Origin of the sequence: Peptoniphilus grossensis ph5 (assembly GCF_000311825.1) — a bacterium.
GTDB classification, from domain to species: Bacteria; Bacillota; Clostridia; order Tissierellales; family Peptoniphilaceae; genus Peptoniphilus_A; species Peptoniphilus_A hominis.
The window spans coordinates 86545-144215 of the sequence record NZ_HE978566.1 but is presented as its reverse complement, the minus strand read 5'-3'; the positions used below and the strand labels follow the sequence as shown (position 1 = coordinate 144215).

59 protein-coding genes and 4 pseudogenes (1 of these 63 running past the window's edge) are annotated in these 57671 nt (G+C 31.8%); all 63 read right to left on the bottom strand.

Annotated elements, in window-relative coordinates:
- Positions 1 to 492, bottom strand: the 5' portion of a protein-coding gene (locus HGPG_RS00690) for a DNA topoisomerase 3 (protein ID WP_019124129.1). Its footprint begins 1230 nt before the window's first position; the window shows 492 of its 1722 coding nt (coding positions 1-492); it begins with the start codon at positions 490 to 492; its stop codon lies off the left edge, out of view.
- Between the two features lie 92 nt (positions 493 to 584).
- Positions 585 to 1568 (bottom strand): nucleotidyl transferase AbiEii/AbiGii toxin family protein, encoded by a 984-nt coding sequence (locus HGPG_RS00685; RefSeq protein ID WP_016502695.1) that lies wholly within the window; start codon positions 1566 to 1568, stop codon positions 585 to 587.
- Positions 1561 to 2172: a DUF6088 family protein gene (locus HGPG_RS00680; protein ID WP_016502696.1), complete on the bottom strand. Its 612-nt coding sequence runs from the start codon at positions 2170 to 2172 to the stop codon at positions 1561 to 1563. The genes HGPG_RS00685 and HGPG_RS00680 overlap by 8 nt, the downstream gene beginning before the upstream one ends.
- 74 nt (positions 2173 to 2246) lie before the next feature.
- Positions 2247 to 3110, bottom strand: a complete 864-nt coding sequence (locus HGPG_RS00675) for a CD1107 family mobile element protein (protein WP_019124128.1) — start codon at positions 3108 to 3110, stop codon at positions 2247 to 2249.
- Positions 3111 to 3124: 14 nt separating this feature from the next.
- Positions 3125 to 4708 (bottom strand): stalk domain-containing protein, encoded by a 1584-nt coding sequence (locus tag HGPG_RS00670; protein ID WP_019124127.1) that lies wholly within the window; start codon positions 4706 to 4708, stop codon positions 3125 to 3127.
- Positions 4695 to 4934 carry a hypothetical protein gene (locus HGPG_RS00665; protein WP_001080402.1) on the bottom strand — a complete coding sequence of 80 codons (240 nt, stop codon included), beginning with the start codon at positions 4932 to 4934 and terminating at the stop codon, positions 4695 to 4697. Before HGPG_RS00665 ends, HGPG_RS00670 begins: the two co-directional genes overlap by 14 nt.
- A gap of 14 nt (positions 4935 to 4948) precedes the next feature.
- Complete coding sequence (locus HGPG_RS00660) at positions 4949 to 7528, bottom strand: CD1108 family mobile element protein (protein WP_016502699.1); 2580 nt, start codon at positions 7526 to 7528, stop codon at positions 4949 to 4951.
- Between the two features lie 7 nt (positions 7529 to 7535).
- Entirely contained in the window at positions 7536 to 9959 is a 2424-nt protein-coding gene (locus HGPG_RS00655; RefSeq protein WP_019124126.1) for a VirB4-like conjugal transfer ATPase, CD1110 family, read from the bottom strand.
- On the bottom strand, positions 9850 to 10260 hold the full coding sequence (locus HGPG_RS00650) for a PrgI family protein (protein WP_016502701.1): 411 nt from the start codon (positions 10258 to 10260) through the stop codon (positions 9850 to 9852). The genes HGPG_RS00655 and HGPG_RS00650 overlap by 110 nt, the downstream gene beginning before the upstream one ends.
- A 1-nt stretch (position 10261) precedes the next feature.
- The gene (locus tag HGPG_RS00645) at positions 10262 to 10552 is read right to left on the bottom strand and encodes a hypothetical protein (RefSeq protein WP_016502702.1); all 291 of its coding nucleotides are present in this window, start codon (positions 10550 to 10552) and stop codon (positions 10262 to 10264) included.
- 9 nt (positions 10553 to 10561) lie between these two features.
- Positions 10562 to 11425, bottom strand: coding sequence for a VirB6/TrbL-like conjugal transfer protein, CD1112 family (locus tag HGPG_RS00640; RefSeq protein WP_016502703.1), 864 nt, complete (start codon positions 11423 to 11425; stop codon positions 10562 to 10564).
- Positions 11426 to 11435: 10 nt separating this feature from the next.
- Positions 11436 to 11516, bottom strand: a complete 81-nt coding sequence (locus HGPG_RS10040) for a Maff2 family mobile element protein (RefSeq protein ID WP_425277032.1) — start codon at positions 11514 to 11516, stop codon at positions 11436 to 11438.
- Positions 11517 to 11522: 6 nt separating this feature from the next.
- On the bottom strand, positions 11523 to 13169 hold the full coding sequence (locus tag HGPG_RS00635) for a recombinase family protein (protein ID WP_019124125.1): 1647 nt from the start codon (positions 13167 to 13169) through the stop codon (positions 11523 to 11525).
- 3 nt (positions 13170 to 13172) lie between these two features.
- Positions 13173 to 13397 carry a hypothetical protein gene (locus tag HGPG_RS00630; RefSeq protein ID WP_019124124.1) on the bottom strand — a complete coding sequence of 75 codons (225 nt, stop codon included), beginning with the start codon at positions 13395 to 13397 and terminating at the stop codon, positions 13173 to 13175.
- Positions 13398 to 13550: 153 nt separating this feature from the next.
- On the bottom strand, positions 13551 to 14270 hold the full coding sequence (locus tag HGPG_RS00625; RefSeq protein ID WP_019124123.1) for a hypothetical protein: 720 nt from the start codon (positions 14268 to 14270) through the stop codon (positions 13551 to 13553).
- 83 nt (positions 14271 to 14353) lie between these two features.
- Entirely contained in the window at positions 14354 to 15424 is a 1071-nt protein-coding gene (locus tag HGPG_RS00620) for a PDDEXK nuclease domain-containing protein (protein WP_019124122.1), read from the bottom strand.
- Between the two features lie 150 nt (positions 15425 to 15574).
- Positions 15575 to 15724, bottom strand: coding sequence for a hypothetical protein (locus HGPG_RS10035; protein ID WP_019124121.1), 150 nt, complete (start codon positions 15722 to 15724; stop codon positions 15575 to 15577).
- Positions 15725 to 15849: 125 nt separating this feature from the next.
- Entirely contained in the window at positions 15850 to 16377 is a 528-nt protein-coding gene (locus HGPG_RS00615) for a PcfB family protein (RefSeq protein WP_019124120.1), read from the bottom strand.
- 181 nt (positions 16378 to 16558) lie between these two features.
- Positions 16559 to 16732, bottom strand: a complete 174-nt coding sequence (locus HGPG_RS10295; RefSeq protein ID WP_019124119.1) for a hypothetical protein — start codon at positions 16730 to 16732, stop codon at positions 16559 to 16561.
- Positions 16733 to 16805: 73 nt separating this feature from the next.
- Entirely contained in the window at positions 16806 to 18446 is a 1641-nt protein-coding gene (gene mobQ / locus HGPG_RS00605) for a MobQ family relaxase (RefSeq protein ID WP_019124118.1), read from the bottom strand.
- 332 nt (positions 18447 to 18778) lie between these two features.
- A complete protein-coding gene (locus HGPG_RS00600; RefSeq protein WP_019124117.1) occupies positions 18779 to 19069 on the bottom strand; it encodes a DUF3847 domain-containing protein in 291 nt (96 codons plus the stop codon).
- A gap of 60 nt (positions 19070 to 19129) precedes the next feature.
- Positions 19130 to 19339, bottom strand: a complete 210-nt coding sequence (locus HGPG_RS00595) for a hypothetical protein (protein WP_019192811.1) — start codon at positions 19337 to 19339, stop codon at positions 19130 to 19132.
- 135 nt (positions 19340 to 19474) lie between these two features.
- On the bottom strand, positions 19475 to 20140 hold the full coding sequence (locus tag HGPG_RS00590; protein ID WP_019124116.1) for a class C sortase: 666 nt from the start codon (positions 20138 to 20140) through the stop codon (positions 19475 to 19477).
- Positions 20130 to 25052, bottom strand: a complete 4923-nt coding sequence (locus tag HGPG_RS10030) for a Cna B-type domain-containing protein (protein WP_019124115.1) — start codon at positions 25050 to 25052, stop codon at positions 20130 to 20132. The genes HGPG_RS00590 and HGPG_RS10030 overlap by 11 nt, the downstream gene beginning before the upstream one ends.
- 301 nt (positions 25053 to 25353) lie before the next feature.
- On the bottom strand, positions 25354 to 25776 hold the full coding sequence (locus HGPG_RS00580; protein WP_036731104.1) for an Ig-like domain-containing protein: 423 nt from the start codon (positions 25774 to 25776) through the stop codon (positions 25354 to 25356).
- A gap of 682 nt (positions 25777 to 26458) precedes the next feature.
- Positions 26459 to 26626, bottom strand: a complete 168-nt coding sequence (locus HGPG_RS10170; RefSeq protein ID WP_019124114.1) for a hypothetical protein — start codon at positions 26624 to 26626, stop codon at positions 26459 to 26461.
- Between the two features lie 3 nt (positions 26627 to 26629).
- A complete protein-coding gene (locus tag HGPG_RS00575) occupies positions 26630 to 26848 on the bottom strand; it encodes a helix-turn-helix domain-containing protein (RefSeq protein ID WP_019124113.1) in 219 nt (72 codons plus the stop codon).
- Between the two features lie 644 nt (positions 26849 to 27492).
- Positions 27493 to 27651, bottom strand: coding sequence for a Maff2 family mobile element protein (locus HGPG_RS00565; protein WP_004825242.1), 159 nt, complete (start codon positions 27649 to 27651; stop codon positions 27493 to 27495).
- Position 27652: 1 nt separating this feature from the next.
- Entirely contained in the window at positions 27653 to 27964 is a 312-nt protein-coding gene (locus HGPG_RS00560) for a single-stranded DNA-binding protein (protein ID WP_019124110.1), read from the bottom strand.
- A 189-nt stretch (positions 27965 to 28153) separates the two neighbouring features.
- Positions 28154 to 28429, bottom strand: coding sequence for a hypothetical protein (locus HGPG_RS00555; protein ID WP_019124109.1), 276 nt, complete (start codon positions 28427 to 28429; stop codon positions 28154 to 28156).
- Positions 28430 to 28447: 18 nt separating this feature from the next.
- Positions 28448 to 29263: pseudogene (locus tag HGPG_RS00550) on the bottom strand (VirD4-like conjugal transfer protein, CD1115 family); the annotation flags it as partial.
- Between the two features lie 11 nt (positions 29264 to 29274).
- The gene (locus tag HGPG_RS00545) at positions 29275 to 29460 is read right to left on the bottom strand and encodes a transposon-encoded TnpW family protein (protein ID WP_000545053.1); all 186 of its coding nucleotides are present in this window, start codon (positions 29458 to 29460) and stop codon (positions 29275 to 29277) included.
- A gap of 109 nt (positions 29461 to 29569) precedes the next feature.
- Positions 29570 to 30577, bottom strand: coding sequence for an ORF6N domain-containing protein (locus HGPG_RS00540; RefSeq protein WP_019124107.1), 1008 nt, complete (start codon positions 30575 to 30577; stop codon positions 29570 to 29572).
- A 71-nt stretch (positions 30578 to 30648) separates the two neighbouring features.
- Entirely contained in the window at positions 30649 to 30972 is a 324-nt protein-coding gene (locus HGPG_RS00535) for a hypothetical protein (protein WP_001222544.1), read from the bottom strand.
- Positions 30973 to 31145: 173 nt separating this feature from the next.
- Positions 31146 to 31898, bottom strand: a complete 753-nt coding sequence (locus HGPG_RS00530; RefSeq protein WP_019124106.1) for a putative phage replisome organizer — start codon at positions 31896 to 31898, stop codon at positions 31146 to 31148.
- A 2-nt stretch (positions 31899 to 31900) separates the two neighbouring features.
- Positions 31901 to 33553, bottom strand: a complete 1653-nt coding sequence (gene mobQ, locus HGPG_RS00525; protein WP_000852173.1) for a MobQ family relaxase — start codon at positions 33551 to 33553, stop codon at positions 31901 to 31903.
- 244 nt (positions 33554 to 33797) lie between these two features.
- Positions 33798 to 34127 carry a DUF3847 domain-containing protein gene (locus tag HGPG_RS00520; RefSeq protein ID WP_000712033.1) on the bottom strand — a complete coding sequence of 110 codons (330 nt, stop codon included), beginning with the start codon at positions 34125 to 34127 and terminating at the stop codon, positions 33798 to 33800.
- 84 nt (positions 34128 to 34211) lie between these two features.
- The gene (locus HGPG_RS00515) at positions 34212 to 34628 is read right to left on the bottom strand and encodes a sigma-70 RNA polymerase sigma factor region 4 domain-containing protein (RefSeq protein WP_019124105.1); all 417 of its coding nucleotides are present in this window, start codon (positions 34626 to 34628) and stop codon (positions 34212 to 34214) included.
- A gap of 265 nt (positions 34629 to 34893) precedes the next feature.
- A complete protein-coding gene (locus tag HGPG_RS00510; protein WP_000791750.1) occupies positions 34894 to 35478 on the bottom strand; it encodes an MptD family putative ECF transporter S component in 585 nt (194 codons plus the stop codon).
- A gap of 10 nt (positions 35479 to 35488) precedes the next feature.
- On the bottom strand, positions 35489 to 36193 hold the full coding sequence (locus HGPG_RS00505; RefSeq protein WP_000567178.1) for an energy-coupling factor transporter transmembrane component T: 705 nt from the start codon (positions 36191 to 36193) through the stop codon (positions 35489 to 35491).
- Positions 36183 to 37700, bottom strand: a complete 1518-nt coding sequence (locus HGPG_RS00500; protein ID WP_019124104.1) for an ABC transporter ATP-binding protein — start codon at positions 37698 to 37700, stop codon at positions 36183 to 36185. The genes HGPG_RS00505 and HGPG_RS00500 overlap by 11 nt, the downstream gene beginning before the upstream one ends.
- Before the next feature lie 2 nt (positions 37701 to 37702).
- The gene (locus HGPG_RS00495) at positions 37703 to 39412 is read right to left on the bottom strand and encodes an ABC transporter ATP-binding protein (protein WP_019124103.1); all 1710 of its coding nucleotides are present in this window, start codon (positions 39410 to 39412) and stop codon (positions 37703 to 37705) included.
- A complete protein-coding gene (locus HGPG_RS00490; protein ID WP_001114256.1) occupies positions 39405 to 41144 on the bottom strand; it encodes an ABC transporter ATP-binding protein in 1740 nt (579 codons plus the stop codon). Before HGPG_RS00490 ends, HGPG_RS00495 begins: the two co-directional genes overlap by 8 nt.
- Before the next feature lie 140 nt (positions 41145 to 41284).
- Positions 41285 to 41803: a ClbS/DfsB family four-helix bundle protein gene (locus HGPG_RS00485; RefSeq protein WP_000708365.1), complete on the bottom strand. Its 519-nt coding sequence runs from the start codon at positions 41801 to 41803 to the stop codon at positions 41285 to 41287.
- 50 nt (positions 41804 to 41853) lie between these two features.
- Positions 41854 to 42426, bottom strand: a complete 573-nt coding sequence (locus tag HGPG_RS00480) for a TetR/AcrR family transcriptional regulator (RefSeq protein ID WP_000079884.1) — start codon at positions 42424 to 42426, stop codon at positions 41854 to 41856.
- 75 nt (positions 42427 to 42501) lie between these two features.
- Positions 42502 to 44339: pseudogene (locus HGPG_RS00475) on the bottom strand (DUF4368 domain-containing protein).
- Between the two features lie 96 nt (positions 44340 to 44435).
- Positions 44436 to 45104 (bottom strand): annotated as a pseudogene (locus HGPG_RS00470) (type IV secretory system conjugative DNA transfer family protein); the annotation flags it as partial.
- Positions 45105 to 45255: 151 nt separating this feature from the next.
- Entirely contained in the window at positions 45256 to 45888 is a 633-nt protein-coding gene (locus tag HGPG_RS00465; RefSeq protein ID WP_019107267.1) for a hypothetical protein, read from the bottom strand.
- 20 nt (positions 45889 to 45908) lie between these two features.
- Positions 45909 to 46328: a nuclear transport factor 2 family protein gene (locus HGPG_RS00460; RefSeq protein WP_019107268.1), complete on the bottom strand. Its 420-nt coding sequence runs from the start codon at positions 46326 to 46328 to the stop codon at positions 45909 to 45911.
- Between the two features lie 60 nt (positions 46329 to 46388).
- On the bottom strand, positions 46389 to 47849 hold the full coding sequence (mobQ, locus tag HGPG_RS00455; protein ID WP_019107269.1) for a MobQ family relaxase: 1461 nt from the start codon (positions 47847 to 47849) through the stop codon (positions 46389 to 46391).
- 241 nt (positions 47850 to 48090) lie between these two features.
- Complete coding sequence (locus tag HGPG_RS00450; protein ID WP_019107270.1) at positions 48091 to 48411, bottom strand: DUF3847 domain-containing protein; 321 nt, start codon at positions 48409 to 48411, stop codon at positions 48091 to 48093.
- Between the two features lie 82 nt (positions 48412 to 48493).
- Positions 48494 to 48709 carry a hypothetical protein gene (locus HGPG_RS00445; RefSeq protein WP_245543871.1) on the bottom strand — a complete coding sequence of 72 codons (216 nt, stop codon included), beginning with the start codon at positions 48707 to 48709 and terminating at the stop codon, positions 48494 to 48496.
- A 19-nt stretch (positions 48710 to 48728) separates the two neighbouring features.
- Complete coding sequence (locus HGPG_RS00440; protein WP_019107272.1) at positions 48729 to 49244, bottom strand: hypothetical protein; 516 nt, start codon at positions 49242 to 49244, stop codon at positions 48729 to 48731.
- 134 nt (positions 49245 to 49378) lie between these two features.
- The gene (locus HGPG_RS00435) at positions 49379 to 49570 is read right to left on the bottom strand and encodes a TnpW family protein (protein ID WP_019107273.1); all 192 of its coding nucleotides are present in this window, start codon (positions 49568 to 49570) and stop codon (positions 49379 to 49381) included.
- Positions 49571 to 49651: 81 nt separating this feature from the next.
- Entirely contained in the window at positions 49652 to 51490 is a 1839-nt protein-coding gene (locus tag HGPG_RS00430; protein ID WP_019107274.1) for a DUF4368 domain-containing protein, read from the bottom strand.
- A 60-nt stretch (positions 51491 to 51550) separates the two neighbouring features.
- Positions 51551 to 51889: pseudogene (locus HGPG_RS00425) on the bottom strand (VirD4-like conjugal transfer protein, CD1115 family); the annotation flags it as partial.
- Entirely contained in the window at positions 51882 to 52616 is a 735-nt protein-coding gene (locus HGPG_RS00420; RefSeq protein ID WP_019124102.1) for a phage antirepressor KilAC domain-containing protein, read from the bottom strand. The gene HGPG_RS00420 and the pseudogene HGPG_RS00425, both read right to left, overlap by 8 nt.
- Positions 52613 to 53098, bottom strand: coding sequence for a PcfB family protein (locus tag HGPG_RS00415; RefSeq protein ID WP_000606600.1), 486 nt, complete (start codon positions 53096 to 53098; stop codon positions 52613 to 52615). The genes HGPG_RS00420 and HGPG_RS00415 overlap by 4 nt, the downstream gene beginning before the upstream one ends.
- Positions 53091 to 53918, bottom strand: coding sequence for an ATP-binding protein (locus tag HGPG_RS00410; protein ID WP_000793095.1), 828 nt, complete (start codon positions 53916 to 53918; stop codon positions 53091 to 53093). Before HGPG_RS00410 ends, HGPG_RS00415 begins: the two co-directional genes overlap by 8 nt.
- Complete coding sequence (locus tag HGPG_RS00405; RefSeq protein ID WP_001008419.1) at positions 53915 to 54688, bottom strand: replication initiator protein A; 774 nt, start codon at positions 54686 to 54688, stop codon at positions 53915 to 53917. Before HGPG_RS00405 ends, HGPG_RS00410 begins: the two co-directional genes overlap by 4 nt.
- Positions 54689 to 54771: 83 nt before the next feature.
- Positions 54772 to 55053: a CD1845 family protein gene (locus tag HGPG_RS00400; RefSeq protein WP_019124101.1), complete on the bottom strand. Its 282-nt coding sequence runs from the start codon at positions 55051 to 55053 to the stop codon at positions 54772 to 54774.
- 63 nt (positions 55054 to 55116) lie between these two features.
- On the bottom strand, positions 55117 to 57006 hold the full coding sequence (gene lysS / locus HGPG_RS00395; RefSeq protein WP_036731333.1) for a lysine--tRNA ligase: 1890 nt from the start codon (positions 57004 to 57006) through the stop codon (positions 55117 to 55119).
- A 43-nt stretch (positions 57007 to 57049) separates the two neighbouring features.
- The gene (greA, locus tag HGPG_RS00390; protein WP_019124099.1) at positions 57050 to 57523 is read right to left on the bottom strand and encodes a transcription elongation factor GreA; all 474 of its coding nucleotides are present in this window, start codon (positions 57521 to 57523) and stop codon (positions 57050 to 57052) included.
- Between the last annotated feature and the right edge of the window lie 148 nt (positions 57524 to 57671).

Genomic DNA, 57671 nt, shown 5'->3' with positions numbered 1-57671 from the left:
TGCAATAGCTCTTGCACTTGCCGATCTATATAAGTCTTCAAAGTTTTCCCCTTCTTTAAGATTTCTAAAGCCATCCTCAATAGCTTTGTTTTCCATTGAAGATATCCAAAGTCTTTTAATCTTCTTCTTACATTTAGCTTGATTATATACAAGTCTAAAAATAAGTTCTCCCTCTCTACCAGCATCACAAGCATTTATAACTGTGTCGATGTTCTTATCATTTAAAAGTTTTTTCAAAATTCCATATTGTTTTTTAGTGCTTTTAGATACTTCATAAATATATTCTTCTGGAATTATTGGAAGATTTTCTATTGACCATTTCTTCCATTTTTCATCGTGTCTTTCTGGACTTGCCATTTGAATTAAATGACCGACACACCATGAAACAATGTATCCACCTCCCTCATAATATCCGTTTTTTCTTGTTCTTGCTCCAATTACTTTTGCAATTGTAACTGCTACACTAGGCTTTTCTGCTATTACTAACTTCATTAATACCTCCATAAATAAAAAAAGAGCGAAAGATTTCTCTCTCGCTCAAAGTTTTTCTCCCGAATATTATATTTTTTTCGGAAGAATTCGATTTACTTATTAATTTCTTTTTCTAGTTCTTTAAGAACTTTTATAATCTCTTCAAAGTTTGGATATTCTCCATATATCATTTCTGACATAGCCTTATAATCTTTTTCTATTTCAGAAAATCGGTATTTTCTTGGGACTAATTTTAATCTACCATCTAATGCTTCTTCATACCTTGCCCACTTCCTAGGATAAAACTTCATTTTGAATTCAGTTACTTTCTTTAATAACTCCTTATCCTCTAAGGCTCTGTCTTTGAAATCTGAATTTGCTATTTTATATAAGTCATAAAAGTGTCTTGCATACCTATGTGGCATAGGAGAAGATTCTGGTCTATTTGCTTCGTGGTGTAAAATTGTTGCTTTTTCCCAAAAAGTTCTCTCTGCTGATACTGTTCTTATATTAGTTTTTTCTTTAAAAACATTTGGATAGGCTTCTCCAATTATTGGCAGGATTTCCACTTCAATTGCAGGTGTCCATGCTGCAAGACTTCCTATTTCGAGTCTTATATTTTGTGTCAAATAATTAGATTCAAAGATTTTAGGATATTTACATAGAATTGTTTGTGGATCAAGAGTATCAATCATAAATTCAAAGTCCATGTCCTTGAAATCTTGTTCTAATACTTTTAATAATTCATCTCTTAAAAAGATTTCAGTCTTTTCATTGACTTCTTTGTTGAATTTATCCTGTTTAGTATTTGATCTTTCTAACCAAGGTTCTTTTTCTTCGTAACCTAATACTCGCCAATCTAAGATTAGATCTATATCTTCAGAAAATCTTTCTATAAGTCCAAAGCATTTTGAAAGTGATGTTCCTCCTTTAAAGGTAAAATATTCCCTCCATTTGTTTTCATTAAATAGATAATCTAAGATAAAAGTAACCCAATAGTCTTTTTCAATGACTGCTTCAGATATATTTTTCTTTCTGGCTGTATTTACTATTAAAACTCTTAAGTCTTCTTTGTCTTCTATATAAAACTTATTCATTTTTGCCCTCACAAATTTCCCTTATTACTTCATATACCCATGCAGGAACTGATTTTGATTCGTTCATTAAGTCTATTCTTTCTTTTTCACTTAAGTTTTCTCTTATTTTTTGTATAACTTCGCTGGTTATATTTTCTTTACCTAAAGACTTAATTGCTTGAATAACTGTTGCAGTCTTTAGGGACATATTAGCAATCTCTCCTGGATTTACTTTTTTAAATTCTAAAACCGTATCCCCAATTTTATATTCTTTATATCTTCCACTAGATATATATTTATAGTGAGTTGGAACTTGTGTTGAAAGTCCTAATAAGTTTAAGGCTGTACTATTATATGGTGCAATATTCCAATTGTATTTTCTTGCTATGGCAAGTGCTAACTCGTGAATTGATACTGCTTCGTACTCTCCGATTAATTCACTGTATATTGGATTATAATAGAATCCATTAATTACTCTTTTTATTTTATTTTCACTAACTAGTTGATTTAAAGTTCTACGAACAGTTTCATTTCCTGCTATATCTAAGAAATCATTGTTTATAAAAACTTTTCTGCTATCAAAATCATTAATTCTATTTTTTATTTGATCTAAATAGGAATTCATTTTGCACCACCTTTCTCCCGAATATTGTATCATATTCGGGAGAAATAATCAATTTAGATTAAATTTTCATATCCTTATAATAGTTCATCGTCATCATCATCTAGTGATTCTTCATTACTTTCTTCATTGTCAGATTCATCTTCTGACTCACTAATATAATCTTCATCATCTTCTTCAAAGTCTTCCAACATTTTATCTTCCTTAGCTTTAACTACCTTAAAATAATATCCTGCTCCTACTACTCCTCCAATTACAAGTGCAACAATTAGAAATGAACCTATCCCGCTTTTCTTTTCTTCTTTTACTGGAACAGTCTTAGGTTCTTCTTTTTTTACTTCTTCTTTCTTAGGCTCTTCAACCTTTATAGTATTTTTATCTTCTGATTCAATCATATTAAGTAGGTCTTGCTCTCCTACTTCTGTTAATAATCTTACATTATCTTGATTTGATGAGTGATCCACTATTAGGTGCATAGTTTTTCCACTTTTAGTTTGAAATGTTAAAAATTGTCTTACATCTACTGGATTTTCTTTATCTTTTTCTGTATCTCCACTTGGTGTAATATCTTTTCCATTCCTATCTACATTTTCAATTACTGAACCTCTTGCCTTATTTTCTTGTGTCGCAAGATTATTTACTGCCTTTGTATTACCACCTTTTACAAGTGGGGTTTTCTTAGGAGGATTATTTGAAGGCTTGTTTGCTTCACTTGTATTTCCTGGTATTCTTGGAACATCTTGATAAGGAATTTCTTCTTTTGATGGTGTAAAAACATCATCTTTCAACATTTTTTCAAATTCTTCTTTTTGTGGTTCATAGATTGATTCATTTTGACTTTCTATTTGCCCTTCATTTGTCATCGCAAATGTAGCTTTTGGTACTGTAAATGTAAAAAGGAGTAACGCTATGGCTACTCCTCGTTTAATACTCTTATTCATTTTTCTATCCTTTCTTATTTTACATTTTTAAATACATAGACTGCTTTTCTAGCATTGTCCCATTCTATTGTTTGGTTTTTGCCATCTTTAATATCTCCATGACTAGCTCCGAAAGCTTTGGCAATATTTGAAATTGAAGCATGAATTCTTCCGTTTATAATCACTGGCTTAACATCTGAATTGTAGACCTTTCCATCTGAGTCTTTCATAACACCAGTATCAATATTTAGTCTTAATGTCTTTTTAGCTAAGATATTATTCTCTTTATTTGAGAAAATAGCTTCACGAGTAGAGTTGTCATACTCAACATTAAAGCCTAAAGTATAAGCAATATATCTTACTGGAATCATAGTTCTTCCTTGATCTACATAAGTTTTTACATCCATATAGACAGTTGTCTTACCATCTTTATTGATAATGTTATAAAAGTTTTTGTCTACTTGGAAAACTGCAAATTCTTTTTCATCTTTAACTTGTTTTTCACCTTGTTGTTCCTCTTGCTTTTTCATCTTATTAAGATCAAATTGATTTAGTATATTCTTGTCATCAGCTTTCAAAAGTTCGTCCCACTTCTTATCTTGAGATTTCTTATCTTCTTTCTTCTCTTTGTTTTCTTTTTGGAGTTTTAGAAGTTCATCTAATTTTTTAGATAAGTCTTGATTTAGATTTTTATCTTTTTCATCTTTAGCTTGTTTTTCAAGTTCTTCTTTATCTTTTTTATTTGCTTCCTCGATTAACTTCTTGGCTTCTTCAATTTTCTTATCTAATTCTTCTTTTAGCTTTTTAATTTCTTCTTCAGAAGCTTTTTGTTTTTCTTCTAGTTCTTTAATTTTTTCTTCTAATTCCTTTTTAGTATTTTCAGAAGATTCTTTTAAACTATCAATAGCCTTTTGAAGCTCTTCAATCTTCTTAAAGCATTCTGACTTAGAATTTTCTGTTTCTTTCTTTTTATTCTCTAATTCTTTTATCTTATTATCTTTTTCATCAAGAGCTTTTTCTAAGTCCTTAATTTTATTATCTTTATCCTCGATTTCTTTAGTCTTCTTTGCAAGTTCTCTTTCTAAAGACTCAAGATTTTCTTGCATTTCTTTGATTTTATTTTCGTTTTTATCGGTCTTTTCTTTCTCAGCTTCTAACTCCCATTTTGTAGATGAATAATCTTCTTTTAGTTTTGCATTTTCATCTTGCAATCTTTTTAATTCATCTTTAAGCTGAGTAATTTCTGCTATTAGTTCATCATTATTAGAATTTTTAAGATCCTCAATTTCTTTATTCAATTGAGCAATCTTATTATCTTTATTTCTAATTTCTTCTTCTAACTTAGACTTTTCTTGTTTTAGTTTCTCTCCATTATCTTTGCAAGATTCTAGCTTTTCCTTTAATTCATCTATCTTTGATTGGTCTTTTTGTTTCTTTTCATTTAAGTCTTTTATTTGATCTTCTAAATCATTAATATTACTTATAGAACTTTCTATCACTTTTTTACTACCATCTGTATCATCTGCTTTAGCTAGTACATTAGTAGTTGAAGTTGATGTTAAAACTAATAAAAGAGCCATAAAAAAGGCTCTTAATCTTTTCGCGTTAAATTTCTTCATTATGAATGTTCTCCTTTTCTTTTAATTTTTCTTCTCTTTTTCTATCATTGATTTTCTCCATTAATTCTTCCAAGCTAATATTGTTCCTCCTAAGAGTTACAATTATTTCTTCATTTTCAACTTGTATTTCTTCATCGCAAATTTCCTTGTATTTTGCATTTAAATCTTTCAATTTCTCTTCTATTTTTTTCTTTTTGTTTCTAATACTTATAAGTTTTCTGTTCACATAATATCTCCCTTCTATCTTGGTCTTCCAAAACCATAAAAATGTGATTTCCAATATTTTGAATTTATTGATGTGTATTGAATTGGATCTCCTGCGTGAATCATCATTCCGTTACCTGCGTATATTCCTACATGAGATATTGGAGTTCCACTGTTATATGTTGAGTGGAAAAATATAATATCTCCAGGTTGAGCTTCACTTGGACTTACTGGATTACAATAGTCTTTGTATATTCTCCATGCAGTTGTTCTTGGCATACTCTTTACACCAGACTTTGTAAATGACCAACATACAAATCCTGAGCAGTCAAAGTTAGATGGTCCACTTGCTCCAAACACATATCTTTTGCCTATATGTTTTTCTGCTTCATTAAATAAGGCTTTGGCAGTAGCTGAATCAAAAGCAAGACCAGGATTTCCAAAGTTTGGATTATCTACTATTTCTCCTAAGTCCCCATTACCTGATCCAAAAACATCACCCATATTCCCCTTAGCTTCAAGAAGAGCTTCATAATGAACTACATTGTCTGGATAATCTCTAAATATTTCTCTAACAACTTCATCCATTTCTTTTTTCTTTAAAGTTACAATTAACTTTTTATATCCGTACTCTTCTTTTTCATAGCTAGTATAAGGATTGCCACGACTATCATATCTAGTTCTTGCTACTGTTCTTGTTCTAATTTCAATTTCTTCCTTAAAATCAAGCTTATACATCTCATCGAAAAGCTCTTTTAAAATTCCTTTTACTTCAGATGCTGATTTTACTTCTCCACATCTTGAAGTTATATAGGATAAAAGTTCATGGGTATTATGACCAATTTCTCCTTCTTTATTTATAATATATTCGTCATATCCAGGATGACTTGTCTTTACACTTTCGATTTGTGATTGTAGGTCATACTCCATTGCTGAAAATTCTTGATTAACTTCACTTAGAACTGTATCTTGTGATAGGTATGTTGTTGTCATTACTGAGTTAACAGAGTTACTTAGTCCACTCATACCAACACTTCCACCACCAATCATTATTGATAGCATAAGACCTAGTCCTATTACTAGAAATAGAACCATCTTGCTTTTTCTAACAATCAGCTCTTTAGAAGCCTTACCTAGACTTAAAATAGCTTTTTTAACTCTATCTACAAGTCTTGTTTCGTGCTTTTTAGCTATCATGCTCTTCATTTGCTTTCTCTGGTAAAACTTCTTAAATCTATTTTTCTTTATATAGGCATCTGATTTTTTTAAATCTTCCAAGCCACTTTTAAACTCCAACTTGCTTTTTCTCTTTTTTATTTTCTTATCAAGTTTAGATAGCTTTTTTAAGGACTTTTTCTTTTTATCTAGCTTATACTTCCTTATTCCATGCTGGAGTTTAGAGCTTACATTAGCGGCCTTTTCTCCAGATTCTACACCTGTATTGTCAGATCCTGAACTTAGATAATCTCTCACTAACTCTGAAGACTTAGCTCCAGATAATAAAACCCCAGAAGATAGACTTCCTTTAGTTTTGTTTTTTAAGATATTATCCTTTAGCTTACTTTTAGACTTTTCAAGCTCTCCAATCTTTTTGTCTGAGATAAAATCTTTAACATCTTGTGCCTTCTTAGAATCTTTCGTTGTACCTTTCTTAGATTCATTTTTTAAGTCATCGATTTTCTTTCGAGTGAATTTATCACTTTCATAATTTTTTCTTTTGTAGTAAGTATTCTTTTTATTAACTTTCTTTTGTTCTGAAGGTTTAAGGCTTGTTTCCTTTTCATCTTTTATAAATTCAGACTTATTGTCTTTAATCTCAGAATTATCACAAGTTTTTTCTGTATGAACTTGGCTTAGCTTACTCTCTTTATCTATTTCTTTAGAAATTTTTTCCTTATCTCTAAACTTCTTTTCTTGATAAAGCTTCTGCTTTTGCTTTTTATCGATATTAGTATTACTTTCGTTCTTACTTACTTCATCTTTAACAAGCTTATCTTTTCTATATACTCTCTTGCTTTTCTTTGCTTCAATAGGTTTATCTTCACTTGTCTGGATTCGCTTAGACTCTTTCTCGTTGATTTTGTCTTGGAATTTATCCTTACTATGGATAAGTTTATCCTCATAATTTTTGAGAACTTGTCTTTTACTTGATGGCTTCTTATTGTTTATTGATTGAGCCTTAGCTGAAATATCATCTGTTGTTAATTTATTAGAATTAATATTTCTACTGTTTTCACTATCAAAATTTACCTTTTTGATATCTACATCTAAATCTTCATCAAGTTTAATGCTTTCATCTGTCCTTATTTCAAGATTAGCTTGTTTTGTTTCTCCAGCCTTATCCTTATTTTCTAAAACCTCTTTTCTAATTCTTTCCTTGTTTTTAGACTTCTGAAAATCTTTTAGTTTATCTTGTTTTTGATCTTTAGATAATACATTCTCATGGAAAAGTTTAGATTCTTTTTCTGATATTTTATCTCCGAACCTATCCTTAGTCTTAATTATCTTATTGGTATAATCATCTGAATGAACAAGTTTACTATCCATATTTTTTTCAGGATCATCCCTATTTCGTATAATTTTCTTTTGAAAATCTTTTTTTAGTTTTTTATCCATATCACACCTACTTAGTTTCTTCTGGTTTTGTTGTCATTAGCTTATATAACATGGTGTCTTTAGGGAATTTATCTATAAATGGAACAATAGTATTTCCAAAGAATAATAGTCCCTCACCTGCGTTTGAATTAGTAATATAGTTTAACTGATAAGGCGATATTTTTAATTTCTTAGCAAGAATATCTCTATCTCCAGATGCTTGATTTAACATTAGAACAAAGTCTGTATTATCAAAGATATTTTCAATTTCCTGACTTGTTAAAAGGTCTTTTACGTTTTGAGTTATACCTGTTGGAATACCACCCCATTTTCTAAATCTTTTCCAGATTTCTACTGAATATGAAGCAGTTTGTGGGTCTTTTAATAAAAGGTGGAACTCATCTATATAATATCTTGTAGACTTGCTCCCTCTATTTAAGGAAACCTTGTTCCAAACCTGGTCTTGAATTACAAGCATACCTATTTTTTTAAGTTGTGTTCCTAGCTCTTTTATATCAAAACAGAGGAGTTGCCTATTTAAATCAACATTTGACCTATTATTAAATACATTAAGACTTCCCTTAACATAAATTTCCATTTCTGTTGCGAGCTTCCTACCAACTCCCTCTTCTTGAGATAGGAGCATATCGTATAAATCTCCTAATATAGGCATATTTTCTGGTTTGGGGTCTTCAAAATATTTTTGATATATCTTTGGTAAGCACCTATCTATAACAGATTTTTCTGCGGCAGTAAGACCAGATCCTCCTACTACAAGTTCAAGCATAGACATTATGAAGTTTGCCTTATCCTTTAAAGGTGCATCCCCATCTCCATAGTTCATATTAATATCTAATGGATTTAGGTAGTCCTTTGACTTTGCCGAAACTTTAATAACTTCTCCATTAAACTGTTTTACAAGGTTTGAATACTCGCCTTCAGGATCACAAATAATTACATCATCATCTGTGACAAGAATTGCATTTGCCATCTCTCTCTTTGCTGAGAAAGATTTACCAGAACCTGGTGTACCTAATATTAATCCGTTAGGGTTCTTTAGTTTCTTCCTATCTGCCATAATCAAGTTTTGGCTAAGGGCATTTAATCCATAGTACAAAGAATTTGCCGAATCAATAAATAGCTCTTCTGTTGTAAAAGGCATAAATACTGCCGTTGAAGATGAAGTTAAAAATCTTTTTATTTCGACTTGATTAACTCCTAGAGGTAAGACAGAAACAAGTCCTTGCTCTTGTTGGTGAGATAATCTTTTTACCTGACAATTATGTCTGTTAGCAATTGATGAGATTTGAGCAATAGTATTTTCTAATTTTTGATTAGTCCTAGCAAAATTCATCATTGCTATGGTAACTACAAAGAGCCTTTCATCTCTATTTTGTAAGTCAGATAACATGGACTTAACATCAGCCCCAAAAGTATTTATATCTGAAGGAATAATATCCATATCATATCCAGCACGAACTGCTTTCTTTTGTTCTTCAATTTTCATTCTGTCCAGGTCTGTGTTTTTTCTCTTAATGAGTTTAATAGCTTCTGCTTGTTCAACTACATCTATATGAAAAGCTACATAAATATTGTCATCAATATCTAAAAACTCAGATAACATTCTGTCTGATAACTCACTTGCAAGTATTTGAAAATGGCTTACTGCTCCAATGAATTTCCCAAATTTAAAATTATTTGCTGGTGCAAAATTAAAGATCTTGGGAGTTATATGTGATTTTGTAGACTCTTTCTTCTTCAAATCTTTATATGAAAAATCAAAGTTCTTGTCTGGATTTAACATATCGTGAACAAGTCTTAGTCTTTCTTCACCATAAAGACTTTCTGCTCTTACTCCCATAGATTTAAAGTTAGATAAAATATCCACTTCAAGTCTATTTAACTTTGCCCTTGCTTGCTCTAGGTTATCGGCTTCTGTTGTAAAGGTTATATACTTCATCTTTTTAAGTCCGTTATTGCCTTTTGCAAGTTGAAGCTTTAACATCTCCCTAAACTCTTTTCTTACATCGTCATAGAAATCTCCCTTGTCAGCAATTTTAATTGCATCTTGTAGGTCTTTATTTCTTCCTAATTGATTTACATATGAAAGTTCAATGTGGACACTTGGATCAAAAGAATTTAAAAAGTTGGCAAATTGGTTAAAGATTAAATCTCTATCTTCTTCCAATGCCAACTGGTAATTTATATCTTGAAATGAAATTGTCTTTGAATAATTTTTTTCATCTAACTGGCAAATGCCCTCTGGTAACATTCTTATATAGGGAATTGTATCCTCAACAGTAAATCTCTTTTCCTCTTTCTTTAAAAGTACACTTAGAAGACTATTTGTTGGATCTTTCTTTGTTTTTAGCCTTCTTACTTCCTTTCTGTCTTTTTTTAATTGTTTTTCCCTTAGATTTAAGTCGCTGATTTGCTTTTTTCTTTGCTTCAAGGTATGCCTCCTTTCTTATTCTCTTAGTTGGTTGATAAAACTTATGAAGATAGAAAAATCTAAAATATTTTTCAAAGGTTAAGGTGTCTTTTTCATATAAGGTTATAAAAAAGATTGGCAGGGTTACTATTAACATTACAATAATTGAAACATCATTAGGTAGATATTTCTTCATAAATAAATAGGTTGGTATGCCAATTAGTCCTGCCACCGAAAAACCTATAAGTTGTCTTTTAGTTAAGTTAAAGGCAACCTTTGTTTTAATCTTGTCCAAATCTTTTGGTATTGGTACATACGCCATTTTATTCTCCCTCTACTTCTTCTTTGGAAAGTTCAAGTATATGGTCATAATTAGATGTTGTTTCTTCTTCTAGGTAGCTAATTCTTTCTTCTAATTCTTCTTGTTTTTCTTCATTTCTATCATTGTATTCTCCTTGATACATAACAAATTCATTGTGACATCTTCCAAGTCTATTTATTCTTTTCTTTAAGTTTCTAATCTCTTCATTTCTTTTTTTCTCTTTTAAGATTTCATAAGTTCCTCCCAATAAAATTCCAAGTCCTAATAAAGCACAATTTTTCTTTTTTAACATTTATTCCTCCTAGTGCGTATTCATAATACTTTTTGCAACTGTCCCACTCTTAAACATCATAAGTCCAAGTAGTAGAGCATATCCTAATATACTAAACAAGCTTGCGTGAATATCTGTAACCTGTACCGTTCTTATTAAAACGGTGTAGATACCTAAACATACCATCAAAAACAAACCTTGTAGTCCCAAGGCAAAAAGTCCCTTGATATAATTTGTTCCAATCTGACCCCATTCTTTATTTCCCATAGTAGCAAATGGTATAGATGATACTGATGAGTAGACATATATTTCAAACATACGCCCATATACTATTAAGGTAACAGTTAAAGATATACATTGAATTGCAATCCTCACTAGGCTTGTTTCAACTAATATCATTAAAAGCTCACCTATTTCTTTTTCTTTTAATGTATCAACCATTGCAACTATCTGATCTCCTGAAACAGTGGCAGAAGTAGTGATTACCCCTGCCGCTTTGTTTACAAGATTTTGTGCCACATCAAAGACTGCCATTGAAAATTCAAAGGCATGGCTTGCAAGGTAGACTGCTATAAACATCTTTATAATGTATTTGAAAAACTCAAAAGTATCTGTATCGTGCATATTATTCTTTTGCATAACCATATTTATGAGTTCAATACATAAAACTGCTGTTATGATAAGACCTGCTATTGGAACAATCACATTATCATTAATGTTTTTTATGAAGTTATATACTTCTCCATTCCAACCCATTGGTGTTTTCCCAACATCAGTTGCAATAACTCCTACCTTGTCATTTATATCTAAGAACATGGACTCAAGATTTGCTTTGATACCTCCGAGTAGCATATCCTTAAAAAATTCAGTTAGCTTGTCAAAGATACCAAACATAGATTTTCTCCTAATTTAAAACATTTGCAAGTAGTGGAATTAATTTAATACCGATTAGTACAATTCCTCCACCAGCCATAAGCTGCTTTATGCCTAATTAGAGATTGTAAAATACTTGTAGTGTGTCTGTATTTCCTATGAAATTGTAGTAAATATCAATTGTTTGGGTGATTTCTCCATTCACTACTTCTTTTTCGTGAACATAGATTTTTGAGATGAGTTCATTTAAGGTTGCTTTGTCCAGCTTCTTTATATCCCTATGTTTTTTTATGAGTTCAATCCATTTTTTGACATTAATATCTTCAAGATCTTCTTTAACAATCAATTTTTGATTATCTTCTATTCTTTGATTTAGATAATCTTGTTCTTTCTGTGATTTTTCAAGAATTTTTTGGAAGTTACTTTCACTTATCTTATTATCTAGCCAGTCATCATATAATCTTTCAATCTTTTTAGTTAAGTCTTCCACTCTTATTTGATCTTCGTAAATCTTATCCATGATAAATTTTTGTTCTTCTTCATTATCAATTTCTCGTGATTTTTCAAGTGCTTTTATGATTTCTTTTTCATCTTTTAATGCTATTTCTGCATTTTTTCTAATATCTTTAAGCACTATCTCATAAAGAGTATCGTAATAAATTCTATGTTGACTACATAATGATTTTCCGTATCTTCTATAAGTGTTACAAGTGAGTAACTTTTCTCTTTTTTTCGATTTGTTTCTCCCAAGATTTAAAGATTTTCCACAATCGGGACATTTCACAATGCCTGCAAATATGCTTTCTTCTCCATTTTTAAATGGTCTTCTCCTGCTCTTTAATTTTTCATTTGCTACATTATAAATATCTTCAGAAATAATTGGTTCGTGTGTATTTTCTACTATTATCCATTCCTCTTTAGGTTTATCGGATAACCAACCTACTTTGAATTTATAATTAACTTTTTGACTAGCAATATGACCAATATAAACTGGGTTTTCAATAATTTCTTTTAGGGTTGTACAGTCCCACCAATACTCTCCACCATCTACGGTCATTTCTAACTTAGTTTTTTTATTTCTAAGTCCTTTTTTTCTATTCCACCAGGTAGGCGTAGGTATTTTTTCTTCAAAAAGTCTTCTTCTAATTGCTTGTACTCCATAACCACTAAAAGCAAGATCAAAAATTTTTTCAACAATCCATGAAGTTTCATCATCTATTACTAATTTATGTGGATCATCATTGTCTTTCCTATATCCTATTGGAGCAAGACAACCAATAAATTTTCCTTGCCTTGCCCTTGTCATATAAGCAGATTTCATCTTTTTTGAAACATCCCTTGAATAAAACTCGTTTAAAACATTTTTAAAAGGAACTATTTCGTTGTTTTCTTGAAAGGTATCTACTCCATCATTTAAAGCTATATATCTGACATTGTTCTTTGGGAAGAAATTTTCTGTATAGTATCCAGTCTGCAAATAGTTTCTTCCAAGCCTTGATAAGTCCTTAGTGATGACTATATCCACTTTTTTATTTTCAATATCTCTAATTAGTCTTTGAAATGATGGTCTATTTGTATTTAATCCAGTATATCCATCATCTATATATACATCATAAATACTCCAACCTCTTGATTTTACATAGTTTTCTAAAAGTTCCTTTTGGTTTTGTATGCTGGCACTCTCTCCTTTCTGCTCATCATCTTTAGATAGTCTGCAATAAATTGCAGCTTTGAATGAAAAGTGATTTGAATTTGTTTGTATCATTTCCTATTCCTCCTTGTTTGAGTTTTCAGAAATAACACAACTTTCTCTAAAACTATTTTTATTATAGCACTCTTTTTTATTACTATCAATATTATATTTGCTATACTCAATTTCATTGTCCTTACTTAATTTGCTTGATTTTTTTATTAGTCTTAGAAAAGCTTCTGTATCTGTTCTTCTATTATCATAATTTCTTTTTACAATATATTTTGTTTGTCTTTTTGTCATAGCTTATCCTTTCATGCAATAAAAAAAGGCGATTAGATTTTTAATTTTCTAATCGCCTTTTAAGTGTCATATTTACATTTTTATTATCTCTGGCATACTTTTATACCTTTTCATACTTAAAGTCTTTAATAATGCCTTTCCACCTCTTTTTATCTATAAAGATTCTCCTACATCATAGTTCATTTTTGTATTTCCACCTTGATGTCTTAGTTTATCTTTATCTTCTTCATACCATTTTAAGATTGTAGCATAGTGGTTTTGATAGGTCTTACCACTGCTTTCCATGTATCTTGATAGTTTATTTATCATTATTTCTGCGTGTGAGTTTAATTTTTCTTTAAGGTTTTTATATTCTTCTTTGCTTAACCTTACATTTTTGAATTCTCCATAAAAGATAGGGGTGGACTTTTTATCTTTTTCTATCTCTCCCTCTCTCCCCTTATCTATACTAACCTTATCTAATCTACCCTTATCTATACTGGGTTGACCACTTGACAACCTTTGGTTAACCAGATGACAACCAACTTTTTCTTCTGAAATATATGCACCATTTTCCGTCTGATAAAGCTGTTGTTTCTGCTCTATATACATTGTTGGCTTATATCTGTCTTTTCTAATAAAGTTATTTATCTTCCAATGAGTAATGACAATAATTCCCTGATCAAAGACTATCACAAAGCCTTTGGCAATAAGTATTTTTAGATCATCTTCATTTGCTCCGATAATTTTGATGATTTTCTTAGGATTATTTACAAACCCGTCATCATCTGCTCGCATTGATAGATGAAAATACAGGCATTGACTACTTAGTGGCATATCCAAAAATAAGTCGCTATCGACTATCTTTAGTGAAAACATTCTTTTATCTGCCATGCTCTCCTACCTTTCTTCAAATAAAAAAAGACGATAGTTTTTTACTTCTACCGCCTTGCGTACATTTATTATGTTTTTAAAATTTATTTTAGTTCGTTTTCAATTTCTTCTATGGTTGGTAATGCTCCTTTTAAGCTTTCAGGAATTAAGTTTTGTAGATGATATTCTGAAATTCCAATAGGCTCTCTTGAGCTTTCAGAAGCATATTTTGCCAATACATTATCCTTTGTCTTACAGATTAAAAGACCTATTGTTTGATTATCCCCTTCTCCCTTTAATATATGATTTACAGATGTTACATAGGTTCCAAGTTGCCCTATATCCGCTGGTTTAAATGCGGAAATTTTAACCTCCACAACTACATAGCAATGTAGCTTAATGTTGTAGAATAACATATCAATAAATTCTTCTGAATTTCCAACTACAAGTCTATATTCTCTGCCCACGAACGAAAAACCTGTCCCTAGCTCCAATAAGAATTTTTGAATATTATCCATCAAAGCGTCTTTCAATTCTTTTTCATCATAATTTTGCCTTATAGATATAAAGTCAAAATTATACGGATCTCTCGTCATTTCATTGGCTAAATCACTTTGTGTAGCAGGCAAATTATTTGTGAAATTTGTTATTGCTTTTCCTTGTCTCTCAAATAGATCTGTATCCAAGAAATTTAAAAGCACAGCTCTACTCCAGCTATTTTCTAATGTTTTAGATATAAAGAAAAATGCTTTATTCAAATTTCCCTCACATCTATCCATAATATATCTTTGATGTCCCCATGGGATACTAAAAATCATATTAAAATCTCCACCGACTTTAGATATTTGTAAATCGTCCACAGCTTGTGGACGATTTAATGGCGAATACATTTCATAAAATTTTTTCATATATTTTAAATTAGTAACAGAAAATCCTTTAACATTTGGAATTTCATTTTTTAAATCCGAACTTAATTTTTTATAGAATCCGCTTCCCCATCTGCTTTCAGCCTTTAGGCTAATAATTTCTTCTCCTAAACTATAGTAAAACTTTAGCATTTCAGAATTAACCGAAACTGCTGCTTTAAGTTGCCTGCTTGTATATGATTTTTTTATTTTCTCAAGCATTTTTATATATTCACTATCTCCTACAATAGCTAAATCTTTTTTATTCATTCTCATCACTCCAATCTGATTTTCTTTATTTTATCTATTTCTTGCTCCAATGGTGGGAGTTTTAATCTTTTTATCACAATCAGCTTACGGTAAACAAGCTCATTTTATCATTACACATTTAGTTTAATTAATGTGATTATACCCAAAACGTTAAATTTTTTCTATCTCTCCCTCTCTCTCTTTATCTATCTCTATATCTTTCTCTATCTCTATCTCTTGTCGGACATGGGTTGGACTCATTAAGGACAATGTCCTCTGTTTATTTTGTCTGTGAAAAATTCTTCTTTTAATTTTATCCAATAATATCTTTTGTTTGTTGCAATATCTGCTCCTTTCTTGATTTTCGATAATCGAAATTCTTGATTTCCGATTTTCGGAAGTCTTGTTATTATGGTTATTTAAGGGTGTAACTTTTCGTTACTCCCTTAGATTTCTCTGGTCATATCTTTTTTGTTTGGTTTTACTTTTTCTTTTACTTTCCTTTTGACTTTCTCTTTTGTCTTATCCTTTTCATTGGATAGGTCTTTGTATTTCTTTATTTGCCTTAGGATACTTTCTTTTTCTTTTTTATTTTCCTTGGCTATGACTTGCTTAAAGGCATATTCCATTACTTTTATGTCTTTGGCTTGGAAGAATATTTCATAGTTTTTGCTTTCTTTGTTTTTCATTACTGAGAAACTTACTCCAAGTTTGTTTAGTTCTTTTTTTAAGTCTTTGAGGTTGCTTTGATCTATGCTTATATTTTCTAGTTGTCCTTTTTTGTAGAGGTCTTTTATTTCCATTTCATCGCCCATAAGGCTTTTTAGGTTTCCGTTTGCTTTTTCTAAAGTATCATTCATCTTTTTTCTTATTTCTTTGTCTAAGTTGATTGATTCTTTTGCTGCTTTTATTGTGTATGATATTACGGTTTGTGCTGCTTGACCTGCTTCTTTGCTTATTTCTTCGTTTATCATGCTTTTCTCTCCTTTGTTTGAATTAAAAAAGGGAAGTATAGGCTTTAATTTTTCTATACTTCCCTTTGATTGTTTTATTTTATTGTTGTTGGTGGTGGAATGCTTATTTTGATGTTTTTATATCTTTCTTAGGTATTTGTACCTTTTACTGTTTTTCTGCTCTTATTTTGCTTTTCCACCTTCAGTAGTTTATGTGTGTTCTTATGTCTGATAGATAGTTTTTCATGTTGGAATATATAATCTGTATTTCTTCATTGTTCATTGCTTTTATTTCTTCTGTGCTTTTATATGTTTTGTATGTTCCATCTTGATCTGCTTTTATGAGTTCATCTATTAGCTCTTGCCTTTTATTCATCTCTATTACCTCCTAGATCTGCCTTTATTTTCTTGGTCATATTATAGCTTGGATAAGATATTTTTACCAGGTCTTATCTTTCTTGATCCATTTTCTTGTTTTTCATCATTTCTCTGTATTCATTATCTTTAATAACTTGGTCTTGGAACTTTTTAATCTGTGCTATTACACTTGGTTTTTCACCTTGTTTTATAAGCTTATCTATTTCTATGGATAAATCTATCCCAAGTTCTTTGTTTACAAAATCTACTGAATATTTTATATGATCAATTTCCTGGTATTCATCTTTTATCTTGTCTTTTTCTTTATTTATTTCTTCAAGATTTGCCATTAAAAGATTTTTTTCTTCATTCCATTTTTTAGGACTTAGTTTTTCCTTATCTGATAGGAGTTTTTTTAATTTCTCGCTTACTACCTTATATTGGTCTATGTCTTTCTTATGTTTGTTATAGAATGTGTCTTTTGTGAATATATTTTTCTTTTGATATTCTTCATAGAATTCTTTTTTGGCTTTGTAGATTTCATAGTATAAAATTTTCTTTTCTACATCTTCCATTTCTTTATGGATTGTCTTTGCTTTTTTATTTAGCTTATAACTATTAGACTTTAAAGTTTCTATTTTTGTTTGTAGCTGACCTATGGTTTCTATATTATTTTTTCTTAAATAACTATATGCACTTGTTAGCTTTTTGAAGTCATACTTTTCTTTATTAGTTTTGGCATATCCTTTTAGATATTTACTTTTTTCTTTTTGAATTTCCGAATAAGTTAATAGATAGTTTGTTAGATTAAAAAGTTTAGGGTTGTCTATTACCTTATCTCTTTCTATATCCTTAAATTTTTCATAAGCAGTAGATAAGTTATCTAATAGATTTCCTATCCAACCCTTTAATGTTTTTATCTCTTCTTTTATTGTTTTTACAAGTTGATTATATTTTCTTATTTCTCTATTATAGTTTCCCTTGTCAGTTTCTATTCCTTTTCTTTCCATTGCACTTGCTGCTGATCCTAAATGGATTGTCGGTAGATAGTCTGAATTTTGTCTTTTAAAACTTCTATGGTCTACTCTTTTTTCTATATTGTTTTTTGCTAGATATTTATTGCAAAGGTCTGAAAAATTTTCTCTCCATTTTTCTACATTGCCCTTATCATTCCAGGTTGTTAGTTCTACTTTTCTTGTCTTTGGTTTTCCATTTTTGTTTAATACTTTTTCTCCTTTTTCATCTAGGATATATTCTTTTTTTGACTTTGCTAAGAACTCTCCTTTTTCGTTTATGGGTCGCATTATGGTCATTATATGACAATGAATATTTCCATTTTTATCTTGACTCTCATCATGGATTGCATAATCTACTATCATTCCTTGTGATGTTAGATTTTCTTTTATAAATCTTTCAACTAGGTTTTTATTTTCACTTAAATTTAATTCTTTTGGTAGTCCTATTATGAATTGTCTTGCTAGTTGTGCATTAGAATTTTTTTCTGCCATTTCTACTTTATTCCATAAGGTAGACCTATCATTAAATTCTTTTGGTATATGATCAGGCAATATTATATTTTTTACTAATACTTTTTCTTTTCTTGTATAGTCATGGGTTACTCCGTCCCATTCATTTTTTATTTTTTCTCCACTTATATATGCTGCACTTGCTACTGCACTTTTGCCTTTTCCTCTTGATATTATGTTTACTGAAAAATGAAAACTGTCTGCCATTTTTATCACTTCCTTTCTTTTCTTGTTGTTTTAGGTGGAGGCTTAATAGATTTTTATATCCACTTTGTGAATGAGCGTTTTGAAATGATAGAATAGAAAAAGCCGACTACTGAATTAATTTTTGTTGTTTCAGTATGTCGGCTTAATTGTTTTGTTCATTTCAAATTTTAAAAGTCAAGGGCGAGCGTTAGCGAGTTTATTTACCCTTGACTTTTAAAAAGCGAATGGTTGTTGCTCCCTGCAAGGGTTTGGCTCCGCAGGACGCAAGCACCCTTTAGGGTGTATAATTGCGCCCTTAGAAAATCTAAGGGAGATTTGATTATTTTATTTTCCTAATTTTCTCTCATTATTTTTAGTATTTCTTTAAATTCTTTTGTCTTTGTTGCTTCTTCTAATAGGATTTTTATTTCTTCATCTGTTAGTTCTTCTGCATTTTCTATAAGGCTTTCTAAGATTGCTCCTCTTGTTATTAGCCTATGAGTTCTTTCTTTTCTTCTTTTTACTATGTCTTGTTTTAATATTTTCTTTTCTTGATTTTTTAGTTGCCTTAATCTTTCCTCTGTATCATCAATTTTATCTTTTATTTCTTTTGACTCTTGTCTTATTTGTTCTAATTTTTTCATACTTATATCCTTTCTTGTAATAAAAAAACGACTAGATTTTTATTTCTAATCGTTTTCGTTTTAAATATTATAATTTGCTATATTCCATTTTAATTTTATGTTTTCTATATTTCTTTCCATGTAATCCCAATCTGAAGTACCTCTACTGTCTATTGGCAATTTAATTTTTATATCTGTCAATACTGTGCTAGATATTTGATCTTTATATTCAGTATTTTTTAAAGCTTGCCTAATAATTGAAGTTAAATAGAATGCTACTTCTCTATTCAATTCTTTATTTTTTAATTTTAAACAACTTTAATAAACTGACAAATTTTCATGAAAATTTGCAGCCGATTTCATACCCGTCATACCAAAAAACTATCCAAAGAATAATTTCAATGGATAGTTTTTTATATTGCTAATTTAATTGTTTATCTCTTCATCATTTTTGATTAGCTCAGCTTTTACTAAAAGCCTTTTATCGTTTTTGGGATAGGGGTGACACGCCATTAAAAAGAGTTTGGTCTTTCCTTCTTCTCGTGTAAATTTACTCCAATCCGTAGGTTCAATCACTTCTTTATCTACTACTTTGTAATAGAGTTCTTCTTTCCTAGTAGTAATCTTTAGCTCATCACCTTTTTCCAACTTGTCGATATTTAGAAAGGATTGTGTTTCGTTTATCCCTCCTCTGTGTCCCGCAAGAACAGTTATAGTATTTTCCTCTGAAGTCGGTATATCTGTATCTTCAACAATACCTGAACCTTCTAATAAAGATTGTTCACTTGTATTGTCACTAATAGGGGTAATTACTCCTATCTTATCGATTCTAAGAACGCCTATAGCTGTATCTTTTATAGAGTCTTTTGATGCAACATTTTGTTCTATCTCTTCAGGTTTATTCTCCTGTTCGTGATTTTCAAAAGGAGGTAATTCTTGCTTTATTTGTCTTTCCAGATTAATGGATTCTTCTTTCTTTAATTCTATCCTCTTATGGTTTAGAAATAGAAAAGCAATAGAAAAAACAATGAATATTAACCCGACTGCAAGAAGAAATTTACTTAGATAATCTTTTTTTTGCTTATTTGACATTTTTCTTTCTTCTTGAATTTATTCTCTTTTTTCTTTGAATTCCAGCAAAAGTAGAAAGATTACCAAGTCCCAATAAAATCCAAGCATAGGTTGATGGATTTAATCCGTTTCCTGTTTTAGGTAGAGGCTTACCTGGTAAAGGAGTCTTAGGAGTATTTGGTTTAACTGGTTTTCCAGGATTATTTGGCTTTTCTGGCTCTTTTGGAGTTTCAGGCGTATTTGGTTCTTGTGGGTCATTAGGTTTATTTGGTTCTTCTGGCTTACCTGGCTCTGTTGGTTTTTCTTCTTTATTTACAATTGTAAATCCATCTTTCATATTGCCAAGATAATTGACATCAAACCATCTTCCATCTAGTTTTATTGTATTTCCAACTTCACCAATTTCTTTTATCGTATAGTGGTAGTCATGCTTTGAATTTGCACTTTCCTTAACATCTAAGTTCTTGAATTCTCCACTCCAATTATTATCTTTATTTAACTCAAGAAGTTTTCCTGTAGCTTTTCCATCTCGATATAGTTCAACCATGATTTTGTCTACTGGCTTATTTCCATATAAAGTCCAGTCTTTCTTAACTTTAATCGTTATAGTATCTGGTTCAGATGGTGTTGGTGGTGTTTTAGGCTCTTCTTTATTTATTATTGTAAAGCCATCTTTCATAGACCCACTGTAATTTACTTTGTACCAATTTCCATTCAGCTTAATTGATCCTGTTTCTTCTCCGACTTCTTTTACTGAATATTTATAGGCCTCTTTTGAGTCTAATTTTTCTACTACGTCTAAGTCTTTAAATTCTCCACTCCAATTATTGGCTTTGTTTAGTTCTAGCTTTTTGCCTGTAGATTTTCCGTCTCTATAGAGTTCTACCTCTATTTTTTCTACTGGGGCTGCTGTTTCTTTTCCATCTTTATCTTGCCAAATTTTTTCTACTTTAAGGTCTTCTTTTGATGGAGTAATTGGTGTCCATGGGCTTGAGGTTTCCTCTAACTTGTTTGTTATTTTAAAGCCTTCTTCCATAGATCCTGTGTAGCTTACTCTAAACTTTTTATTTTCTAGTTCATATAGACCTTTTTCTTCTCCTACTTCTTTTACTGTGTATTCGTAGGCTTTTTCGGAGTCTAGTTTTTCTACTACATCTAAGTCTTTAAATTCTCCAGTCCAGTTGTTTTCTGCATTTAGAGTTAATTTTTTATCTGTAGATTTTCCGTCTCTATAGAGTTCTACTTCAATTTTGTCTACTGGAGCTGATATTTCTTTTCCATCTTTGTCTTGCCAAATCTTTTCTACTTTGATGTCTTCTTTTGATGGAGTAATTGGTGTCCATGGTGTAGAGGTTTCTTCTAACTTGTTTGTTATTTTAAAGCCTTCTTCCATAGATCCTGTGTAGCTTACTCTAAACTTTTTATTTTCTAGTTCATATAGACCTTTTTCTTCGCCTACTTCTTTTACTGTGTATTCGTAGGCTTTTTCGGAGTCTAGTTTTTCTACTACATCTAAGTCTTTAAAGACTACAGTCCAATTGTTGCCTTTGTTTAGTTCTAGCTTCTTATCTGTCTTTTCTCCATCTCTGTAGAGTTCTACTTCAATCTTTTCTACTGGTGCATCAATAGTTTTTCCATCTTTTCCTTGCCAGATTTTTTCTACTTTGATGTCTGTCTTTGGTGGGTCTAGTGGAGTTGGTTTAATTGTCTCTTTATTTGTAATTACAGTGCTTTTCTTTGAGCTGTCATTTTCATAGCTAACTTCAAATGTTCTATCAGCAATTTTTACAAGTCCGTCAACTTCACCAACTTCTTTAGCAGTGTATTCATATTCTTTATTGTTAGCAAGATCTAGAGTCTTAAGGCCAATAAATGAATCGCTCCAACCATTATCTTTGTTTAAAGCTAAAGTTTTACCTTCAACTGCTTCACCATCTCTGTATAATTGAACTTGCACCTGATCAATATCATCTAAGTTTTTGCCTGGTAAGTTTTCCCATTTCTTTGAAACTTTTAATTCAGTAGTTTTTATTGATACTTTCGTTGTATTAGCTCTTCTAGCATTTGTGGTTTCATTTCCCAGCTCATCAATTAAAGTAGATTGTAATATCGTCGTATTATAAGCCTTAATAGGATTATTCTTGTTATCTTTATTAGCTACGTAATCTGAGTATTCACTATAATTTTTAGGGATGCCTTCCATCTTTATAGTTAAATACAAAGAGGAGTTTTCTGGCATAATAAAATCATTTCCATCTTTTGTTTTTCTTAGATCTATTGCTATGGCTGTGATTTTATCCGATTCAGGTTTTACATCTGTCCATACATCCTTATTATCTAAATTACCCTGATCTGTTAATGTTCCATCTTCATTATAAATATGGATATTGTCCTTAGTAGAGTAATAATATTTAGGAGCTACATCATATTTCCCACTATTTCCTTCTGTTATTTCCTTAAACTTACCTTGCCAATATGGGTTATTGCCATGGTCATCTTCAAGGACATCATAGAAAATAAGGTTCTTTGTTCTAGTTTTTTCTGGAGTCTTGAGTCTTAATTTATATTCATACTCTTCCCCTTCATTAATTTCTAGCGAACTCTTAAAGACTTCTTTTTGTGTTCCTACAGATTTTACATAGGAAAGTTCTGACGCTTTCGGTAAGTCTATTTTTTGTGTAGTGTCTCTAAAGAACTTATTTTGGATATCTTCCTGTCCTTCATTACTAATATTAGAAAAATCTCCGTACTTTTCTTTTAATCTTTCAGGGAATTTTTCACTGCTTACATCAGCGTTCCCATTTTTAATACCACTAGTTGAATTAGGGCTAAAAGCTACCTTGTTGTCTAATTTAGAATCTAATTCTTCAATTTGATCGAAAGTTACAATAAGCCTATACCTGACTATTATTGAAACTATATCTTTCACAGCTTCTTGTGCGCCAGAGGTGTTAACAGATATTTTCATCATCGTCTGCCCAGTACCCTTCCAGTTATCTATGAACTCAGTGGTATAGCTAAAGTCTTTCAAAACGTTTCCTTTAACATCCCCGTTATAATAACTTGGTCCCACATGAAAATTAAGCCATTTTGCAATTGATCCTAATCTAATATCCTTTACATTCTTTTCTGTTATTCCTTTTGGAAGCAGGTCATAAAAGACAGATTCATTGAGTATTTTCCAATCAGCTGAAGTTGCTTTACCTGTCTGTTCTCTTAATTCAAAACCAATAGAATAGTCAATCTCTGCAGTTTTGTTGATTTGATCAAGCTCTCCAACAAGTTCTGATTGTTTACCCATATTCCCCTCAAATTTTGGTCCTTGAATATACAGGTTTGTCTTGTCTTTTGCATTAAGTTTCCTACTTCCATCTAATTTGCTTATTGAAGATGATGCCTCATTAGTGATTTTTACAGACCCATCAGCATCTAATAATTGTTTTATCCTATCAGAAGCTATTATTTTTGCACCTATATCAATACCTCCTGACATAAATGTGCCTCTGGTAAGGGTGAGTTCAACTTTAACAGAAACTGGCTTGCCATCCATACTAATTGGTTTATCATCACCATCAAATTGTAGCCAGCTATCTTTTGAGCTTAATTTCAAATCTTTAAATTTTATCCATTCTCCTGCAGGATCATTTTTATAGAAAACCTCAGCTGTTCCAATATCACTTACTGTTCCCAATTCTTCTTCTTTATCACCATCGGGAGTTTCAACAATTTCCTCTAAATACATACTCGGTTTTATTGATGTAAAATAATACTCATCCAGAGGGGTTAATTTTTCTGAATCATTTATAGATAGTGGCCCTTCGTCTATAAATTCAATTTTAGCCCCTATTCCTTTTTCTCTATCAAAACTCTTATACCTAGCTGAAAGATCAAAAGTTACATCTACAAAACCATCCTCTAAAAAGATACCCTTATTATAAGCTGCATTTTTTGCTGTTTTAGAAAAGTCATCAATATCATGCTTATCTTCCATTCTTTTTGGTGGTTCATATTTGTATTGATGAGAAACTGTTATCTCATCATGAGAGTTGTGTTCATAGTTTGTATCAACACCTTCAATAGATACTTTATCTACATTTTTTATTGTTAGGTCAGGATTATCCTTTAATGAATCCTTCCTGTGTCTGCAGAGTATATAAAATAGCTTTTTCTCCTCTGGATAATAGGAGGAAGTACCTATTACAATTTTACCATCTTTTGCTTGACCAACTATTTTGTACTTGTCACCATATTTGTCCAGTCGTGCTATAGCTTCTCCTGGTGTCACTTGTGGGTCAATAATTGTATTTACGGGTTGTAGATTATTTTCAAACTCAAAATTTATCTTCCATATTGTATAAAAATAATCTTCGGAGTCTTTTGGCTTTTCTCCCCAATTTTCATCCCACACTTCTCTTTTTTCTTGAACCCATTTAGAATTCCTTCCATTTTTCTTAATGTTGGTTTCAGTGTGATTTTTTAATTTTAGTGTATTTGATTTTATTGCTTGGCCATTATTTTCTAAAGTAAAACTTGCTTGTATATCTTTTTCTAAACCACTTTCAACTCTATATGGATAATGTTTATAATTTAATACTGCATTCATACTATATTTTCCAGATATAGTCTCATAATTAGTCAAAACTAGGTCATTACCCTCGATACTATAAGAAAAAGAAGTTCTACCTCCTGTTTGCCCTTTTTTTACAAAAGGAATTGTATCCTTATCTAATTCGGCAGCTTTACTACCTCCTCTCTCATCAAGTAGAAAGTTTGGAATCCTAATCTTTACTTCACCTGGGGCTAAGCCCTCACCATCTTTGACACTGATTGAGAAGTCAATATCCAAGGTAATTTTTTCAGAGCTTTTCCCACCAACAGTTAAAGTATCCTTTTCTATGCTTCCATCTCCGCTAGAATTCCATTTCAAATTCAAACTATAATCTGCTACTCTTTCTGACGGTGCATTTAATTTATTAATGTCTGTTGATGATTTATTTTGTAATTCTTCCCTGACCTCTTGGCCCTCTACATTTGAATTATCTAAACCTTGATTTTCTTCATTGACCTTGTCATTTTTTAATTGATTCGTTTTCTCAAGATTTTCATTATTTTCAGTATTTATCGTTTTTTCAATTGATGCTTCATCTTTTTTAATTTTTGATTCTTTTTCTTCAGGAGGATTGCTTATACTTAGTAGGCTTCCTTCGATGCCAATACTACCTTTTACATCTGTTTTATCCTCTACAAGGCTTGTAAATACTACCTTTAGAGTACCCCCCCCCCCCCCCCGATTCAGAATTAGGGTTATTTACTTGTGCTTTTGCAACTTGCACTCCGTCAAGAGTATGTACTACAAAGTTGCTTTTTGATGCCTTAAAACCTTTAGGAAGACTGACATTAAAATAGTCTCCTTTTTTAATATCTGCTCCATATTCACTGGCATCCCAGTCTATTTCTAGTCTGCAGTCCTTGTCTTCCTCAATTTTCTCATTAAGATCAATGGTATTACCTTTTAGATCTTTGACTTCTATCCTACTAATTCTTGTTTTTGACAAATGATTTGCACCTTGCGCAAATGCTTCACCAGTTGGTACAATTGTACTTAACAGCATTAAACAAGCTAAAAAAAATGCTGTTATTTTTTTACATTTTAACATTATTTCCTCCTTTTCTTTCTTTTTTTCAGAAACATCCCATATATAATGAAATTTATTCCGATGAAAAAGAATCTATACACATAAATATTACCACTTTTCAAGGTTTTTTGCCACTTTTTATGCATTTTCACATCAGTTTCACAAGACACTATTTTTAGTTTACATATTAGAAGAGTTGGCTATAATTTTTTTGTGATGTCTTAGACCATAAGTTAGATTGACTAAAATCGAGTAGGGGCTAATTTATAGCCCCTCTCACACCACCCGTACGTACTGTTCGGCATACGGCGATTCAAGATTTTCTTGTATCATATTATTTATTACTTATGTATCTATTTAACTTTATTCTTTTTGTATCTGAACCTTAAGAGATGAATACGTCCTTCCTTGTCTTCCATCAAGTCATAGTGTATCCTTTTCAAATATTACAATAAATATCGTTCCTCCCTTCGCTCCATTTCCATTACAGAAACTTCTTCGCTACTATGGATTCTGCTGACTTCTCACTATTCGTTGTTACTACTATTTCGCTATTGCTTTCTCTCTCCTAGATGTCACCATCTAAAACTTGCAAGTCGCTATTAGATTCGTTGGTGACTACGCTCTGTAAGGATTTTTACCCCAGCATTAAAACATGCCCTTCATAACAAAAAAATAAAGGCAGTCCGAATACTGCCAATATTTACCTCTCTGCACCTTTGCTATGGTTTTTCTTAGTTGACTTAGTTTTGTCATCTGTCTTAAAGCTTTTTATTTGACCAGTCTCTTGATCAATGTTGTCTTCAGCTTCATCAAAGCCTAATACCAATTTCGGATAATCCCTAGCTTGATCTTCTATCCTTAAAGTCATTCACTATTCCTCTTCACTAAAATTGTCTTCAAAACTAATAATATCATTAGGAGTGCAAGATAGAGCCTTACATATTCTTTCTAAATTTTTAAATGTAATTGGTTTATCCTTGCCCATTTGTGCCATAACATTTGTTGTAAGTCCTGCCATATCTATTACATCTGTTTTCTTTAATCCTTTTTTTGCTAACTGTATCCATAATGGTTTATAGTTAAGTGCCATAATATCCCTCTTTTTCTGTTCATTAGATTTATTTAATTATAGTATGAATATTGATTTCATTCAATCTTACATTGATTTAGTGATTTGTTTTAGAGAATTTGCGTCTTCTTTTTTCGAATTTATCTATTAAAGTCATAAATAAAACATCATAAACTATAAATAGTATAACTCCTATTATTACTCCAATTGGATTTGGAAGTCCAAAATAACTGGCAGTTATAGCAATCGCAAAAATACATGTAATAACTATAATTTGAATTATTAGATACACTATTTTACCCATTAGACTGCCTTAACATCATCAAAAGAAGAAACGAAATAAAAAAAATAAGTGCTATTATATAATCTCTTATTCTAAAAAAGAAGTACAATGATGACAAAAACGTCGTAAATATAGCTATTATCAATAGCATATTTCTGAACTTTTCTAATCTACTTTTACGCATCATAAAGCCTCCAAACTCTCTGACAATTATCTATTGCATGGTTTAATGCAGTAACTTCAACAATGACTGCACCTTCCGCGGTAGCAGCTTCACCCGCTCTTTATTAGATTAATTTAATTATAGCATAAATATTGATTTCATTCAATCTTACATTGATTTAGTGATTTGTTTTAGAGAATTTGTTGTGTTATTCCGTCCTTATTTTGCCATAAATTGCTTAATACCTTGAGATTTAGCACCAGGGTTATCATTACCATAACCTTCCATTAAGTTAATAACTCCCCATGCTCCTAAACCTGCACCAATTGCAGTTACAAGTGTCTTTAAAACTCCAACTCCAGCTGTAAAAAATTCCATATTATTCCTCCTCATTTTCTTTCTTATTTTCTATTTTGTTTAGTGATTTAACTATAAAATTCTTGTAGACCTTATCTCCTTTTTTATTTTCTTTGAAATATCCAAAGACATGGATTAGATCTCCTTTTTCAAAATCTTTTACAATTTCTACCTTTTCTCCATATACTGAGCAATTTGTATATTCTTTGCCCTTTCCATATTTTTTAACAAGAGCAAAATTTGCTACTTGAACACTTTCTCCATCTTTTTCAAATTCTGAAAATTCAGCTTCCTTAACTAAATTTGCATTAATATTTATCATTTCTCTGTCCATTAATTTCTTCTCCTTAATCTATAAATTTCAATTAAAAAAGCGACTGAACTTATATTTCAATCGCTAAATGTCTAATATCTTAAATTGTTTAAGTGGGACTTCTTATCCTTACCATTTTTACCTCCAAATTTTGAGTATAAAAAAAGACGATAGAGTTTTTAATTTCTATCGCCTATTAATGCCTTGTTTCTAGTCTTCTAAAATCGATACTTCAAGGTCTATCGCTTTAAATGTAACAGTTATTCCTACTTCGTCCTTTACTGTTTTTTCAAATATCTCAGCTATATCATATGGGGACATATCATATATATTTTCATACCATTCATTGCTTTCATCGTACATTGTCTCACATATTGCTTCAATATAATTTTTCTTATCCATTGTGAGTTCTGTATCAATTTCCATAATAAACTGCTCACCATTTATATTTAATATAATTAAAGATGATTTTCTATTTTCATACATTTTGCTTTCTCCATAAACTCAAATTTTTAGCCTATTTATTTTATAATTTGATTTTAACTTTACCTTATCTCTATTTGTTAGATACTCTTCCACATCAAACAAGTTTTTCTTATCATAATCTTCCAACAACTTGTAATTCTTATGCTTTGTAATATCAAATTTATCTGACAAGAAAGGTCTTACTCCTCTTAGTTGGTATATGCACTTTCCACCATCCATTACAGTTATTTCATCTTGGCTCATAAGTTCCTTGCCAGTTTTTTGGTAATTTAGTCCAAAAGATTTTTGATTTGATCTTGTTTCTGATGTGTTATATAGGTCTATGGTTTCTTTTCCTAAGGTTTCTGATAATTCTTTTACTGTTGTTTTTTCTTTTCCTCCTAGAAAAAGTGTAGAGTCGCAGTTACCAACTATTGTATCTGCATGGTCTTTATAGATTGCTTTTAATTGAGATTGTGCTTGTAATATTATGCTTGCTGATATTTCTCTTGAACGAATTGTCGCTATTAGTTTCTCAAATTTTGGAATTAAGCCTATATTTGCAAACTCATCAAGTAGACACCTAACATGAACTGGAAGTCTTCCACCATATACATCATCTGCCTTATCACATAGTAGATTAAATAATTGAGAATACATTATTGAAACTACAAAATTAAATGTATCATCTGTATCTGATATTATTACGAACAAGGCAGTTTTCCTATCTCCAATTTTATCGAGTTCTAATTCGTCTTCGCTCATTAGTTCTCTAAGCTCTCTTATATCAAAAGGTGCAAGCCTTGCTCCACAAGATATTAGAATTGACTTGGCAGTTTTTCCTGTAACAACTTGTCAAGGACTTTCTAATCATTTTTATCGACTTTTTGATGTTTTTCTCTCTCCATTTCCCTAAGCATTATCCTTTTCAATTTATCTTGCATGGTTTCAGTCGCATTTTCATTAAAATGGACTACAACCTCGTAAGTTGCCCTTCCTATCTTCTTTATGGTCTTTGTTCCAGTATTTTGTTCATTTCTGTTTTCGTGCATATTATTTTCCTCCTATTAGTTGCAATTAAAAAAGACGATAGAATTTTATTTCTACCGCCTTTCGCAAGTCTTATAGCTATTCATTGAATAACGCTTTACCATTTACATATTAAATTTTCAAATCCTTATTGTTCAGCATTCCGCCAAACATCATATGATACATATCCTTGGAAGATTCCTCTATCTTTGTAATACTTGATATTTTATTTCCTGCATCTTTTGATGAAGCTCCGCAAAGATAAAAGGCTTCACTGTCTGTTCCATAGTCAATGGCAATATATCTATCGTGATACTTTTTACCTGCAATTTTCATCTTCAGATTGATATTAGGGTAATCTTTTCTAAAATCGTTTAGGATATTTTTTGTCAGCATATCCTTGTTCTTCACATTGTCGCTAAAGACTATAATTTCAACATTGTCTTTTGCAGCCCTTAATAATTCTAAGGTTTTCAAGCCTATATAGTTGTCTATCACATAAATGCTTTTCTTTGCAGACTTATATATTTTGGTATAGGCAACATCTGCTTCAATCTTATCTCCGTTCATTAAAAGGAAATGCTTGTATGTGTCCGGATCTATAAAATTATCCATAACCTTTTTCAAATCTTCTTTTGTAGCCATTTGCGACTTTATTTCAGCTATATCCTTTGTATTTTGATTTGTCTGTACTGCTATTTGAACTAATTCTTTTGAACCGATAAAATCTTGGTTTTCAATGATAAAATCTTTCATTTGCTTAAATGTTCTAACTAAAGCTCTGCTTTGCTTAACAGCAAGTTCACCTCTTAATACAGTCATCAGCATATAAATACCTTGTTCTGTAAAGGCATAAGGATTGTATTTAATATTACTTCCTCTACCAGTCCCTCTGTTCAAGGTGAAATTTTTGCACCTTGAAAGTTCTACCATTTCTTCGTCCGTTAATTGGAACATGAAGTCTTCACCTTCAAATTTTTCTGCGTTGTTTTTCACCTGTCTATTAAAGTTTTTTGTTTCATAACCATATATTTCAGCTAAATCTGCATCAAGCATTACTTTTTGCCCACGAATAAGATATATTTTTTCTTGTATAGTTTTATCATCTACAATAACTATCTCTTTATTTTCTTCTGCCATGAAATGCACCTCCAACATTATCTAAATTCTTTTCCAATTCGCCACGCACTGCGTAGCTTTTTGAATAAGTCTTATATTCTTTTATATTTTTCTACTCCGCCTTCAGCTTTTCCGATGTGTTCCACATTTTTTACAAGTCCCTTATTTACATTTTCATAAAACCATCTGCCAATCAATGCCGGAGGTGTTGCGATTAACTCTCTCAAAACAAATTCTTTGTCCTTTGGTAAAGAGCTAATTTTGTTTAATAAGGTAGTATATAGGTCAGCATAGCTTGTATTTTCTTGTAAACTACTACACTTACAATATTCAGTAACGCTTGGGAAACCTCCCTCTATTGCTTTTTTAGTTAAAATTTCAAGTTCTTCATCGGTTACAGTAAATTGAATTCGCATTTATATATCCTCTCCTTATAACTGAGTTTATTACCATATCACTATCATTTTATCATAAATACGATATTTTTTCCATACTGCAATTTTAAGCCATATTTTACACTTAGCTATAGTCTGATACCTATTTTATCATTAACGCTCTAAAAACACCTTCCCACCGTCTTGTACGAGGTCTACAAGTGTTCCCCCTTGTCATAATCTTCAAGGGTATATATTTTTGATTTATGGCTTTCTTTTAATTTAACTTTATCTTGCTCATACCAATGAACTAAGGTCGCATAATGATCTTTATAGTTTCTTCCCGTGCTTTGCATATAGGTTGACAGCTTCTCTATCATTTCTTCCCTATGACCTTGCATTTTATCCTTTAACTTCCCATATTCTTCATCGGTTAAGGAAACATTTTTATATTCTCCATAAAGGTTGGGGGATATTTTTTCTATCTCCCCCTCTTTTTCTAACTCTATATCTATCTCTTTATCTATCTCTATATCTCCGTTGCAGTTTTGTTGCAAAAGGTTGCAAGGTGTTGCACCAGTGTTGCATTGCAACGCTTTTTGTCCTCTCGATTTTCTTGAACGCCTTGTAGAAGCTGTTTCTGAACCTATAAGACTTGGGATTTCTGTTAAAAAATACTCGTCATTTTCTGTGATTATCTCCATCAAGCCTTGTGCTATAATATAATTTACTGTAACCATTACATCATCTTCCGTTTCATCAATCGTTAAGGCAATCTCTTTGATAAAGTCTGTTTCTACTCCATCATAATACAGCTTCCCACTATCTTTTAAGCTAAGTAAAAGCAATTTAAGATAGATGATTGTATAGGTATCTCCTCCTGATATTTTTCTTAGCCTTTTGATTCTCTTATCTGTAAAAAAATCTTCTTTCAATTTTAACCAATAGTATCTTCTGTTGTCTGCCATTTTTATCTTTCCTCCCCTTTATTTTTATAATTTTCTTTAGCCTTTTCCTTGGCTTTTTGTTTGTACTGCCCCTTTATTTCCTCTTGCTCTTGGAATTTTTTCAGTTGTGCAATCACACTTGGTTTATCTCCTCTCTTAATTGCCTTGTCTATCTCTATGCTTAGGTCTATTCCATACTCTTCATTGACAATCTTTACTGCATATTTGATATGGTCTATCTGCTTAAATTCGTCTTGAACTTTAGCTTTATCTTTGGTTAGCTCTTGTATCTGATTTTCAAGGCTTGATATTTCTTTCTGCCAATCACTCGACTTTATAGCTGATGTCCCGGTAAATTTTTCTATGATCTTTCTTGCTCTTTGGTATCTGTCTATTTCTTTTTTATGGGAATTGTAAAAACTGTCTTTGAATAGTGTCTTGCTTTTGTATTCCTGATAGACTTCTTTGTTTTCTCTGATAGCGTCTATGCAGCTTACACATTGATTTAGGTCTTTTATTCTTTGTGTTTTATCTTGAATATCACCACTTATCTTTTTACTTTGCTTTGCCAGTTCAAAGACTTTTCCTTGTAGGTCTGCTATGGTTTGAAGATGATTATCTTTCAAATAGTAGATTGCTTTTACAAATCTCTTTAGGTCTGCATTTCCCTTTTTTATCTGTCCGTAGTAGGATAAATTTTTTGTTTTTTCTCCCTGTATCTCGTTGTAGATAGAAATATACTCATAGAGGTTAAAGAGTTCCGCTTTGTTCTCCAGTTCATCTTTCTTGGTCTGTTTATACTCATCGTATTTTGCTTGCAGATTTCCAAGTAAAGAGTCTATCCAAGAGGTGATTTCTTTTATCTTGTTCTTGATGGCTTTTACTAAAGAGTTATGCTTTTTGATTTCTCTATTGATATTTCCTTTGTCGGTTTCGATTCCTTTTTTCTCTAAGGCACTGGCACTTGCTCCCATGTGAATGGTTGGGATTTCTTCTATCCCTTGTCTTTTGTAGGAACGATGATCTACTCTCTTTTCCTGATGATTTTTTTCTAAATACTGATTACAAAGGCTTGCAAAATTCTTTCTCCATTTCTCTGCGTTGCCTTTATCGTTCCAGTCTGTCAGCTCTACTTTTCTTGTTTTGTAATTACCACTTTTTAGTTTTATCTTTTCTCCCTTTTCATCAAGAACATATTCTTTTTTGCTTTTTGCCAGCCACTCTCCTTTTTTATTAATCGGTCTAAGAGTAGTCATAATATGTGCATGGATATTGTTATTTTCTTCATCACTTTCATCATGAATTGCAAGGTCTGCTATCATTCCTTTTGATACAAAATGTTCTTGTATGAAGTCGGTAATGAGTTTCTTGTTTTCTTCAAAGGATAATTCTTTTGGTAGAGCAATGATAAAATTTCTTGCAAGCTGTGCATTGCTTGCTTTCTCATTTAGTTCAACGCTGTTCCATAATGTAGTTCTATCTTTTAATGCTATGGGAACATTCTCCGGCAAGAAGATTTCTGAATGTAAAAGTCCCTTTTTATTATGGTAATCGTGAACTTCTCCGTCCCATTCATTTTTGATTTTCTCACAAGAGATATATGCTGCACTTGCAACTGCCGATTTACTTTTTCCTCTGCTTATCATAGAAATATTAAAGTGAAATGTTTCTGCCACTTTTAAGCTCCTTTCATTTTTTGTTTGTTTTCAGGTAAAGGAAAAAGCAGACAGGTTATTTTTTGTATCTTTTCCTATCTACTTTATCCGTATGTTTTTATTAAGTTTTGGATTTTTAAAGACTTGCTAAAATCCCTTAGTTTTTCTAAGGGCGCAATTATACACCCTAAAGGGTGCTTTGCGTTCTGCGAAGCTTTTTGCCCTTGCAGGGAGCTTCTGAAAAAACTATGGTTTTTTATTTTATCTACTCTATCTCTGTTTCATCTTCCATATCTTTCCCATTTATCATTTCTTCATAGGCTTGTCTGTATTCTTTTGTGTGAGTAGCAACTTTAAGTAATTCTTCTATCTCATCGTTAGTAAACATGATAGGATTTTTAATGACTCTTTCTACTATCAAGCCTCTTTGTATGAGCCTATGATTTCTTCTTTTTCGTTCCTTTTCGTTTGCAAGTTTTTCTAATTTCTTGCCTTGATTTTGTAATTGTTTCAGCTTCACATCGCACTTTTCTCTTTCTTGCTGAAGTTCAGAAATTTGTTCCTGTACTTCCTGTAATGTGTTTTCTTTCTTCATTTTTCATTCCTCCGTTTTGGTATCTGCTTGTTTCCATAAAGAAAGGTTAAGCACCTTTTTTTGACACTTAACCTTTCCAAGTTTTTAGATTTTATCTTCTAAAATCTTTCTCAGTTTTTCTAAAATCCTATCCCTCCTCCCACTGATTGCTTGATGTGTAACTATCTCTCTTCTGCTGATTGACCTTAGACTTTCTTCTTTGTAGAAGATGGCTTCCATCAACTCTCGTTCTTCTTTTGAAAGAGTATTTAATGCTCTATGAAGTTCTTCAATTCGCATTTTTACTTCTACAATTTTTTCTAAGTCTATCTTTTCATCTATGATGTTATCTACACAGTGTCCATCATGATCCAGTGCCGAAAATGGTATTACATTATGCTTCCAATCTTTTCTTTGGAGATACTTTTCATGCTCTGTTATCTTCCAATAGGCTTTGTAGACTTCTTCACTTACAGGTACGGCTTTGCCTTTTACATAAAGGTAATATTCTTTCTTTGCCACTTAGTCATCCTCCTTTTTAAGTTCTCTGTTTTGGTTTTGAGAATAAAAAAGGAGGACTTCTACACTTTGACGTAAAAAGTCCTCTCGGCTTAAAAACTAATGTTTTATATAATTTTCTATTTTGTTGTTTCTGGTAAAGTATTATTGCTATGTGTAAGCAATTCCAAGAATAAAAAAGGATAATTATATCGTTCTGTGAAAACCGAAACTATAAGTTTTGACATAATTATCCCTCCATTATTTTCCCTCCTAAGTAAATTTATTATTAAATCACTCCTGCTTTTTCAAAATGCTTTTTGAGTATCTTTGTTGCAACGAATGCTCCTATGCAAGCAAGAACAAAAGTTATCAAGCCAAATCCTACTGCCCACGAAACTTTGAAATAAGATAATGCTTCATTTATTTGTGCTTCGCTCATTTTCCATTTTGATGCTCTTTCCACAAAAGAAGCTGTCCCGAATAAAATCACAGGAATTACTGTTCCTAAAAAATCTGCTAATGCAAATATCCCATATCCAATAATCATTCGTCCCTTGCTCTCATAATTTCCTATAATCAAATCACATATAATTCCACCGATTACAGCAAAGACTGCATGAGGCAAATGTCCTCCTGACAATGCAATTAAACCAAGAAGCGTTCCTGATATTGTAAATACGCCCTTCTTTTTAACTTTCAAAGCCATAAGTATATAAACGGTAGCAGCTACCATAAAGCTAACTCCTGAAGCAATAAATCCTCCAATCACTGTTGTTGCCATAGCAAATGCAACCACCATGTATATGACAATTCCAATTGCATTAAAGATTCCGATTGTAATAAAATCACGACCATTTAATTTGTTTTTCATAAAAGTCCTCCTAATAAATTTTCTGTATTACTATCACAAGAGCAATCATCAAAGCTCCTAATAGTCCAATCAACAAATCCGCCCATCTAAACCTCAATTTTGTCAATGTAACCCTGTTCTCATCACTATCAAGTCCTCTAATGAGTGCTGAAGCTGACAGTTCATCTGAAATCTTAATCATCCTCATTAAAAGTGGAACAAGCGTATATTCAATATATTTAAATGGATGTAGCAACGGGAAAAATCTACTTGTTACGATTCCTCGAATCTTCATATTCTCTTTTAATGCCTTGAGTTCTATTCTTATAGTTGGTACAAACCTAAGCAAAACACTAAAAGGTATACCAATGCTTCTTGGTACTTTCATTCTATTTAATGCTTCAAGCATTTCACTTACACTTGTAGTCTTTGTTATATATCCACCAAACATAGCAATTAAGGTCATCCTTGATGCAAAGTAAATAAACATATATATTGCAAATACGATACTTGCTTCACGAAACTTTCCAAGCCCTAACTCTATGCAGTATAAAAGCACAAAAAACAAAATAAAGCGTAATGCTCTTTTCCACATACTACTGTATACATACAGAAAAAAGGCAAAGACAATCAGTCCGAAAAGTAGGATTGTATCGCTTATAAAAAAGCTGGTAAAGGAGGCAATTGGAAGTAGAATAAGTTTTATTCTCGGATCGACTGTTTTTCTATCTATCAAGTTCTCTACCTCCTCTCATCTTGTCTAATATGAGAAATTTGTTACTTTCACTCATATCTAAAACAGTTTCTATTTTTCCATCTCCCATTACCCACAGATCGCTTACTGTGTTTGCTAAAAACTCAAAATCATGACTTATTACCAAGACTGTTGTCCCATTTTTTAATTGTTCTTCAATCAATTTTGCCACCGAAAGCATTGAGTCTTTATCACAACCTGATGTTGGTTCATCATAGATGAAAATCTTTGCCTGTTTCATCATTCCACAAGCTATTGTCAATCTTTGTTTTTCTCCTCTTGATAAAGCAAACGGATGCTTATCAATGTATTTGTCTAAGCCAAGTACACTCAAAATAGACTTTGCCTTTTGAGTATTTTCTTTTTTATCTTTACTTGAAATACCAAGTAGCATTTCATCAAGTACACTTTCCGAAAACAACTGATAGTCTGAATCTTGAAAAACAAAATATGACATATCCATTAAATCTTTATGATTAATCGACTTATCTTTCCTCGCCCATATTTTTCCCTCTTCTATCTTCTCAAGTCCTGAAAGTACTCTTGCAAAGGTAGTTTTTCCGGTGCCATTTAAGCCGATAAGACCAATGGCTTTTCCGTACTCCATATTGAAATCAAGATGATTTAAAATGTAGTGTTTTTTCTTCTTTCCATCCTTAGCTACATTCGGATAGCAAAATTTCAAGCCTTTACCGTTGATACTTTCATCATTTAATTGATATAAATCTTTCTTCTCACTTATCCTGTATTCTTCTAATTCAAGAGTTCTTAGTCCATTTTCATCCCAAAACTCCCCTTCAAGACGGATAACTTCTTCCTGACTCAAGTCCTGTGCAATCTCTCCATCTTTCACCAAAAGAAAACGGTCAAATAAAGATTTTACATAGTACAAACGATGCTCAATTAGAACAACTGTTGTTCCTTTTTTCTTTAATTTCTCCAAAATTAAAAACAGGTCAAATGTTGCTTTCATATCCAAATTTGCTGAAGGTTCATCTAAAATTAAAACTTTCGGATTCATCGCATAGATGCTTGCAATAGCTATCTTTTGTTTCTGTCCGCTCGATAATTCAAAAACAGATTTTCCTTTCAGTTCCTCAATATCCAATTCTTCATATACTTCTTCTACTCTCTGTTTGATTTCCTCTCTTGATTTACAAATCGTTTGAAGACCAAAAGCTATTTCTTCATCTGTAGTTGTCGTAAAAAACTGACTTCTTGGATCTTGAAAAACAGTCCCTACAATATGCCCTATTTCATGAAGTAATAATTTGCTTATATCTTTTCCGGACACAAAGGCTTCTCCTTTCATTTTGCCTTTGTAATAATGTGGTATAAGACCATTCATTACACTTCCAAGAGTGCTTTTACCACTTCCACTTTTCCCTGAAATTAAAACAAATTCACCTTTTTTAATTTCAAGATTGATATTTTTTAAAGCAGTTCGCCCATCTTCCCATTCATAAGAAACATCTTTTAACAAAATCATGATTATACCCCGTACTGAGCTTTCCATAATTTTGTGTAGTAACCATCTTTCTCAAGAAGTTCCCCATGCTTTCCTTTTTCAAGTAAATTTCCTTTTTGAAATACGAGAATTTGGTCAGCTTTTTGAATGGTTTTTAAATGATGAGCCACTACAAGTACAGTTCTATTCTTTGCAAGTTCTGTAATAGCATCTTGTATCAAAGATTCATTTACAGGATCAACATTACTTGTCATTTCATCAAGAATTAAAATAGGTGCATCCTTTAGAAAAGCTCTTGCAATAGATATTCTTTGTCTCTGTCCACCTGATAAAATCCCACCATTTTCTCCAATATCAGTTTCATAACCTTTTGGTAAACTCATAATGAAATCATGTATTCTCGCTTTCTTTGCAGCTTCAATGATTTCTTCTTTCGTTGCTCCTTTTTTACCTACCTTGATATTTTCTTCAATGGTATTATCAAACAACTGAACATTTTGCATGACAATACTAATACGATCTAAAAGCTCATCATAAGGAATATCCCTTATATCAGTTCCTCCTAGGGTGATTTTTCCTTTATGCACATCATAAAATCTTAAAAGCAAGTTGGTTATAGTAGTCTTTCCACTACCTGATTCTCCAACTAAGGCTGTCATTGTTTTTTCAGCAATAGAAAAGCTCAATTTTTCCATTTTAAATTCATCTTTTTCATAGGAAAAATCTATGTTTTCAAAAGCTATATCATTATCTTTCGGAATAATCCCATTCACTTTATCCGGGATTACATCTGCATATAAAATTCTTGAAAGTCTTTCATAACTGTCCACCGCCGAAACATAGTACATATAGTGTTGTTCCATAGAAGCGAACGGCTTATAAAACTCTTTTGAAATTACTGCAAAGATAATAAAATTAAGTACATCAAGACTTCCCTTTATAACAAGTATTGCTCCTGCAATTAAAAGAACTAAATATCCAATATCCAGTAAAAACCCAAATATAGATAGCTGTTTTGCCTTGAATCTTGAAGCTACTTTGCTTGTTTCTCCAAACTTTTTTGTCTTGTTCATAAGCTCATTATCCAAGCTTTTATTGTTTGAAAAACTCTTTAGTACAGGTATTCCTCTAACATATTCAACAAATAAGCTAACCATATCAAGAAGTGCTGAATTATTCTGATTCTCTATTCTTTCAGATTGCTTAATTGTCAGATATAGAAAGACAAGTGCAATCGGAACAGATACAGCCATTAGAATAGCAAGTTTGAAATCAATACTTGCAAGACCGATAAATACGACTGCACCTATCAAAAAATCGCCAAACATTCTCGACCACATGTGTCCTACAACAAGAGACATATTATCAACATCTTTGTGTAAAATTGTATTAATCTCTCCCAGTCTTTCATTGGTATAAAATCCCAAACTGAATTTTTTCAATTTAATAATCATGCGTTCTCTGATTTGCTGAACAATATCAAAACCTGCACTATGCTTTTTCATATCTGCAACCATATTACAAATGCCTTTGAATACTACAAGTAACCCAATTGCAATAAAACCTTTATATAAACTTGCTAAACTCGTCCCATCAAATATCTGAAACAGTATAGAAAATACGATAACAATCATGGCTATGGAGCTTAGTCCATAAAGGGCAAAGAATACACTTGATATAATCAAATCTCTCTTGCCGGTTTTTGTAAGCAGCTTTAACATTTCTCTAAACATTTTCTGTTACCACCTCTTTCAAATTCCATCTATCTACCTTGTTCTGTGCTTCAACCATATCCTTATAGAACTCACATCTTTTCATCAACTCTTCATGGCTTCCTGCATCAAGAACAACACCCTTATCCATAACTATAATTTGGTCTGAATCTCTAATTGTGTTTAGATGATGAGCAATTGTAATAATGGTTTTATCCTTGCTTAAATCGTCAATTGCTTCGCCGATTAGTCTTTCATTTTCACTATCAACAGCTGCCATTGCTTCATCTAATATTAAAATCGGTGCATTTTTCAGTATCATTCTTGCTATGGAGATTCTTTGTTTTTCTCCACCAGATAACTTAACTCCCATTTCACCTACTCGTGTTTCATATCCATTTGGCAATGCTGAAATAAAATCATGGCATCTTGCTTTTTTAGCAGCTTCTATGACTTCTTCTTTTGTTGCATTTAGTTTTCCAATTGCTATATTTTCAAAAATACTTAAATCAAAAAGGATAACTTCTTGTTGCACACTACCAATCAGCATTGAGATATTTTCTTGACTATATTCTTTTATATCTTTTCCATTTATCAGTATTTGTCCTTCATCTGCATCCCAAAATCCCATAAGCAAATTAGATACAGTACTTTTCCCACAACCACTTGCTCCTACAAAGGCGTTCAAACTATTTTTCTTAAAATTCAAATTGATATTTTTAAGCTCAAAGCTATCTTTTCCGTATGCAAAATTCACATCTTTAAATTCTATATTTCCAAATTCTAAACCTTGTTCTGTCTTTTTCTTTGGAAGCGGAACTGTTAAAACTTTTCCAATCGCCTTTAGTGCTTCCTTAAACACAATAGAAAAATGTTGCAATGTAGCCGTCTTACTTATAGATGCAGTAAAAGCAGACGATAAAATAATGGCAAGTATAAAATTAGGGGTTGTAATATTTCCATAGTAAAGAAATATACTTCCCAAAATCATGACAATAACTACTCCAATTTCCATAAATATGTCAATGAGTCCCATTGGAATTGTAATTGCTCCCATGCTCTTTTTAACCCAGTAAATATATTCTCTTGCCGTTTTTAATGTTCTTTCACTAATCTCCTCTTCTTTAGCAAAAGCCTTAATCACAGAAATATTTTTTACATATTCCATTAGCTCTTCTCTCATCTTATTTTCATGGTTAAAGTAAATAGCAAAGTTTTTATCCATTGTTTTCTGTGAAAGAACTTTTACCAAATACATGAGTGGAACTCCAGCAATCATTCCAAGAGCAAGACGCCAATCAACAAAAATCATAGCTACAAAAATAATGGTAGGCAGAAGTGTAACTGCCATTATTTCAGGAAGACCATGGGCAAGGTATACTTCCACTTGCTCTACATCATGTTGAACAATGTTGGTAAGCTCTCCTGTATTATGTTCTTTAAAGAATCCCAAACTTAGTTTTTTCAGATGACCGATAATATCTAACCTAAGTTCTGTTAATTTTTCGTATGCTTTCTCATGGGCAACCTTTGTTGCAAAATAATAAAACACTCCTTTTAATACAAACGATATAAAGATTCCCAAGAATATATACTTTAAATTACCTTCGTTAATATTGTTTGTGATTAAAGAACTAATCAAATATACAAGTAAGATTTGTGGTATCAAATCAAATACTATTTTTAAAGCAAGAAGTGAATTGGATAAACTATTTTTCCCAATCACTTTTTTCCTTAATTCTTTTTCCGGCATGAACAACTCTCCTTTCAAAATTGAATAATATTGAATTTTAATTCAGTATTAAGGTTTAAAGTAAGACTTTGCTGATTACGCAAAGTCTATTTTATCCGATCACTATATTTTTTTAAATTACTGTATCAGCAAATCAAAAATTATAGCACAATCTTTTTCCATTTTCTAATCTTAGTTCTAAACGTTCCAAAAGGGGCAACCGTATTAACATGAATAAACTTATAAACTTCCCATGTCGCTGTTTTAGTAGCTTCATCAGCCCATTTTCTCATATGCGGTTGAAATAATTCTTCTTCACTTAGTGTATCAATCATTGTATAGATAGATATAATATTTTCTTTCAATCGTTTCTTTAATTCTTCTATCGATAAATGAGCATAAGTATCGGTAAACCACTGATATAATTCTCCAAGTTGATTCCATTTAAACATATCCGACGGTGTCTTTACTTCAAAACCGTTTTTCTCATCTTTTTCCCATTTCAAAACTAATGTTGTCCATCCGAGTTGATAAGCAAGATTTTCTGCTGGTGTTCTGTCAACTTCAGGGACTCTCTTATCTTTGAGAGATTCAGGAATAATATCAAATTCAGAAATATACTTTTCAAAACTTTTATTTATCTCAGATTTCAGTTCTTCTTTATCTTTATATATCTTCAAAATATCTCCTCCAAAAATTTAAATTTATCGCATTTAAATATCAAATCAACTTACAATGATTCCACTCCCTTGTAATAACACTTTGCAATAAGTTTTAGCATATCTTTTGCCCACTTTTCACTTTGATAATGCCTTGCTATTTCAAGAAGTCCCTCTGTAAAGTTACTGGCTAAAATATGGGCAAGCATTGGATCATATTCCTGTTTCGATTGTCTTTTTAAACTTACTTCAATATGAACCTGCATTTGCGATATGAGTTTTTGTTTTGCTTCTGTATGCTTTGTACCTGAGCTTTTATCCATTAAAATAATTAACTTCTTACGATCTTTTAAAAGTTCATGAATATAATTTTCTCCAACTTCATCAAACCTTTCAGAAGCAGAACCTTTTTCCAAAGATTCTTCCTCATTAAAAGCTGACTCGAAGTTTATATAAACAGAACTTACTACTGCATCAAACAAAACTGCCTTATTTTTGAAATAGGTATAAATTAGTGCCACAGGAATATCTGCTTCTTTTGCAATTTCTGTTAATTTGGCACCTCTATAATCCTTTTTATAAAATACTTTTTCTGCTGCTTCGAGTATTCTATTTCTAACTTCTTCTTTTAATACTTGTGCCATAGCACACCTCTTTCTATTCCAATACTGAATCTATATTTAATAATAAATTAAAATTCAATATTTGTCAAGATAGATTTAAATATTTGTTTTTATATACTCACTCACCGGTATCCCCACTCTTTTCAAAACCTTTATTTTCTCCTGTTTCTTCTGTTCTCTTCTTGCCTTATATTTATCTTCATACTCTTTCTGTTTTCCACTCGCTTTACGCTTTAGGTAATTTTGATGTAGCTTGTCTTTTCTTTCTTCGATTTTTCTTTCTTCTTCCTCAAGTTTTTGTTTTTTTCTTCGCTTAACTCCGCCTGTGGTAGTTCGTAATTACCTATGAAATTAAAGTAAATTTCTATCTTTTGCTTTGATGTCTGACTTCCTTTTCTATCTCTTTCATGTACGATAATCTTTTCTACAAACTCATTTATCATTGTAGTTGTAAGTTCATCAAAGTTTTCATAACGACTGATAAGAGATATAAATTTTCTTGCTCTGTCTGTTTCTTTTTCATATCTTGATACCTGCTGCTCTAAATCTTTGATCTCTTTGCTTAAAGTTATCTGCTCTGTTTCATATTGATTGTTTAGTATCTCATATCTGCTATTTGGTATTTTGTTAAGGATCATATCTTCGTAAATTCTGCACATAAGTCGTTCGAGTTCCCTAAGTCTGTTTTGGCTTTCCGTTAATCTTACCTTTTTCTTTTCTATCTCTATTTTTTCTTTTTCTTCCATTTCATTTTGAATGGAACAGATAAAGGCTTCATTATCTTCATCAAGGTATTTTTTAATATCTTTTAGTGTGTCTTGTATTAAATTTAAGACTACTTCCGCTTTTATTCTGTGTGCTGATGGACAAAGCATGCCACAAGGTGTTTTAGTATAGGCACTGCAAGTGTAATAGGGTATATTTTTGTAATTGCTTGTTCTATGAACATACATTTTACTTCCACAATCTGCACAATACATCAGTCCTGTGAGTGGGTGATATTCTCCCCAACCGTCAGGATACCTTTTTACATTTCCTCTTATCCTTTGCACATTGTCAAAGGTTTCTTGATCTATAATTGGCTCGTGTGTATTTTCAAAAATAAGCCAGTTATCCTCGGATACATATTTGCTTTTCTTGTCCTTGAAGTGTTTTCTTGTTTTGAAATTGACTGTATGTCCCAAGTATTCCTGTTTCTTTAAAATGCTTGCTATGGTTGAGCTGCACCAACGATAGGGATGTTCAAAGTTTTTGCTTTGATATAGTCCATAGCCTAATTTCTGTTGATGATAGGCTGGTATATCTACTTTTTCACTCTCCAATATCTTTGCTATTCGATACGGACCATTTCCTTGCATGGTCAGGTTAAATATTCGCCTTACTATCTCTGCTGCTTTTTCATCTACTATCCACTTGTTTTTATCTTTTTCATCTTTGATATAGCCATAAGGCGGTGTACTTGCAGTATGTTTCCCACTTTCGCCTTTTGACCTGAAAGTCGATTGGATTTTTCTTGATGTATCTCTTGCATACCATTCGTTCATGATATTTCTAAAAGGGGTAAAATCATCTTCTCTGTAAAAACTATCTACATTGTCATTGATAGCGATTAGTCTTACGCCCTTTTGTCTTAGTATCTCCATACATTGACCGACTTTGAGATAATCTCTGCCAAGTCTGCTCATATCTTTTACAATGATACAACCAATATTTCCTTGATTGACTCCGTTCATCATTGCCATAAATCCCGGTCTGTCAAACTGCGTTCCACTGATTCCATCATCTGTAAAGTGAATGATGTTTGACAAATTATTTTTGCTTGCGTATTCTTCCAATATTTTTTTCTGATTGATGATAGAGTTACTCTCTCCTTGCAGTTCATCATCACGACTTAATCTCTCATAGAGTGCTGTTATCTTTTCAAAATTCCTCATTTTTACCCCCTTTCTCTTAATTTTTCAATAAAAAAAGAATTAAGAAGTACATATTTCACTAAAATAGTGATTAAGTGTTCTCCTTAATTCTATTACTCCTGCTGCCAGTTTATATTTCTTATATTGCTTAACTGCAAAATGACTTGGATCTTTCTTTTCAAGAGCTTCAAAGAGCCTATCAATTGGGTTCATATAGGTTTCGTCATCTTCTCTAACCTCACTTGCGTCAATCATATCTAAGAGTGTTTTAAAATTCTTTTCTTCTTCAGGTGCTTCATAATAAATATAACCGATGAGGGCAGTGTAATATAACTTCTCAGCCTTTACCCAGAAATCTTCTCCTGCCTTTTCTCCATCTCCCTTTGTGTTAGCAATGATTGTTTGCACAAGTTTTAAAATATCTTTTTCTGATCGAAGATAAGCAAATGGATTGTATTTCATAGACTTTTTAAAGTTTATTGTGTTCAAAATCTTTATGTCATATCCATTTTCATATAACATTTTTCCACACTCTAATACAAGTGTCCCCTTAGGGTCTGTTACTACATAAGAAGAGTGCATTTGCATTAGATTTGGCTTTACATAAAATCTTGTTTTACCTGATCCAGAACCTCCTATTACTAATACATTTTTATTTCTAGCGTATTTAGGGTTTTTAGGTCTTGAGTTCATTGTAAGTCTTTCGGTATTAGTTATAAGAACATTATTTTCAAACTTTGGATCAATATATGGAGCAATATCCTTACTTTCTCCCCAGGAAGCGTTTTGTCAAGTGCCTTTTTATATTTATGGATGCTTTTTCTACAATGGCATTTTAACTTTTAGACAAAGAAAAACAGTAAACCTTTTTTGATTTACTGTTCTTGTTTTAGTTTCGTATAAATTACTATTTTTATAAATTACGCAAGTAAAATCACTATAACCATGTAAGAACTTCTCTATGATATAGAATAAAGTAAAATACTAAGAAACTTATGATTATAGAAAATAAGTAAACATAGCGATTTTTCACTCTTCTAAAAAATAATACTCCGAAAGCAATAGTTCCTATTCCATCCATTAGTAACTGAAATAGAAAAGTATGTGTCATGTAAAATTTTATTGCTATAGCTACCGTTTCAGAAAATAATGCTCCTACAGGCAACGAATATAAAATAGAGTTATAAAATTTATCTCTATTCCAATAATAAAGTACAAACGCTGCAATCGCACATGGTATAGACAAAATAGTAAACATTATAAATAAAGAAAAACGAAATCCATCCGAAAACATTGGAATAAACATACCAAGAATAGCTTGCAATCCATAAAAGCTCAATGTCATTCCAAACATATATAAGAATGAGCTAATTCCTGCACACTTATTAGATGAACTTTTTACTACTATTACAGTATTTGAAATCATCCAAAATCCTAATAGTGTTTGAACAGAAGACCAACTCCATAAAGTATCTAATGAGCAGTAATCTAATAATCGAGTAATACATCCCACCAATATTCCAATTAAAAATATTTTTATATATGATTTTCTATCATCTCTTAACTCCATTTTCGTTATATTTCATCTCCTCAAAACCAATTTACTTTTTCATCTCTAAATAATGGACTTTTACTCTGTTTATAAGGATTGTAGTTATTGCAATTACAACCAAACTCTTTCAATGTTTTTATCTTATTATCGGCTGTCCAAACAATCAAAGAAATACCGTCAAATTCTTCAACTTTCCCTTCATTCATTTTATTTTTGAAGTGCCATTCTACAATGGTTTGATTATCCTTATGAAAAAATTGCTTTATATCCCACGCAAGCACTGTTCCTCTTGTATTCCATTCATTAAACCAGTGCTTTACAGTTTGACGATTTTCATACTTTGGACACCAACTTTCAACATAAATTACATCATCTGAAAAAATTTCATCTATCCCTAAGTCTTGTTGTTCAAGCCACATATCAAACCATAAACGAATGATTTTTTCTCTTTCATCCATATATTTAGCACCTCCAAAATCAAATATTTATATATTATTATACCATTTTTTCACTTAGTTTTATAGGTCTAACTCGTTCCGCTTTACCTGTGATAGTTGCTTTTCGTGTTCCTGTAACTGCTCTATACAGGTCTTAACTTTTTCTGCTTGTTCTACTTCTTCTCTTATCTCTAATATTTGATTGTAAAGGCTCTTTTTCTCTTTCTTCAAAGTGGCAACTTCTGGTTCCCATTTACTGATGGCTAAGGTCTTGCTTTCTCCTAAATGGTCTTTCAAATATTTCTTAGCACTTTCAAATAAAATAATCTCTGCTGTATGCTCATTATAAAAATCTTCCTGTTTTCTTTTCTTTAATTGTGCATAGACTTTGTAGGTGTCCTTATACTTCAAATATTTTTCTGATTGGTCGATGAGTTGTGTTTTTTCATCAATCTTCTTCTCGGTATCTTTTAAGGCTCGTGTTGTCTTATAATTCTTATCTCTAAGGATAACTATATTTTCTTTAAGCTCGGATAATGAAGTGATGTTTTTCTCTTTGAGTAGCTGATAACTTTCAATATATTTCTCCAAATCTGCATTATTGTTATCTGCGTTTTTATGAATAAGATTTTCAAAGATTGACAACAGATTTTCTTTGGGTGGGAGGGTGGACTTTGTATTTTCGTTTTCTATTTTTTCTTCTTTTCCTATTCCTCTTATCCAATTTAGTAATGCCTTTATTCTTCTTGAAATTTCTCTTAAAATCATATTTTGATGTTTGATTTCTCGGTTGATATTTCCTCTGTCTGTGGCTATGCCTTTCTTCTCCATTTGGGTTGCTGACACTCCTAAATGAATGGTCGGTATTTGTTCTATCCCTTGTCTTTGATAAGAACGATGATCTACTTTCTCCTGTATGCTGTTTTCTTCAAGATATTTGTTTGTAATATCTGCCCATGCTTTTCGCCATTCTTCTGCCTTGTCTTGCTCGTTCCAATCTGTTGTATTTATCTTTCTTGTTTTGTAATTACCATTTTTAAGTTTTACTTTTTCTCCATTTTCATCAAGGATATATTCCTTTTTTGATTTTGCTCCCCATGTTGTATCTTCGTTTAGTGGTCGCATGGTAAGTAATATATGACAATGTGGGTTTCCATCATTTTTATCATGTAGGGCAATGTCGGCACACATACCTACTTTTACAAAATTTTCTTTTACATATTCTCGTACAAGATTTATTTGTTTCTCTCGGTCTAATTCTTTAGGTAAGGCTACTTCAATTTCTCTTGCAAGCTGTGAGTTTTTACTTTTTTCTATTTTCTCAACACTGTTCCACAATGTCCCTCTATCTAAAAATTCCTGTGGTGCATTTTGTGGTAAAAGAATTTCAGTATGTGCTATTCCGCCTTTTCTTGTAAAGTCATGCAGTTCGCCATCGTATTCATTTTTTATTTTTTCGCCACTTCGATAGGCGGAAGCTGCTACTGCACTTTTGCCTTTACCTCTTGAAATAATCTTTATACAAAGATGATATATCGCCATAAGAGAAAACCTCCTTTCGTTTTTCTGATACTTTGATGTGGCGATAGATAAGACTTCCTAAAGAAATCGGATTGCTTTTTATCCGATTTCTTTTGGTAAGTACACAAGGGGTAGGAAATTTATTTACGTAGGGGAATGTAGTTCCCCTGTATCAGCGTTAGCTGATATGCCCTCTGCTAAGAGCCTTCGGAGAACGCACGCACCTGCTAAGGTGTATATGTGCGCCCTTGTAAACAAGGGACTATTCCTCTATCCCCGTTTCTTCATCTTCTTTTTCTATATTTTCAACTTCGCTTTCTTCTCTGCTTTCTATAATTTTTTGTATTTTGAGATTGGCTTCCTCTTTACGAATTAAAGATGTGATTAACTGATAAAATTCATCTTTGGTTAGATTTTTGCTTTCTGTAAAGATACTTTCAAAGACTGCTCCTTTTTCATATATTCTTTTATCTCTCTTTTTTCTTTCTTCCTGTTTCTGCTGACTGATGAGCTTTTTCCTTTTGTTTTGTAACTGCTTGATTTCTTCATCTGCCATTAAGATTTTTTCTTCTATGTTCTTCATTTTCTCATTTCCTCTCTTTCTAATTTTGAGCAAATAAAAAACAGTAAACCGAATTTGATTTACTGTTTCATATATCTATTTTTTATTTAAAGCTATTTTCTATTAGCATCTGCACTTGCCCTAATGGGATATTAAATATTATACCGTAAATAGACATTCCAAGTAGCAATACTGCAACAACTATGCCTATTCCATAAAGACATCCGTTACTAACTTTAGCTTTTTTAACTTTTATATTTATATAGCTATATATGAGAAATACTGCAAATATAAAAGCCAAAATATAATTTGGTAACATACTCATTATACTTTACCTTTTATTTGCAAAATTTATTCCAAAAATCTACCCAACCACTATGTTCTTCTCTTTGGTCAATATAAGTGAATGTTTCTTCATCATACCAATCATGATTTACTATATCGCCAATAGTCTCAGGAACAAAAAAGTTGAAAAATTCTTTCTTGAATGAGTTTCCGTATTGTAGATAATATGAACCTACCATCTTGGTGAAATTAGTTTTCTTTATATCTTGTGGTCTATAAAGAAGTGCTTCACCAACCTGAGTTAAATCAGGGCTTACCTCAAGGAAAACTAAACTTAAATCACTTTCCTTGTAGCCAAGTATAAAACTTCTATACTTATAGGAAACCGTACGAAGTACCGCAAAATTAGCTCCACCTATATCTTCTGAATAAGCATAGATTATTCTATATTCTGAGCCATTATCTACTTTCCTATCAAAGATTTCTCTCATTAATGCCTTGTTTTTATCGCTTTTTGCTTTATCTAATTCAACTTCTTTTTTTCCTCCAAACAGTCCGAATAACCCCATTTTTTGTTCCTCCGTTCATTTAGTTTTTGAATATAATCATACTTTATTATACCACTTTTTAGTTATTTTTTCTATCATTTTTTATCTGGATTCAATTATTTTTGTCTTTTATATTGTAGGAGTGGTATACCTATTTATTGTTTTTCATTCTTTTTAGAATGTATTACCTTAAACAGTTTATCTTGAAATGTTTCTTTGCTCTTTTTGTCAAAATATATCTCTGTTACAAAGGTCTTTCCATTTATCTTCTTTGTAAGAATGCCATCGGGCTTTTGATGTTGTTCTGCTTGTATTTCTTTAATATCTGTTTTCTCATTTTCTGCCATTTAGTTCCTCCTTTCGACTTGCACAAAAAAAAGATTTCCTGTGATTAGGAAACCTCTTTTGCGATTAATTAATATTTGGTTTTAGGTTGTTGCTTGTAGTTTCTTTTTTGCTCTGTATTCTCTTGCTTTTAATTTTTCATACTCTCGGCACTTTTCAAGATTTTTGGCTCTGTATGCTTTAGAATATGCCCTATGATAAGCTCGTGATTTTTCTCTCTTTGCTTCTTCTATTTCTTCCCTCATCTGTATCATTTCTTCTTTTGTCGGCTCTATCTGTTTTGTAAGTTCATTTTCAAATTTTCCGATATAGTTAAAATAAACCTCTATTCGTTGAACTACATATTTTGCTCTTTTTACATCTCTTTCATGCACTACGATTTTACTGATAAACTCATTGATAATGGTAGGGGTAAGTTCTTCAAAGTTGGAATAGCTTTCTGCAAGTCTGATAAATTTCTTTGCTCTTTGGTTTGCATTTTCACATTCGGATAAGCGTTCTTTGATTTCTTCTTTTTCTGCTTTTAAGGTGTAGTATTCTTCAGCATACTTTCTTGATAACTGTTCATAGCGTTCTGTATCCATATTTCCAAGTGCATTATCTTCATAGAGTTTATTCATCACTCTTTCTATCTGTTCCATTCGATCTGTGATTTGTGGCATACGCTTTTGATTTTTCTTGAATTCTTCGGTCTGTTCTTTATACAGACTCCCTTTTACAAGTTTCTCAAAATCTGCTTTGTTTTCCAAAGAATACTGTGCTATCTTTCGCAAGACTTCTGCAATATTTTCCATAACCTCATCAACATCAATGCGGTGTGGGGAGTTGCATTTGGGGTGCTTTGCTTTCCCTTTGGCATATTCACTGCAATAGGTTACATGCTGTACTCTTCCATTTTTGTGTATGGTGCGAATGTGCATTTTTGTTCCGCAATCTTTACAGTACATCAAGCCTGAAAGTGCGTGAATTTCTCCATCTCCGTTTGGTCTTTTTACAGGTGCATTTTTTAACATACGCTCTACATTTTCAAAGGTAGTTCTATCTATTATTGGCTCATGCACATTTTCTGTTATTTGCCATTTGCTTTTATCTACATAGTGGTTTCTCTTATCTCTGTAATGCTTTTCGGTCTTGAAGTTGACTACATCACCACAATACTCTTGTCTTTTCAGTATGCGTGTTATGGTTGCTTTGTTCCAGTTATATCTATTTTCTTCATTTAGTGGTTTGTTTTTAGCTGTTCCTCTATCTTGTCTTTTCATATAAAAGGTTGGGGTTAGTATTTCTTTTTCTTTCAGGTAAAAAGCTATCTGATTTCTGTTTTTTCCCTCCATAAATAGCCTGAAAATGAGTTTTACAACTTCGGCAGCTTCTTTATCGACTATCCAATAATCTTTGTTATCAGGGTCTTTTATATAGCCGTATGGGGCTTCTGTTGCAACAGGCTTTCCGTCTGCTCCTTTGGTCTTTATTCCTGTCTTTACTTTCTTGCTGATGTCTCTTGCATACCACTCTGACATGATGTTGATAAATGGGGCAAATTCCAATGTATTTTGGTCAATGCTGTCTATACCGTTGTTGATGGCGATAAAGCGTACATTGTTTCTTCTAAATATCTCCATAGCGTTTCCGACTTGAAGATAATCTCTTCCCCATCTCGTCATATCTTTCATAATGACAATGCCGATTTTACCACTTTCCACATCGCTTATCATCTGTGTATAGGCGGAGCGGTCAAAGAACCTACCGCTTTCATCATCGTCGATATAGTGGCGAATGTTTATCAGCTTTTTATCTCTTGCATACCTTTCTAAAAATGCTTTTTGATTGACAATACTATTACTCTCGCCACCGTCTCTATCTTCATCACCAACTGAAAGGCGGGAGTATAGTGCTGTGATTTTGTTATGATATTCTATCATGGCATTATCCTCCTTTTCTCGTGTCTATATATCACTCCTGTTCAGTTAATATTATGCAACCCATCTTGCAGATCCATATTCCTTGCCTTGCCTATATTTCTTTTTATTTTTACCTTTGCTATAAACAATTAGCTTAACAAGAGCGGCAACTGAAATACCCACTAACAAGTTCCTTGGATTAAGGCTTGGTATATAAGATAAAGTTCCTATATCAGAAATTCCCACCATTAATCTATCAATAATATCTCCTCCAACATAAGAATTGATGTGCTTAGAAAAGATATTTCCAATGTAGAAAAAGGATAAATAAGGAATGTTTGATAATATAAATTTCTTTGGATTGTCTATTTTAATTAGGTTTTTAATATCAGAAAGAATGGCTTTTAATATCTTATTCATCGTAGAAACCTTCACTATCTAATAAAATTAGTAGGTAATGCCTTCCCTTTGGTGTTATAAATGTCTGTATGCCTACAAGTGTACCAAGTGGATCAACCCATTCTTTTACTTCAAAATATCCCTTGTTCTTATCTGCATAAGGTAGAAGTTTCTTTTTCTTATCTCTGTAAATTAATCCCTTATCCATTAGAAAACTTATCAACTGATTTTGTGGTATTCCTAACTCTTTGGCAGTATTTCTAAAGTTTGTAAGTAGGTTATAATCTACTAATTTGTCATAATAGTCTGCCTTTGGTCTTAATTCTTCAATCTCTTCTTCTCTTTCGGCAATAATTCTATTGGCAACCAGAATTGCATCTGCAAGTAGCTCTTCGTTAGTTTTCTTTTCTTGACCAGCTATATATCCTCCATTTTTTCTAATACTTGGTAAGACTTCTCTAGTTACCCAAGCTTTGAATATTTTTGCTTGTGGTAGTTTTGATGAGAGGATAAGTGAATACAATCCTGACTCATTAATTATTGAAATATTCTGTATTCCTCCAGGGGTGTTCCATTTCGTTACACCCTTATCTTCTTCATCTACATGGTCATAAATAGCTTTTCTTGGATTGACATATCCTAGCATAGCTGCTACTTCATTTGCTATAAAGAAAAACTCACCGTCTTTTTCTATAACAGTGAGTTTCCCAAAATTCTTATTTTCAAATGTTTTTAAATTACTTATCATAAGCTTTGCTCCTTATGTTTATTTTTAACTTTATCTTTACTAATTGTGTCCTTAGCCATATCTTTAAACTTATTTATTGTCTTCGTTATCGAATCTTTTCTATCGGCCTTTCTTTCAGAAGCCTTAACTGCTTTTTTAAAGGCGTGTTCCATAACTTTTATATCCTTAGATTGAAAAAACACAGAGTGGTTGCCAGTTTCTTTATCTTTCATAACAGAAAACTTCACTCCGTGTTTATTTAAAATTTTCTTTAGTTCTTTTAACTCAGGATCTTTTAGATTAATTTCTTCTAACTGTCCCTTTTTAACCATGTCCTTTAGTTTTACTTCTTCTCCGTTATTTTTTATTACATTTTTCAAGCCTCCTTGTTCTTCTATTTGCTTGTGTACTTTCTTTAAGGCATCAAGAATTGCTTTACTTGTTGCTTTTGCAAGTCTTACTTCAAGGTTAAGACTCGACCTAGATACTTCTTCATTAATCATCTATTCCACCTCCATATAAAAGTAACTCTTTGTATTTTCTTAACTTCTCTTGATGTATTTTTCTTCTAAAATCTTCTCCCGTAACTTTAACTGGTATTGTCATTTCAAGTATTCTTGAATATATCCTCTGATACTCAAGGTCAATATTAGGATTTTGAATAATTTCCAATGATAAGTTTGTAGTAAAAATTGTCGGCCTACCCTTTAAGTATCTTGAGTTTATAATGTTATATACTTGTTCTCTTGCATAAGATGTATCCCTTTCAATTCCAAGGTCATCTAAGATTAACAAAGGAATATTAGAGAGGTTACTGATAATTTCATTTGAATCTAGCTTAAATGCTGATTTTTGTATTTGATTTATAACCTGAGATAAATTCATAATCTTAACTTTAACTTGTTTTCTTTCGATTAATTCATTTGCAATAGAACAAGCAAGATAAGTTTTACCACTGCCAACATCTCCATAAAATAAAAGTCCAACATTGTCTTCCTTCATTTGCTCAAAGCTTTTGGCATAATTATAGGCAACCTTGTAGGCTTGACCTTTTTCATTTAAGAATCTCTCAAAAGTATATTGGTGTTGGATAGGCGATGAGAAGCAATCTCTTTTTAGCGATGATATTCTCGTTAATATTTCTCTTTCTGCATTTTCCTTATCTCTTTTTATTTCACATTCACATTTAATTCTTGGAATAAACTTTGTAAATCCAATGTCAAGTAATTCTCCATCGACTCTTTTACCACATACTTTGCAATAAATATGTCCATTTCTTTCAATATCATTTTCTCTTAATACAAAATCTTTTAAGTTCTTCATAAACTCTCTCCTATATCGTAATTCATTTTTCTTGTTGTATTATCATTAATGTTTTTTGCCTGATCAGTAAGATACCAATTGATTATCGTTGCCTTGTGATCTTGATACACTCTGTTATTTGCTTTCATATATGACGACAACCTATTAATATATTCACTAATTCTGCTTCCTAACTCATTTGTTAAGTCCTTGTATTCTTCATCAGTCAAAAATATGTTTTTATATATTCCATAAGGCTTTTGCCCTTTACTAAAATCATTCTTTCTTAACTCATTATTACTAATATTGTTATAGTTACCTTCCGATTTTCGGAAATCTTGAAGTCTGTTATTCGGAGTTCTTGAATTCCGATTATCGGAAGTCTGGACTTCTGCTTTTCGGAAATCTGGATTTCTATTATTTGAATCGGAGAAAACACTCATAAAATCTTTAACATATATCCTATTTGGTTTTCCAAGTCCTTGTCTTTTCTTTTCTATCAATCCAATTCCTGATTTTATATCAAGCTCATTTATAATCTTTAAGGCTTTATCATTAGCACAGTTAAATTGCTCTTTAATAGCATCCATTGTGTAGTAAATAAAGACTTTTCCATCTTCATCTATCCAGCCATTTTTATATGAAAGACCCATTCGATTAAGCATATATGAATACAAAACTTTAGCTTCAATAGAAATGCTCTCAAAAATCTCATCTTCCATTAATACCATAGGTAACCTAATGAAGTTATACATTTCAGATTGCCTATTATAAAAATAATCAAAATTCATTCCTACCTCCTTTCTTTAAAATAAAAAAAGACGACAGAATTATTGCTTTCTATCGTCTACGGTTGTCTTATATTTATTTTTCTTCAAATTGATTTTATTGTATAGTTTAATAATTCTAATAATCCAATAACATATATACCTAATTTAGGTAATCCAAATGGACTAAATAAAAATGCTAATATTAGTGCTTCAATTACAATTTGCTTGTCTCCTTGAAAAATGCTAGCTATTCCAATTATAAAAATCAAAGTAGAAACCACGCTTAACAACGCAGTACTCAAACTTAATATGAAGGTTAAAAAAGCTATGAGCAAACTAAACACTAATCTTATCGGCAATAAAATTATTCTAATTATCCATCTCATACATACTCCTAAAAATTAAACTGGGATTCATAACAAACCCCAGTTTCATAATTAGCGTGTCCTTTAATATAATTTTGATCCTGCTGGAATATTATCATCCAGCATTATTAAGTTAAGTTTTTCTTCACCGTCATACTCACAAATTGCAGATATAATCATACCTTCTGAGTCGATTCCCATCATCTTACGAGGAGGAAGATTACAAATTGCAAGTAGTGTCTTTCCAATTAAGCTCTCTGCGCTGTAATATTCCTTAATACCAGATAAAATAACTCTTTCTTTTTCAGAACCATCATCTAATGTAAATTTCAAAAGTTTTTTTGACTTAGGAACTTCTTCGCAGTATTTAACCTTTACAACTCTAAAATCAGATTTTGAGAAAGTTTCAAAGTCTACCATATCTTCAAATAATGGTTCAACTTTCACTTTTGAAAGGTCAATTTCTTCTGTCGTAAGTTTGTCGTAAGTTTCGTAAGTTTCTTTTGACAAACCCCCATTTTCTGCCTTTTCTAAGCCTATTGGCTTCATTGTTGGGAATAAAAGTACATCTCTAATGGATGGTTGGTCTGTCAAAAGTACAATCATTCTGTCAACGCCAATTCCAAGTCCACCTGTTGGTGGAAGGCCTACTTCAATTGCGTTTATGAAGTCTGAATCCATTGGATGAGCTTCGTCATCGCCTGCTTCTTTTTCAGCTACTTGTGCTTCAAATCTTTCTCTTTGGTCGATTGGGTCGTTAAGTTCAGAGAAGGCGTTGGCAAATTCCCAAGTGTTTATGAAGGCTTCAAATCTTTGTGTAAGTCTTGGGTCCTTTGGATTTCTCTTCGCAAGTGGAGAAACTTCTACTGGGTGACCAATTACAAAAGTTGGTTCAACTAGGTGTTCTTCGCAGAATTCTTCAAACATTTCTGAAAGAATTTTGCCCCAAGTGTCGTGGTCTGAAATTTCTAGTCCCTTTTCTCTTGCAATTTCTCTAGCCTTTTCATCTGTGTCAATTTCGTTAAAGTCTACGTCAGCGTATTTTTTAACTGCGTCGATCATGGTAATTCTCTTCCAAGGTGCCTTTAATGAAATTTCTGTGCCTTGGTAGTTTATTGTGTCAGTTCCAAGAACTTCAAGGGCTACATATTCGAATAAGTTTTCAGTTATTCTCATCATTTCTTCGTAGTCAACATAGGCTTGGTAAAGTTCAATGTTAGTAAATTCAGGATTGTGCTTAGGGTCCATTCCTTCGTTTCTAAACATCTTGCCCATTTCATAAACTTTTTCAAAGCCACCTACGATTAATCTCTTTAAGAAAAGCTCGTTGGCAATTCTAAGTTGCATGTCAATGTCAAGAGTGTTGTGGTGAGTGTAGAAAGGTCTTGCATTTGCTCCACCTGCTACTGTGCCAAGGATTGGTGTTTCAACTTCCAAGAAGCCTTTATTGTCTAAAAATTCTCTGATTTTTTTGATAATTTGATTTCTCTTTATAAATACATCCTTTACTTCAGGATTTACAATTAAATCAACATATCTTTGTCTGTATCTTAGGTCTGGGTCCTTTAGACCGTGGAATTTTTCTGGAAGAATTTGAAGTGATTTTGAAAGTAGAGTGAGATCTGTTGCACGAACTGTGATTTCGCCTGCTTCTGTCTTAAATACAACTCCCTTTACTCCAACTATGTCTCCAATGTCAAGTCCCTTTACTTCTTCGTACTTGTCTTCAAGGACATCCTTTCTTGCAAAAACTTGAATAGTTCCCAAGGAATCTCTCACATCTAAGAAACAAATTTTGCCATGGCGTCTCTTGCTCATTACACGACCAGCTATGGAAACTTCTCTCTCTTCATCTTCTTTAAACTCTTCTTTGATGTCCTTGGAGCGAGCAGTTACATCGTAGGTTTCATTGACAAAGGGATCCTTGCCTTCGCTTTTTAATTCGTCAAGCTTTTGTCTCTTTAACAAAAGCATTTCATTTAGATTTGCATCTTCTGTTTTTTTCACAAATTGCCTCCTAAATAGTTATTCCGCAAATTTCATATTTAATAATTCCGTCTGGAACTTCAACTTCCACTACATCGCCAACGCGATTGCCAATAAGTCTTGAGCCAACTGGTGATTCGTTAGAAATTTTTCCTTCTAGTGGATCTGCTTCTGCTGAACCAACAATTGTGTATTCGTCTTCTTCCATAGTTTCAAGTTCTCTTACCTTTACGTTGGAACCAATGTTAACTACATCTGTATTTAAATCTTTTTCGTCAATTATCTTTGCATTACGAACCATCATTTCAAGTTTTGCGATTCTCTCTTCAACTTGTGCTTGTTCGTTTTTAGCTTCATCGTATTCAGAGTTTTCAGAAAGGTCGCCATAACCTAGGGCAACTTTAATTCTCTCAGAAACTTCCTTTCTTCTAACTGTTTTTAAATACTCAATTTCATTTTCAATTTTTTCTAGACCTTCCGGCGTGAAAAATATATCTTTTTCCAAAATTCTCTCTCCTCAATATATAAAAAATAAGGCGTCAGCCGCCCTTTACAAAAACCTTTTAATCTAGGCTATTATAGTCGAAACTTCTCTTTATGTCAAGATTTTAAAGTTTTTACATGATTTTTTCATAAAATTTCTCAAAAAAACC

Excerpts from the sequence above, each read along its gene's own strand:
- HGPG_RS00685 (WP_016502695.1), bottom strand. The coding sequence starts at position 1,568 with ATGAATAAGTTTTATATAGAAGACAAAGAAGACTTAAGAGTTTTAATA.
- HGPG_RS00680 (WP_016502696.1), bottom strand. The coding sequence starts at position 2,172 with ATGAATTCCTATTTAGATCAAATAAAAAATAGAATTAATGATTTTGAT.
- HGPG_RS00675 (WP_019124128.1), bottom strand. The coding sequence starts at position 3,110 with ATGAATAAGAGTATTAAACGAGGAGTAGCCATAGCGTTACTCCTTTTT.
- HGPG_RS00670 (WP_019124127.1), bottom strand. The coding sequence starts at position 4,708 with ATGAAGAAATTTAACGCGAAAAGATTAAGAGCCTTTTTTATGGCTCTT.
- HGPG_RS00660 (WP_016502699.1), bottom strand. The coding sequence starts at position 7,528 with ATGGATAAAAAACTAAAAAAAGATTTTCAAAAGAAAATTATACGAAAT.
- HGPG_RS00650 (WP_016502701.1), bottom strand. The coding sequence starts at position 10,260 with ATGGCGTATGTACCAATACCAAAAGATTTGGACAAGATTAAAACAAAG.
- HGPG_RS00645 (WP_016502702.1), bottom strand. The coding sequence starts at position 10,552 with ATGTTAAAAAAGAAAAATTGTGCTTTATTAGGACTTGGAATTTTATTG.
- HGPG_RS00640 (WP_016502703.1), bottom strand. The coding sequence starts at position 11,425 with ATGTTTGGTATCTTTGACAAGCTAACTGAATTTTTTAAGGATATGCTA.
- HGPG_RS00635 (WP_019124125.1), bottom strand. The coding sequence starts at position 13,169 with ATGATACAAACAAATTCAAATCACTTTTCATTCAAAGCTGCAATTTAT.
- HGPG_RS00630 (WP_019124124.1), bottom strand. The coding sequence starts at position 13,397 with ATGACAAAAAGACAAACAAAATATATTGTAAAAAGAAATTATGATAAT.
- HGPG_RS00625 (WP_019124123.1), bottom strand. The coding sequence starts at position 14,270 with ATGGCAGATAAAAGAATGTTTTCACTAAAGATAGTCGATAGCGACTTA.
- HGPG_RS00620 (WP_019124122.1), bottom strand. The coding sequence starts at position 15,424 with ATGAATAAAAAAGATTTAGCTATTGTAGGAGATAGTGAATATATAAAA.
- HGPG_RS00615 (WP_019124120.1), bottom strand. The coding sequence starts at position 16,377 with ATGATAAACGAAGAAATAAGCAAAGAAGCAGGTCAAGCAGCACAAACC.
- HGPG_RS10295 (WP_019124119.1), bottom strand. The coding sequence starts at position 16,732 with ATGAATAAAAGGCAAGAGCTAATAGATGAACTCATAAAAGCAGATCAA.
- mobQ (WP_019124118.1), bottom strand. The coding sequence starts at position 18,446 with ATGGCAGACAGTTTTCATTTTTCAGTAAACATAATATCAAGAGGAAAA.
- HGPG_RS00600 (WP_019124117.1), bottom strand. The coding sequence starts at position 19,069 with ATGAAAAAATTAGAACAAATAAGACAAGAGTCAAAAGAAATAAAAGAT.
- HGPG_RS00590 (WP_019124116.1), bottom strand. The coding sequence starts at position 20,140 with ATGTCAAATAAGCAAAAAAAAGATTATCTAAGTAAATTTCTTCTTGCA.
- HGPG_RS00580 (WP_036731104.1), bottom strand. The coding sequence starts at position 25,776 with ATGTTAAAATGTAAAAAAATAACAGCATTTTTTTTAGCTTGTTTAATG.
- HGPG_RS10170 (WP_019124114.1), bottom strand. The coding sequence starts at position 26,626 with ATGACTTTAAGGATAGAAGATCAAGCTAGGGATTATCCGAAATTGGTA.
- HGPG_RS00575 (WP_019124113.1), bottom strand. The coding sequence starts at position 26,848 with ATGGCACTTAACTATAAACCATTATGGATACAGTTAGCAAAAAAAGGA.
- HGPG_RS00565 (WP_004825242.1), bottom strand. The coding sequence starts at position 27,651 with ATGGAATTTTTTACAGCTGGAGTTGGAGTTTTAAAGACACTTGTAACT.
- HGPG_RS00560 (WP_019124110.1), bottom strand. The coding sequence starts at position 27,964 with ATGGACAGAGAAATGATAAATATTAATGCAAATTTAGTTAAGGAAGCT.
- HGPG_RS00555 (WP_019124109.1), bottom strand. The coding sequence starts at position 28,429 with ATGTATGAAAATAGAAAATCATCTTTAATTATATTAAATATAAATGGT.
- HGPG_RS00545 (WP_000545053.1), bottom strand. The coding sequence starts at position 29,460 with ATGCACGAAAACAGAAATGAACAAAATACTGGAACAAAGACCATAAAG.
- HGPG_RS00540 (WP_019124107.1), bottom strand. The coding sequence starts at position 30,577 with ATGGCAGAAGAAAATAAAGAGATAGTTATTGTAGATGATAAAACTATA.
- HGPG_RS00535 (WP_001222544.1), bottom strand. The coding sequence starts at position 30,972 with ATGCGAATTCAATTTACTGTAACCGATGAAGAACTTGAAATTTTAACT.
- HGPG_RS00530 (WP_019124106.1), bottom strand. The coding sequence starts at position 31,898 with ATGGCAGACAACAGAAGATACTATTGGTTAAAATTGAAAGAAGATTTT.
- HGPG_RS00520 (WP_000712033.1), bottom strand. The coding sequence starts at position 34,127 with ATGAAGAAAGAAAACACATTACAGGAAGTACAGGAACAAATTTCTGAA.
- HGPG_RS00510 (WP_000791750.1), bottom strand. The coding sequence starts at position 35,478 with ATGAAAAACAAATTAAATGGTCGTGATTTTATTACAATCGGAATCTTT.
- HGPG_RS00500 (WP_019124104.1), bottom strand. The coding sequence starts at position 37,700 with ATGATTTTGTTAAAAGATGTTTCTTATGAATGGGAAGATGGGCGAACT.
- HGPG_RS00495 (WP_019124103.1), bottom strand. The coding sequence starts at position 39,412 with ATGTTTAGAGAAATGTTAAAGCTGCTTACAAAAACCGGCAAGAGAGAT.
- HGPG_RS00490 (WP_001114256.1), bottom strand. The coding sequence starts at position 41,144 with ATGCCGGAAAAAGAATTAAGGAAAAAAGTGATTGGGAAAAATAGTTTA.
- HGPG_RS00480 (WP_000079884.1), bottom strand. The coding sequence starts at position 42,426 with ATGGCACAAGTATTAAAAGAAGAAGTTAGAAATAGAATACTCGAAGCA.
- HGPG_RS00465 (WP_019107267.1), bottom strand. The coding sequence starts at position 45,888 with ATGGAGTTAAGAGATGATAGAAAATCATATATAAAAATATTTTTAATT.
- HGPG_RS00460 (WP_019107268.1), bottom strand. The coding sequence starts at position 46,328 with ATGGATGAAAGAGAAAAAATCATTCGTTTATGGTTTGATATGTGGCTT.
- mobQ (WP_019107269.1), bottom strand. The coding sequence starts at position 47,849 with ATGGCGATATATCATCTTTGTATAAAGATTATTTCAAGAGGTAAAGGC.
- HGPG_RS00450 (WP_019107270.1), bottom strand. The coding sequence starts at position 48,411 with ATGAAGAACATAGAAGAAAAAATCTTAATGGCAGATGAAGAAATCAAG.
- HGPG_RS00445 (WP_245543871.1), bottom strand. The coding sequence starts at position 48,709 with ATGTTACCAAATTATATTTTGGCTTTTATATTTGCAGTATTTCTCATA.
- HGPG_RS00440 (WP_019107272.1), bottom strand. The coding sequence starts at position 49,244 with ATGGGGTTATTCGGACTGTTTGGAGGAAAAAAAGAAGTTGAATTAGAT.
- HGPG_RS00435 (WP_019107273.1), bottom strand. The coding sequence starts at position 49,570 with ATGGCAGAAAATGAGAAAACAGATATTAAAGAAATACAAGCAGAACAA.
- HGPG_RS00430 (WP_019107274.1), bottom strand. The coding sequence starts at position 51,490 with ATGATAGAATATCATAACAAAATCACAGCACTATACTCCCGCCTTTCA.
- HGPG_RS00420 (WP_019124102.1), bottom strand. The coding sequence starts at position 52,616 with ATGATAAGTAATTTAAAAACATTTGAAAATAAGAATTTTGGGAAACTC.
- HGPG_RS00415 (WP_000606600.1), bottom strand. The coding sequence starts at position 53,098 with ATGATTAATGAAGAAGTATCTAGGTCGAGTCTTAACCTTGAAGTAAGA.
- HGPG_RS00410 (WP_000793095.1), bottom strand. The coding sequence starts at position 53,918 with ATGAAGAACTTAAAAGATTTTGTATTAAGAGAAAATGATATTGAAAGA.
- HGPG_RS00405 (WP_001008419.1), bottom strand. The coding sequence starts at position 54,688 with ATGAATTTTGATTATTTTTATAATAGGCAATCTGAAATGTATAACTTC.
- HGPG_RS00400 (WP_019124101.1), bottom strand. The coding sequence starts at position 55,053 with ATGAGATGGATAATTAGAATAATTTTATTGCCGATAAGATTAGTGTTT.
- lysS (WP_036731333.1), bottom strand. The coding sequence starts at position 57,006 with ATGCTTTTGTTAAAGAGACAAAAGCTTGACGAATTAAAAAGCGAAGGC.